At 35.7% G+C, this 57,671-nt stretch carries 53 protein-coding genes, 1 tRNA gene, 1 other RNA gene and 1 pseudogene (1 of these 56 running past the window's edge); 47 read left to right on the top strand and 9 right to left on the bottom strand.

Annotated features, from left to right (window positions below; all coding sequences use genetic code 11):
• The 11 genes from pnpS to uvrA all read left to right on the top strand — a co-directional run.
• On the top strand, positions 1-734 hold the 3' end of the coding sequence (gene pnpS / locus CWO92_RS03640) for a two-component system histidine kinase PnpS (protein WP_101352844.1). 1,039 nt of this gene lie to the left of the window's left edge; the window shows 734 of its 1,773 coding nt (coding positions 1,040-1,773); its start codon lies off the left edge, out of view; the stop codon is at positions 732-734.
• Positions 735-1,028: 294 nt separating this feature from the next.
• On the top strand, positions 1,029-1,946 hold the full coding sequence (locus CWO92_RS03635) for a phosphate ABC transporter substrate-binding protein (protein ID WP_101352843.1): 918 nt from the start codon (positions 1,029-1,031) through the stop codon (positions 1,944-1,946).
• A 158-nt stretch (positions 1,947-2,104) separates the two neighbouring features.
• Positions 2,105-3,013: a phosphate ABC transporter permease subunit PstC gene (gene pstC / locus CWO92_RS03630; RefSeq protein ID WP_101353108.1), complete on the top strand. Its 909-nt coding sequence runs from the start codon at positions 2,105-2,107 to the stop codon at positions 3,011-3,013.
• The gene (gene pstA, locus CWO92_RS03625) at positions 3,013-3,897 is read left to right on the top strand and encodes a phosphate ABC transporter permease PstA (protein WP_101352842.1); all 885 of its coding nucleotides are present in this window, start codon (positions 3,013-3,015) and stop codon (positions 3,895-3,897) included. Before pstC ends, pstA begins: the two co-directional genes overlap by 1 nt.
• A 22-nt stretch (positions 3,898-3,919) precedes the next feature.
• Positions 3,920-4,750 (top strand): phosphate ABC transporter ATP-binding protein PstB, encoded by an 831-nt coding sequence (gene pstB, locus CWO92_RS03620; RefSeq protein ID WP_101352841.1) that lies wholly within the window; start codon positions 3,920-3,922, stop codon positions 4,748-4,750.
• A gap of 39 nt (positions 4,751-4,789) precedes the next feature.
• On the top strand, positions 4,790-5,557 hold the full coding sequence (pstB, locus tag CWO92_RS03615) for a phosphate ABC transporter ATP-binding protein PstB (protein WP_437177507.1): 768 nt from the start codon (positions 4,790-4,792) through the stop codon (positions 5,555-5,557).
• A 211-nt stretch (positions 5,558-5,768) separates the two neighbouring features.
• A complete protein-coding gene (gene phoU, locus CWO92_RS03610; protein ID WP_101352839.1) occupies positions 5,769-6,428 on the top strand; it encodes a phosphate signaling complex protein PhoU in 660 nt (219 codons plus the stop codon).
• A 109-nt stretch (positions 6,429-6,537) separates the two neighbouring features.
• Complete coding sequence (locus tag CWO92_RS03605) at positions 6,538-7,182, top strand: HD domain-containing protein (protein ID WP_101352838.1); 645 nt, start codon at positions 6,538-6,540, stop codon at positions 7,180-7,182.
• Between the two features lie 58 nt (positions 7,183-7,240).
• Positions 7,241-7,489: a CsbA family protein gene (locus tag CWO92_RS03600; protein ID WP_101352837.1), complete on the top strand. Its 249-nt coding sequence runs from the start codon at positions 7,241-7,243 to the stop codon at positions 7,487-7,489.
• 257 nt (positions 7,490-7,746) lie between these two features.
• Complete coding sequence (uvrB, locus tag CWO92_RS03595) at positions 7,747-9,726, top strand: excinuclease ABC subunit UvrB (protein WP_101352836.1); 1,980 nt, start codon at positions 7,747-7,749, stop codon at positions 9,724-9,726.
• Between the two features lie 8 nt (positions 9,727-9,734).
• The gene (gene uvrA, locus CWO92_RS03590) at positions 9,735-12,608 is read left to right on the top strand and encodes an excinuclease ABC subunit UvrA (RefSeq protein ID WP_101352835.1); all 2,874 of its coding nucleotides are present in this window, start codon (positions 9,735-9,737) and stop codon (positions 12,606-12,608) included.
• Positions 12,609-12,775: 167 nt separating this feature from the next.
• Here the strand turns inward: uvrA and CWO92_RS03585 are convergent, their stop codons facing one another.
• The gene (locus CWO92_RS03585) at positions 12,776-16,087 is read right to left on the bottom strand and encodes a CDP-glycerol glycerophosphotransferase family protein (RefSeq protein ID WP_101352834.1); all 3,312 of its coding nucleotides are present in this window, start codon (positions 16,085-16,087) and stop codon (positions 12,776-12,778) included.
• A 49-nt stretch (positions 16,088-16,136) separates the two neighbouring features.
• Positions 16,137-17,327 (bottom strand): annotated as a pseudogene (locus CWO92_RS03580) (CDP-glycerol glycerophosphotransferase family protein); the annotation flags it as partial.
• A 218-nt stretch (positions 17,328-17,545) separates the two neighbouring features.
• Between CWO92_RS03580 and CWO92_RS03575 the strand changes: the two are divergent.
• From CWO92_RS03575 to CWO92_RS03550, 6 genes are all read left to right on the top strand, one after another.
• Entirely contained in the window at positions 17,546-18,778 is a 1,233-nt protein-coding gene (locus CWO92_RS03575) for a CDP-glycerol glycerophosphotransferase family protein (protein WP_235851553.1), read from the top strand.
• 219 nt (positions 18,779-18,997) lie between these two features.
• On the top strand, positions 18,998-19,402 hold the full coding sequence (gene tagD / locus CWO92_RS03570) for a glycerol-3-phosphate cytidylyltransferase (RefSeq protein ID WP_101352832.1): 405 nt from the start codon (positions 18,998-19,000) through the stop codon (positions 19,400-19,402).
• Positions 19,403-19,502: 100 nt separating this feature from the next.
• The gene (locus tag CWO92_RS03565; protein WP_101352831.1) at positions 19,503-20,312 is read left to right on the top strand and encodes an ABC transporter permease; all 810 of its coding nucleotides are present in this window, start codon (positions 19,503-19,505) and stop codon (positions 20,310-20,312) included.
• A gap of 16 nt (positions 20,313-20,328) precedes the next feature.
• A complete protein-coding gene (gene tagH, locus CWO92_RS03560; RefSeq protein WP_101353106.1) occupies positions 20,329-21,144 on the top strand; it encodes a teichoic acids export ABC transporter ATP-binding subunit TagH in 816 nt (271 codons plus the stop codon).
• A gap of 330 nt (positions 21,145-21,474) precedes the next feature.
• On the top strand, positions 21,475-22,605 hold the full coding sequence (locus tag CWO92_RS03555; RefSeq protein WP_101352830.1) for a DUF4097 family beta strand repeat-containing protein: 1,131 nt from the start codon (positions 21,475-21,477) through the stop codon (positions 22,603-22,605).
• 21 nt (positions 22,606-22,626) lie between these two features.
• The gene (locus CWO92_RS03550) at positions 22,627-22,983 is read left to right on the top strand and encodes a phage holin family protein (protein ID WP_101352829.1); all 357 of its coding nucleotides are present in this window, start codon (positions 22,627-22,629) and stop codon (positions 22,981-22,983) included.
• A 201-nt stretch (positions 22,984-23,184) separates the two neighbouring features.
• Here CWO92_RS03550 and CWO92_RS03545 read toward each other — a convergent pair whose 3' ends face one another.
• From CWO92_RS03545 to CWO92_RS03535, 3 genes are all read right to left on the bottom strand, one after another.
• A complete protein-coding gene (locus CWO92_RS03545; protein WP_101352828.1) occupies positions 23,185-23,823 on the bottom strand; it encodes a LysE family transporter in 639 nt (212 codons plus the stop codon).
• Positions 23,824-24,003: 180 nt separating this feature from the next.
• A complete protein-coding gene (locus tag CWO92_RS03540; protein ID WP_101352827.1) occupies positions 24,004-24,279 on the bottom strand; it encodes a YqhV family protein in 276 nt (91 codons plus the stop codon).
• A 484-nt stretch (positions 24,280-24,763) separates the two neighbouring features.
• Positions 24,764-25,441 (bottom strand): N-acetylmuramoyl-L-alanine amidase, encoded by a 678-nt coding sequence (locus tag CWO92_RS03535; protein ID WP_233269981.1) that lies wholly within the window; start codon positions 25,439-25,441, stop codon positions 24,764-24,766.
• A 232-nt stretch (positions 25,442-25,673) separates the two neighbouring features.
• Here CWO92_RS03535 and hprK point away from each other — a divergent pair, with 232 nt between their 5' ends.
• The 12 genes from hprK to CWO92_RS03475 all read left to right on the top strand — a co-directional run bounded on the left by hprK (position 25,674) and on the right by CWO92_RS03475 (position 36,964).
• Positions 25,674-26,609, top strand: coding sequence for an HPr(Ser) kinase/phosphatase (hprK, locus tag CWO92_RS03530; RefSeq protein ID WP_101352825.1), 936 nt, complete (start codon positions 25,674-25,676; stop codon positions 26,607-26,609).
• A gap of 26 nt (positions 26,610-26,635) precedes the next feature.
• Positions 26,636-27,448 (top strand): prolipoprotein diacylglyceryl transferase, encoded by an 813-nt coding sequence (lgt, locus tag CWO92_RS03525; protein ID WP_101352824.1) that lies wholly within the window; start codon positions 26,636-26,638, stop codon positions 27,446-27,448.
• Positions 27,449-27,548: 100 nt separating this feature from the next.
• Entirely contained in the window at positions 27,549-28,493 is a 945-nt protein-coding gene (locus tag CWO92_RS03520) for a nucleoside recognition domain-containing protein (RefSeq protein ID WP_101352823.1), read from the top strand.
• 96 nt (positions 28,494-28,589) lie between these two features.
• On the top strand, positions 28,590-29,243 hold the full coding sequence (gene ppaX / locus CWO92_RS03515) for a pyrophosphatase PpaX (protein WP_101352822.1): 654 nt from the start codon (positions 28,590-28,592) through the stop codon (positions 29,241-29,243).
• Positions 29,240-29,776 (top strand): acyltransferase, encoded by a 537-nt coding sequence (locus CWO92_RS03510; RefSeq protein WP_101352821.1) that lies wholly within the window; start codon positions 29,240-29,242, stop codon positions 29,774-29,776. Before ppaX ends, CWO92_RS03510 begins: the two co-directional genes overlap by 4 nt.
• Positions 29,777-30,066: 290 nt before the next feature.
• Positions 30,067-31,581 carry a tetratricopeptide repeat protein gene (locus CWO92_RS03505; protein WP_101352820.1) on the top strand — a complete coding sequence of 505 codons (1,515 nt, stop codon included), beginning with the start codon at positions 30,067-30,069 and terminating at the stop codon, positions 31,579-31,581.
• Between the two features lie 204 nt (positions 31,582-31,785).
• Entirely contained in the window at positions 31,786-32,730 is a 945-nt protein-coding gene (gene trxB, locus CWO92_RS03500) for a thioredoxin-disulfide reductase (protein ID WP_101352819.1), read from the top strand.
• Positions 32,731-33,272: 542 nt separating this feature from the next.
• Positions 33,273-33,731 carry an NUDIX hydrolase gene (locus CWO92_RS03495; RefSeq protein ID WP_101352818.1) on the top strand — a complete coding sequence of 153 codons (459 nt, stop codon included), beginning with the start codon at positions 33,273-33,275 and terminating at the stop codon, positions 33,729-33,731.
• Positions 33,732-33,838: 107 nt separating this feature from the next.
• The gene (rapZ, locus tag CWO92_RS03490; RefSeq protein ID WP_101352817.1) at positions 33,839-34,750 is read left to right on the top strand and encodes an RNase adapter RapZ; all 912 of its coding nucleotides are present in this window, start codon (positions 33,839-33,841) and stop codon (positions 34,748-34,750) included.
• Positions 34,728-35,690: a gluconeogenesis factor YvcK family protein gene (locus CWO92_RS03485; protein ID WP_101352816.1), complete on the top strand. Its 963-nt coding sequence runs from the start codon at positions 34,728-34,730 to the stop codon at positions 35,688-35,690. Before rapZ ends, CWO92_RS03485 begins: the two co-directional genes overlap by 23 nt.
• 39 nt (positions 35,691-35,729) lie before the next feature.
• Positions 35,730-36,683 carry a DNA-binding protein WhiA gene (gene whiA / locus CWO92_RS03480; RefSeq protein ID WP_101352815.1) on the top strand — a complete coding sequence of 318 codons (954 nt, stop codon included), beginning with the start codon at positions 35,730-35,732 and terminating at the stop codon, positions 36,681-36,683.
• A 23-nt stretch (positions 36,684-36,706) separates the two neighbouring features.
• On the top strand, positions 36,707-36,964 hold the full coding sequence (locus CWO92_RS03475) for an HPr family phosphocarrier protein (RefSeq protein WP_101352814.1): 258 nt from the start codon (positions 36,707-36,709) through the stop codon (positions 36,962-36,964).
• 28 nt (positions 36,965-36,992) lie between these two features.
• On the opposite strand, the gene clpP is transcribed toward CWO92_RS03475, so the two are convergent.
• Complete coding sequence (clpP, locus tag CWO92_RS03470; protein WP_101352813.1) at positions 36,993-37,592, bottom strand: ATP-dependent Clp endopeptidase proteolytic subunit ClpP; 600 nt, start codon at positions 37,590-37,592, stop codon at positions 36,993-36,995.
• A gap of 246 nt (positions 37,593-37,838) precedes the next feature.
• Between clpP and CWO92_RS03465 the strand changes: the two genes are divergently transcribed.
• Positions 37,839-37,910: transfer RNA gene (locus tag CWO92_RS03465), tRNA-Arg, on the top strand.
• Positions 37,911-38,305: 395 nt separating this feature from the next.
• Here the strand turns inward: CWO92_RS03465 and CWO92_RS03460 are convergent.
• A complete protein-coding gene (locus CWO92_RS03460; protein WP_101352812.1) occupies positions 38,306-38,503 on the bottom strand; it encodes a hypothetical protein in 198 nt (65 codons plus the stop codon).
• Between the two features lie 380 nt (positions 38,504-38,883).
• Between CWO92_RS03460 and CWO92_RS26480 the strand changes: the two genes are divergently transcribed.
• Together CWO92_RS26480 and CWO92_RS25225 are read left to right on the top strand one after the other, a co-directional pair.
• On the top strand, positions 38,884-39,324 hold the full coding sequence (locus CWO92_RS26480; RefSeq protein ID WP_367593482.1) for a CBO0543 family protein: 441 nt from the start codon (positions 38,884-38,886) through the stop codon (positions 39,322-39,324).
• A 154-nt stretch (positions 39,325-39,478) separates the two neighbouring features.
• Positions 39,479-39,628, top strand: coding sequence for a hypothetical protein (locus CWO92_RS25225; protein ID WP_158176352.1), 150 nt, complete (start codon positions 39,479-39,481; stop codon positions 39,626-39,628).
• A gap of 38 nt (positions 39,629-39,666) precedes the next feature.
• Here the strand turns inward: CWO92_RS25225 and CWO92_RS03450 are convergent, their stop codons facing one another.
• Positions 39,667-40,707, bottom strand: a complete 1,041-nt coding sequence (locus CWO92_RS03450) for a phosphodiester glycosidase family protein (protein ID WP_101352810.1) — start codon at positions 40,705-40,707, stop codon at positions 39,667-39,669.
• Between the two features lie 241 nt (positions 40,708-40,948).
• On the opposite strand from CWO92_RS03450, the gene rpoN reads away from it, so the two are divergent.
• The 14 genes from rpoN to CWO92_RS03380 all read left to right on the top strand — a co-directional run bounded on the left by rpoN (position 40,949) and on the right by CWO92_RS03380 (position 55,782).
• Positions 40,949-42,280, top strand: coding sequence for an RNA polymerase factor sigma-54 (gene rpoN, locus CWO92_RS03445; RefSeq protein WP_101352809.1), 1,332 nt, complete (start codon positions 40,949-40,951; stop codon positions 42,278-42,280).
• A gap of 17 nt (positions 42,281-42,297) precedes the next feature.
• Positions 42,298-42,540 carry a glutaredoxin family protein gene (locus tag CWO92_RS03440; protein WP_101352808.1) on the top strand — a complete coding sequence of 81 codons (243 nt, stop codon included), beginning with the start codon at positions 42,298-42,300 and terminating at the stop codon, positions 42,538-42,540.
• 141 nt (positions 42,541-42,681) lie between these two features.
• Positions 42,682-43,704 carry a sugar-binding transcriptional regulator gene (locus CWO92_RS03435; RefSeq protein ID WP_101352807.1) on the top strand — a complete coding sequence of 341 codons (1,023 nt, stop codon included), beginning with the start codon at positions 42,682-42,684 and terminating at the stop codon, positions 43,702-43,704.
• A 64-nt stretch (positions 43,705-43,768) separates the two neighbouring features.
• Complete coding sequence (gene gap, locus CWO92_RS03430) at positions 43,769-44,776, top strand: type I glyceraldehyde-3-phosphate dehydrogenase (protein ID WP_101352806.1); 1,008 nt, start codon at positions 43,769-43,771, stop codon at positions 44,774-44,776.
• A 260-nt stretch (positions 44,777-45,036) separates the two neighbouring features.
• On the top strand, positions 45,037-46,221 hold the full coding sequence (locus CWO92_RS03425) for a phosphoglycerate kinase (protein ID WP_101352805.1): 1,185 nt from the start codon (positions 45,037-45,039) through the stop codon (positions 46,219-46,221).
• Between the two features lie 25 nt (positions 46,222-46,246).
• Positions 46,247-47,008, top strand: coding sequence for a triose-phosphate isomerase (gene tpiA, locus CWO92_RS03420; RefSeq protein WP_101352804.1), 762 nt, complete (start codon positions 46,247-46,249; stop codon positions 47,006-47,008).
• A complete protein-coding gene (gpmI, locus tag CWO92_RS03415; protein ID WP_101352803.1) occupies positions 47,001-48,536 on the top strand; it encodes a 2,3-bisphosphoglycerate-independent phosphoglycerate mutase in 1,536 nt (511 codons plus the stop codon). The genes tpiA and gpmI overlap by 8 nt, the downstream gene beginning before the upstream one ends.
• A gap of 34 nt (positions 48,537-48,570) precedes the next feature.
• Entirely contained in the window at positions 48,571-49,863 is a 1,293-nt protein-coding gene (gene eno, locus CWO92_RS03410) for a phosphopyruvate hydratase (RefSeq protein ID WP_101352802.1), read from the top strand.
• 297 nt (positions 49,864-50,160) lie between these two features.
• Positions 50,161-50,394, top strand: a complete 234-nt coding sequence (gene secG / locus CWO92_RS03405) for a preprotein translocase subunit SecG (RefSeq protein WP_101352801.1) — start codon at positions 50,161-50,163, stop codon at positions 50,392-50,394.
• 192 nt (positions 50,395-50,586) lie between these two features.
• A complete protein-coding gene (locus tag CWO92_RS03400; protein ID WP_101352800.1) occupies positions 50,587-51,333 on the top strand; it encodes an alpha/beta hydrolase in 747 nt (248 codons plus the stop codon).
• 87 nt (positions 51,334-51,420) lie between these two features.
• Positions 51,421-53,715 carry a ribonuclease R gene (gene rnr / locus CWO92_RS03395; protein WP_437177506.1) on the top strand — a complete coding sequence of 765 codons (2,295 nt, stop codon included), beginning with the start codon at positions 51,421-51,423 and terminating at the stop codon, positions 53,713-53,715.
• A 122-nt stretch (positions 53,716-53,837) separates the two neighbouring features.
• Complete coding sequence (smpB, locus tag CWO92_RS03390; RefSeq protein ID WP_055738844.1) at positions 53,838-54,308, top strand: SsrA-binding protein SmpB; 471 nt, start codon at positions 53,838-53,840, stop codon at positions 54,306-54,308.
• A 132-nt stretch (positions 54,309-54,440) separates the two neighbouring features.
• Positions 54,441-54,802, top strand: a transfer-messenger RNA (tmRNA) gene (ssrA, locus tag CWO92_RS03385).
• A 416-nt stretch (positions 54,803-55,218) separates the two neighbouring features.
• Positions 55,219-55,782: a hypothetical protein gene (locus CWO92_RS03380; RefSeq protein ID WP_101352798.1), complete on the top strand. Its 564-nt coding sequence runs from the start codon at positions 55,219-55,221 to the stop codon at positions 55,780-55,782.
• 123 nt (positions 55,783-55,905) lie between these two features.
• Here CWO92_RS03380 and CWO92_RS03375 read toward each other — a convergent pair whose 3' ends face one another.
• Positions 55,906-57,156: a DHH family phosphoesterase gene (locus CWO92_RS03375; protein WP_101352797.1), complete on the bottom strand. Its 1,251-nt coding sequence runs from the start codon at positions 57,154-57,156 to the stop codon at positions 55,906-55,908.
• Between the two features lie 286 nt (positions 57,157-57,442).
• Between CWO92_RS03375 and CWO92_RS03370 the strand changes: the two genes are divergently transcribed.
• Positions 57,443-57,671, top strand: a 229-nt coding sequence (locus tag CWO92_RS03370; protein ID WP_133120517.1) for a hypothetical protein, incomplete at its 3' end; no start/stop codon positions are given.

The following is a 57,671-nucleotide window of genomic DNA, read 5'->3' as shown; positions in this document are numbered from 1 at the left end:
ACGGTGTTATTACCGTCTTGCACGACATAACGGATATAAGACGTCTGGAAAAAATGCGAAGTGAGTTTGTTGCAAATGTTTCCCACGAATTAAAAACACCTGTAACATCTCTTAAAGGTTTTGCAGAGACTTTATTGGATGGAGCCATGTATGATGAAGAATTATGCCGTTCCTTTCTTCAGATTATTTATGACGAAAGCGACCGATTACATCGCTTAATAGCAGATATTTTACATTTATCCAAAATTGAACAGCATCAGCTGCCATTGCATCCTGAGGTTTTAAATATCATAAATGTTATCAATGAAACGGTACAAACATTGCAAGAAGAAGTGAATAAAAAGAAAATTAACATAAAGTTACCTGATTATAACGAACTTTATATGGAAGCAGAAAAGGATCGAATTAGGCAGATCATTCTAAATTTAGTAGCCAATGCTATTACTTACACGCCAGAACATGGAATTATTGAAATTAATGTAGAGGATTTAGATTCGAAAGTTATGTTAAGTGTAAAAGATACAGGTATTGGCATTGCAGAAAAGGACTTGCCAAGGATTTTTGAACGATTTTATCGGGTGGATAAAGCGCGCTCTCGAAATTCAGGCGGTACTGGCCTTGGCCTCGCAATTGTTAAGCATCTGGTTGAATCCCATCATGGGGTTATTGAAGTGCAAAGCCAGGAAGGAAAAGGTACTCAATTTACTATTATATTACCAAAAAAACAAACGTAAAGACTGTCAAGAAATAGGCAGTCTTTACGTTTTTTGTTTATCGGATTATGGATAGTTTTTAGTGTTAAATTTATGCGAGTTTGAACATTACATATGCAATTCTATTATCACCAATGTATTTATAAGTTTAGTGCAGTTTATTTCCAGCAATAAATAAACAAGGCTCATTTGAACTTCCTCATCATTTATCATCCAACCTTTACATATTCTTAACAATTAATTAATACCACATTAACACCCTAGTATTATCTTAAACTTGTAAGATTAATGAAAACTAATTAGGGGGCACAATCAATGAGAAAAAGATTAGTAGCAATGCTAGGGATGTTATTAATGTTTGCTTTTATAGCAGCAGGATGCGGAAATGATTCTACCAAATCTAACGCTTCCTCCTCATCTAATAACAATAGCGATGGAAATAAAAAAGAAGCAGTAACTGGTTCCATTACAGCAGTAGGATCTACAGCAATGCAACAACTTGTTGAACAAGCTGCTAGTCAATATATGAGTGAAAATGCCGGAACTACCATTAACGTTCAAGGAGGCGGCAGCGGAACAGGTATCAGTAAAGTGTTTGAAGGTGCTGTTGACATTGGTAATTCAGACGTATTTGCAGAAGAAAAAGGTGTAGATGCAAGTAAACTTGTTGACCATAAAGTCGCTGTAGTTGGTATGGGTCCTGTGGTTAATAAGGATACAGGTGTTAAGGATATTAAAAAAGAAGATTTAATAAAAATATTCACTGGAAAAATTACAAATTGGAAAGATGTTGGTGGGAAAGACGAAAAAATCGTGGTCATCAACCGTGCTGAGGGTTCTGGAACAAGAGCAGTATTTGAAAAAATGGCATTAGATGGTGCAACTCCAGTGAAATCACAAGAGCAAGATTCATCAGGTACTGTACAGAAAATTGTCAGCCAAACTCCAGGTGCCATTAGTTATCTAGCATTCTCTTATTTCAATGATTCTATTCAGCCTTTAAAGGTGGATGGTGTGGAACCAACACAAGCAAATGTAGAGACGAACGACTGGAAGATTTGGGCATACGAACATATGTATACAAATGGAGAGCCAAAGGGACTTACGAAAGATTTCTTAGATTATATGTTAAGTCCAAGCGTGCAGGATTCTCTTGTTACTAAACTTGGATATCTTCCATTAACAGGTATGAAAGTAGAACGCGATGCAAAAGGAAATGTAACACAAAAATAAGTAGAAAGAAAATAGGCCCGATCATCGAGTTTCTCGATGATTGGGTCTGATGTTCTTTATATGTTTAGCTATAGCGCCTAATTCAATGTCATGCGCTTTTGCTTTTCTATTAACCTCTGGAGAAAGGGGAAACCATTTTGGAAGTGAAAGAATTAAAAATGACAGATAAAAGCTGGAATACAACAACAAAGATCTGGACAGAACGTCGTGGACGCATCATTACTTTTTCATCTGTCTTTATTATGATACTGGTAGCCATTTCTATTATATCTTTCGTGGCTACAAAGGGTCTTAGCACCTTTTTTGTCAATCATGGCAGCTTTATGGACTTTATCACTGGAAAAGACTGGTCTCCGGGAAAAGTAGATGAACTTGGAAAACCATTAATTGGTGCCCTTCCTTTAATAGTAGGCTCCTTTGCAGTCACCTTTTTTGCAGCAATTATTTGTGCCCCGTTATCAATAGGTGCAGCTGTTTTTATGACAGAGATATCACCGAAATTTGGCAAAAAGGTACTTCAACCAGTAATTGAGCTTTTAGTAGGGATACCATCTGTAGTATACGGCTTTGTTGGTTTATCAATTGTTGTCCCTTTCCTCCGAAATACTTTTACTGGAAGCGGGTTTGGGATATTAGCTGGAACTATTGTTTTGGCAGTTATGATTTTACCAACGATTACAAGTCTTTCTGTTGATGCGATAGAGGGAGTATCTAATTCCTTACGAGAAGCATCCTTATCTCTAGGCGCAACACGCTGGCAAACCATCTTTCGAGTTGTTTTGAAAACAGCACGACCTGGTTTGTTAACTGCCATTGTATTCGGGATGGCAAGAGCTTTTGGGGAAGCATTAGCGGTTCAGATGGTAATCGGAAATGCCTCTGTCCTTCCACATTCTTTAGTAGAACCAGCTTCCACATTAACAAGTATTTTAACAATGGGAATGGGAAATTCCATCATGGGTCAAGTAGAAAATAATGCACTTTGGTCCCTTGCGCTTGTTTTGTTATTCATGTCTTTATTTTTTATCTTATGTGTTCGAATTATCGGAAGAAGGAGGTCCAATTAATGAATGCAAAAATAGCAGATCGTATAGCAACAGCTGTTTTTTATCTAATAGCGGCTTTCATTATCATCCTTCTTGCAGGATTGCTTGGATATATTGTTTTAAGAGGAATTTCTCATATTAATTGGCACTTTATCACTTCTCCGCCGCAGGCAGTGCAGGCTGGGGGCGGTATTGGCCCGCAATTGTTTAATTCCTTTTATCTCTTAATTTTGACAATGGTCATAAGTATCCCACTTTCCTTAGGTGCAGGAATTTATATGGCAGAGTACGCGAAGAAAAATGCATTTACCTCTATATTAAGAACTGCTATTGAGGTTTTGTCATCCTTGCCTTCTATTGTAGTAGGACTGTTCGGATTTTTATTTTTCGTTATTTATATGGGTTGGGGATTTTCCATCCTTTCAGGTGCATTAGCTTTAACCGTGTTTAACCTTCCTTTAATGGTAAGGGTAGTAGAAGATTCAATAAGAGCGATACCTGAGACACAACGAGAAGCCGGATTAGCTTTGGGAGTCTCTCGTTGGGAAACGATTAAACATGTGCTGATTCCAGCAGCTGTTCCGGGGATTGTGACAGGGATTGTTTTAGCATCAGGAAGGGTTTTTGGGGAAGCAGCAGCATTAATATACACGGCAGGAATGAGCTCGCCGATTCTTGATTTTACAAATTGGAATCCATTTAATCCTTCTTCACCACTTAACCCGTTAAGACCAGCTGAAACCCTCGCCGTTCATATTTGGAAAATTAACGGAGAAGGACTTATGCCAGATGTGGCAGCAGTATCAAGCGGTGCCTCAGCACTTCTAGTAATTGTTATCTTAATCTTTAATATAAGTGCCCGCTATATCGGGAAATTATTATATAAACGGATGACCTCATCTTAATGCCGGAAAGGAGAACGAAGATATGGTATCCACTGTATTAAAAAAAGAAAAGAATCCTCCTCTCTATTTGGTAAAAGAAGAACCTAATGAAAAGCCAAAAGAGATAGCAATTGGAACAGAGAATATTAATGTATTTTATGGGAAACATCAAGCAATTCATAATGTATCTCTCCCATTCTATAAAAATCAGGTTACAGCGTTAATTGGTCCCTCTGGATGTGGAAAATCTACTTTTCTGCGCAGTATAAATCGAATGAATGATGAAATCCAGGGCTGTCGTATAGAAGGAAATATTCTATATAACGGAATGAATTTAAATGACCCCAAGGTAAATTTATTTGAAATTCGTAAAAATATTGGGATGGTTTTCCAAAGACCAAATCCGTTTCCGAAATCTATTTTTGATAATGTTGCATTCGGTCCCAAACATCACGGGCAGAAAAATAAAAAAGAACTTCAAGAAATCGTAGAAAGAAGTTTGAAGAAGGCGGCACTTTGGGATGAGGTAAAGGATCGTTTGCATCGCTCTGCTTTAAATCTCTCCGGTGGCCAGCAACAGCGTCTTTGTATCGCTAGAGCAATTGCGATGGAGCCTGAAGTACTACTATTAGATGAACCTGCTTCTGCACTTGATCCTATCTCAACTGGAAAAATAGAAGAACTGATTACCGAGTTGAAAAATGATTATACCGTTGCCATCGTGACGCACAGCATGCATCAAGCAGCAAGGATATCAGATCATACTGCATTTTTCTATATGGGAAAGCTAGTTGAATTTGGTACCACAAAGGATATGTTCACAAATCCAAAGCAAAAACAAACAGAAGATTATATTTCGGGAAATTTTGGATAATCCAGAACAACTTCTTAAAGTAGGTGAAAAAGGATGACAATAACAGCTACTACTGCTTCTATCATTCAAACGGATTCTATAGATGTTTATTACGATGATTTTAAAGCGCTAAAAAACATTCAACTAAATATCAAAGAAAAGTCGGTTACTGCCTTAATTGGACCATCAGGCTGTGGAAAATCGACCTTTCTTCGTACATTAAATCGTATGAACGATTTAATCTCGGGATTTCGGGTGGAAGGAAATATTTTTATTAAAGACCAAAACATTTATGATCCAAAAATGGATGTCGTTGACTTACGAAAACGGGTAGGAATGGTATTTCAGCGTGCTAATCCATTTCCAATGTCCATATACGATAATGTTGCATACGGGCCGCGAATCCATGGCATAAAACATAAACTAACGTTAGATGAAATCGTGGAAAAAAGTTTGAAAGCAGCAGCCCTCTGGGATGAGGTAAAAGATCGCTTAAATACTTCAGCTATGGGACTTTCTGGTGGCCAGCAGCAGCGCCTAGTAATTGCGAGGGTTTTGGCGATTCAGCCTGAAATAATTTTAATGGATGAGCCTGCATCTGCACTTGATCCTATTTCAACATCCAAAATAGAGCAGCTAATTTTAGAATTAAAAGAAAAATATACGATTGTAATTGTGACTCATAGCATGCAGCAGGCTGCTCGGGTTTCAGATGAAACTGCCTTTTTCTTAAATGGTGAAGTCATAGAATTCGATGAAACGAATGTCATTTTTACTAATCCAAAGGAACAACAAACAGAGGATTATATTACCGGCCGTTTCGGATAAGGGGAAGAGCAAATGCGTAAGCACCTTGCACATCGGTGGATGGATGAGGGAAATTCGAAGTTTCATTTTACCTCCGTAGTAATCAAGTGAAATAACGGAAACAAAGCAAGGTACCGATAGGCGCGTGAACAAATCGGGGATAAATTTAGAAAAGCAAACATGGTTAAATTGTTCAACAACGAAAGTAATGCTTAGATGCAAGGGGGAAATGATGGTGGCTAGACGAATTTTTGAGGATGGCTTAACAGAGTTACATGAAAATTTATTAAAGATGGGGCTTTTAGTGGAAGAAGCCATTTATATGGCAATGAAGTCTTTAGTGGAGAAGGATCTTGAACTTGCTTTAGCAGTTGTGGTGGATGATCAAAGTATTAATGAACTGGAAGTACAAGTGGAACAAAAATGTTTTGAATTGATTGCTACCCAACAGCCGGTAGGTACGGATTTAAGACGTATTGCGACAATGCTTAAAGTATCCTCTGACCTCGAAAGAATGGGGGACCATGCTGTAAGCATTGCGAAGGCTACCATTCGTTTGAAGAACGAGACTTATATAAAACCTTTAATAGACATTCCGAAAATGTCTGAATTAATAAAGGAAATGGTTCATGAGGTGTTAGCTGCATACGTAGAATTAGATCGAGACGCCGCCATCGATATTTCGAAAAAGGATGATAACATAGATAAATATTATGCAAAGATATTCTTGGAATTAGTGGATATCATGAAAGAAAACCCTAACTGGATTAATCAAGCATCTCATCTTCTTCTAGTGGCACAGCATTTAGAAAGAATCGGGGATTATGTGACGAATATATGTGAATGGATTGTTTATTTGAAAACGGGATCTCTTATCGACTTAAACAAATAATACTAGAGCCTCATCTTTTGGAATGATGAGGTTTTTTCATTATTTTCTTTGTGAATTCATGATTTCATGATACAATCACAGGAAACATTTACAGATAAGGATGATAGGAATGGGTGTTCATCAATATTTTAAAAGTTTATCGGATTTGGAGAAGCTATACCGATGTCCTGGTAAATTTAAATTTCAAGAGCATTCCGTTGCAAGTCATTCCTTCAAGGTTACGAAAATTGCACAATTTTTTGGAACAGTGGAGGAGCAAGCCGGGAACCAGGTCGATTGGAAATCCTTATATGAAAAGGCCTTAAATCATGATTATAATGAGCTTTTTACAGGTGATATTAAGACACCTGTTAAATATGCCTCTAAAGAGTTGAGGGACTTATTCAGTCAAGTAGAGGAACAAATGTCAAAAAAGTTTGTGACAAAAGAGTTTCCAAAGGAATTTCAATCCATTTATTTAGAACGGTTTAAGGAAGGAAAAGACGATACATTAGAAGGAAAGATTTTGTCTGTTGCAGATAAGGTTGATTTATTGTATGAATCATTTGGCGAAATACAGAAAGGTAATCCCGAAAGCCTTTTCCAAGAAATCTACGAGGAATCTTTAATGACCATTTTAGAATTTAAAGAAATGGAAAGTGTCCAATACTTTTTAAAAGAGATTTTGCCCGACATGCTTAATGAAAAATTTATCGAGCATAGTGAATTAAACAGTATAACGAGGAAAATTATAAATGCAAGTATTTTAGACTAAATTTCACTTTTCCATTTCTGAATTTTTGGTTATGATAGAAAGGTACGGGGGGATGTGTATGATTGGAAAAATAATCGCCGCCATTTTCATACCTGCAATTTTAGTCGTGTTTTTTACAAGGGTTACATACAGTAAAATAATCGGGCTCTTATTAACAGTGGGATTGATTGTTGCATCTGTTTATAAAGGCTATACTCATACAGAGTTATTGTATATTATAGATGCTGCTTCCTTAACTGCCGGCTATTATTTTGCCAATAAGATGAGTCCTAAAAAACATAAAAAACAGCCAAATCACAACGCTTAATGTAAGTAAGTATCTTACAATATTAAGCGTTTTTTTTTGCTTTATTATTAGGTTGAATAAAACCCATTCGCACTGCTGTGAGCGTCTATGTCAAAAAGTTCTGTACAAATAAATACAGCTATGAATAAGTATAAAAAACCGAAAATTTGTTCGCTTTTTAGTGGTTAAACATTTTAGGTTTGTGGTAGAATAAGGATTATGAGGATAAATGGAACAAGATAAAAAGCTATATTTCTAGAAAGATGGGAGGTTAAAGCATGAACGGTCAATTTGAGCTTATTTCCAAGTATCAACCCCAAGGAGATCAGCCGAAAGCAATCCAAAAAATTGTCGAAGGAATTCGTTCTGGCAAAAGGTATCAGACATTACTGGGGGCTACTGGTACTGGAAAAACTTTTACAATTTCCAATGTAATTAAAGAAATTAACCGGCCTACATTAATCATTGCACACAATAAAACCCTTGCCGGTCAATTATATAGTGAGTTTAAAGAATTTTTTCCTAATAATGCCGTTGAATACTTTGTCAGTTACTACGATTATTATCAGCCAGAAGCATATGTGCCGCAAACAGACACATACATCGAAAAAGATTCCAGCGTGAATGATGAAATAGATAAATTGCGGCATTCTGCTACATCTTCTTTATTTGAAAGAAATGATGTTGTCATCATTGCCAGTGTATCTTGTATTTATGGTTTAGGTTCTCCAGAGGAATATCGGGAAATGGTGCTTTCCCTAAGGACCGGAATGGAAATAGAACGGAATCAATTACTCCGAAAGCTTGTTGATATTCAATATGCAAGAAACGATATCGACTTTCAGCGCGGAACCTTCCGAGTCAGGGGAGATGTAGTCGAAATCTTCCCCGCTTCCCGTGACGAACATTGTATGCGTATAGAATTCTTCGGTGATGAAATCGACCGGATCCGTGAAGTGGATGCTTTAACGGGTGAAATTATTGGTGATAGGGATCATGTCGCGATTTTCCCAGCTTCTCACTTCGTTACGCGTGAAGAGAAAATGCGAGTTGCTATTGAAAATATCGAAAAAGAACTGGAAGAGCGCTTAAAGGTATTACGTGAAAACAATAAGCTGTTGGAAGCACAGAGACTTGAACAACGTACCAGATATGATCTTGAAATCATGCGAGAAATGGGATTTTGTTCTGGAATTGAGAACTACTCAAGACATTTAACTCTGCGCCCTCCAGGCTCAACACCATATACTTTATTAGACTATTTTCCAAAAGATATGCTGATTGTAGTAGACGAGTCACATGTGACACTTCCGCAAATACGCGGAATGTACAATGGAGACCAGGCACGGAAGCAAGTCTTGGTAGACCATGGGTTCCGTTTACCTTCAGCATTAGATAACCGACCACTTACGTTTTCTGAATTTGAAGATCATGTCAATCAAATAGTATTCGTTTCCGCAACTCCTGGGCCTTATGAGTTAGAGCATTCACCTGAAATGGTGGAGCAAATTATCAGACCAACAGGCTTGCTTGATCCTACCATCGATGTACGCCCAATTGAAGGACAAATTGATGATCTTTTAGGTGAGATTAATGAACGTGTGAAACAAAATGAACGAGTTCTTGTTACAACGCTAACGAAAAAAATGGCAGAAGACTTAACAGATTATTTGAAAGAAGTGGGCATCAAAGTACAATATCTGCACTCTGAAGTAAAAACATTGGAAAGAATTGAAGTCATCCGCGATCTTCGTCTCGGAAAATACGATGTACTTGTAGGAATTAATCTTCTTCGAGAGGGATTGGATATACCTGAAGTTTCACTAGTAGCCATTCTCGATGCAGATAAAGAAGGATTTTTACGATCTGAGCGCTCTCTTATTCAGACGATTGGCCGTGCCGCTCGAAACGCAAATGGTCAAGTGATTATGTATGCAGATCGAATGACAGATTCTATGCAAAAAGCGATTGAAGAAACAAAACGAAGACGTTTGGTTCAAGAGGAATACAATAAGAAACATGGTATTACACCTAAAACAATTCAAAAGGATATTCATGATGTAATCCGTGCCACCCATGCTGCCGAGGAGCAAGAGGAATATACTCCTAAAGAAAAATCAAGAAAGCTAACAAAACAGGAAAGAGAAGATTTAATAGCAAGTCTCGAAAAAGAAATGAAAGAGGCAGCAAAGGCGCTTGATTTCGAACGGGCAGCCCAACTTCGTGATACACTTTTAGAATTGAAAGCGGAAGGATGATGCCCTTTATGGCAAAAGATAAAATTATTGTACAGGGAGCAAGGGCCCATAATTTAAAAAATATTAATGTGGAGATACCGCGTGACCAACTTGTCGTAGTTACAGGACTTTCTGGATCAGGAAAATCATCTCTTGCTTTCGATACGATTTATGCGGAAGGACAAAGACGTTATGTGGAATCTTTATCTGCCTATGCAAGGCAGTTTTTAGGACAAATGGATAAGCCTGATGTGGATGCAATTGAAGGCTTATCTCCCGCTATCTCTATTGATCAGAAAACAACAAGTCGCAACCCTCGGTCAACAGTTGGAACTGTTACGGAAATATATGATTATTTACGCCTTTTATTTGCTCGCGTCGGAAGGCCGATCTGTCCGAATCATGGGATTGAGATTACCTCGCAAACGGTTGAGCAAATGGTTGATAGAATCATGGAATATCCAGAAAGAACAAAGCTCCAAGTGCTCTCACCTATTGTATCCGGGAGAAAGGGAGCTCATGTAAAGGTATTGGAGGATATCAAAAAGCAAGGCTATGTCAGAGTAAGAGTGGATGGAGATTTACTTGATCTTGGGGAAGATATTATTCTTGAGAAAAATAAAAAGCATTCCATTGAAGTAGTAATTGATCGAATCGTTGTAAAAGAGGGAGTAGAAGCCCGGCTGGCAGATTCCTTGGAAACAGCGTTACGTCTTGCTGATGGAAAAGTCATTATTGATATTATTGGGGAAGAAGAACTGCTCTTTAGCGAACATCTTGCTTGTCCATTTTGTGGTTTTTCGATTGATAAAATGGAGCCGCGCATGTTTTCCTTTAATAGCCCATTTGGAGCTTGTCCTGAATGCGATGGATTAGGAACAAAGCTAGAAGTAGATGTTGAACTTGTCATTCCAAATTGGGAACTTTCTTTAAAGGAGCATGCCATTGCACCATGGGAACCTGTTAGTTCTCAATATTATCCGCAGTTGCTGGAAGCGGTATGCAACCATTTTGGAATTGACATGGATATACCTGTGAAAGACATACCAAAGCATCAAATGGATAAAATCTTATATGGTTCTGGGGATGAATCTATCTATTTCCGGTATGAGAATGATTTCGGTCAAATACGGGAAGGAAACATTCAGTTTGAAGGTGTTATCCCGAATGTTGAACGCCGATATAAAGAAACAAGCTCCGATTATATTCGAGAACAAATGGAAAAATATATGGCCACACAAGCATGTCCAAAATGTAAAGGGTATCGTCTTAAGGAAGAGACACTGGCTGTTAAGATTAATCATAAACATATTGGGGAAGTAACGGAGCTTTCAATCGAAAATGCTGATCATTTTTTTAATACTCTAGAGCTTACAGAAAAAGAAAGGAAAATTGCTAATCTGATACTCCGTGAAATTAAGGAAAGACTAGGATTTCTTGTGAATGTCGGGTTGGAATATTTAACGTTAAGCCGAGCTGCTGGAACTCTTTCTGGAGGGGAAGCCCAAAGAATCCGTCTTGCAACCCAAATCGGTTCCCGATTAACTGGTGTACTTTATATTCTCGATGAACCTTCTATTGGGTTGCATCAACGGGACAATGACCGCCTTATTTCTACCTTGAAAAATATGCGTGATATTGGGAATACGCTCATCGTTGTCGAACATGATGAAGATACAATGCTTGCAGCTGATTACCTTATTGACATTGGTCCCGGTGCTGGAATTCATGGTGGAGAAGTCATATCTGCCGGTTCACCTGAGCATGTAATGAATGATCCAAAGTCACTGACAGGTCAATATTTATCAGGAAAAAAGTTCATTCCACTTCCACATGAAAGAAGAAAACCTGATGGACGCTATATTGAAATTAAGGGTGCAAAAGAAAACAACTTAAAAGGTATAAATGTAAAATTTCCGCTTGGAACTTTTATTGCAGTTACAGGTGTATCTGGATCCGGCAAAAGTACCCTTATAAATGAAATTCTGTATAAGACACTTGCACAAAAGCTTAATCGTGCCAAAAGCAAACCTGGTGAGCATAAAGATATTAAAGGAATTGAGTATTTGGAAAAGGTCATTGACATTGATCAATCACCGATAGGAAGAACACCGCGTTCCAATCCTGCTACCTATACGGGTGTATTTGATGATATACGAGATGTCTTTGCTGCTACTAACGAAGCAAAAATTCGCGGATACAAAAAGGGCCGCTTCAGTTTTAATGTAAAAGGTGGGCGCTGTGAGGCTTGCAGAGGTGACGGGATTATCAAAATTGAAATGCATTTTCTCCCTGATGTTTATGTACCATGCGAGGTTTGCCATGGAAAGAGATATAATCGCGAAACATTAGAGGTAAAATACAAAGGCAAAAGTATTGCGGAAGTATTAGATATGACCGTGGAGGATGCACTTGAATTTTTTGAAAACATCCCGAAAATTAAAAGGAAATTACAAACCATTGCAGATGTTGGATTAGGTTATATTAAACTCGGTCAGCCAGCCACCACTTTATCAGGAGGAGAGGCACAAAGGGTAAAGCTTGCATCTGAGCTGCACCGTCGTTCTACAGGTAAGTCATTTTATATATTGGACGAACCTACAACCGGTCTCCATGTAGATGATATTGCTAGACTGCTCGATGTCTTGCAGCGATTAGTAGAGAATGGTGATACGGTACTTGTTATTGAACATAATTTAGATGTTATCAAAACAGTGGATTATATTGTCGATCTTGGTCCAGAAGGTGGATCGAACGGAGGAACCATTGTTGCAACCGGCACACCGGAAAAAATCGCAGAGGTTCAAGAATCCTACACTGGAAAATATTTAAAACCAATATTGGAACGGGATAAAGATAGAATGAGTAGAAAAATGAAGGAAATAGAAGAATTTGCTCGATAGAGGTAATGTACTTCGCTATCTGGTGATTCGTTATACCTTGTGTATTAGAGTTGTCTAACATACGAATGCGGAAACATTTGAGACTCAATAAAATCGAAAAAAGATGATCTCTGTCAATCAATCCAGAGATCATCTTTTTATTTATTGTGGTAGTTTGTGGAGAAAACCTATCTATTAAAAAAATAGTCAACAATTCTTTTGGAGGAATCAGCATCTCTAAAGCCGCAATATTTATCCCTAAATGCATCATATTTTTCTTTGAATTCCGTCTCAATACCTTCAATTTTTTTCATTGAAGATATTATATCGGACGTTGTTTTTAAAAATGGCCCAGGGGCTTCTGAAACAAAGTCCATATAAAATCCTCTTAAGTTATCTCTATAATCTTCAAGATCGTAAGTATAATAAAGTATTGGTCTTCCTGTATGTGCAAAATCAAACATTACGGAAGAATAGTCTGTTATTAATACATCGGAGATTAAGTATAGTTCTTGAATTTCAGGATAACTTGATACATTGTAAATAAAATCGTTATATTCCTCTGGAATAACTAATTTATTATTAACAACAATATGCATCCTTAAGAGTAAAACATATTCATCTTTTAGATGTTCATGTAATTCGTTTAAATCAAGATTTAAGTCAAAGACAAATTTATTTTTTTCTTTTTGATTATCCCTAAATGTTGGGGCATATAAGATTACCTTTTTATCCTTAGGAATATTTAATCTGTTTTTCACCTTTGTGGTAATATCTTGTACGTCTTTTTTATAAAAAAGATCATTTCTTGGATAGCCCAATTCTAGTATATTGCCTTTATAACGAAACGCACTTTTAAACGCATTTGTTGCATACTCACTAGGGGAAAGTAGATAATCCCATTGTCTTGTTGCGAAAGAAACACGTTTTAAATAGTCTTCGTCTCTTCCATGTATAGTCTCAATATCGTATAACATTTTTTTTAGCGGCGTTCCATGCCAAGTTTGAATATAGGTTGTTTCTTTTCTTTTTGAAATATAGGTAGGGAAATTCTGGTTATTAATCCAATATTTAGCCCTAGCAAGGTAATAGTAATATTCAGGACTTAATCTTGTTATTTTTCGCGTATTGATGTCTGGAAACCGAACATTACTGCGATTGCATACCCAAACAATCCTGTAATTTAAATTTCTTTTTAGAATCTCTTCATAAATATAACGTGGGCTATCCGCGTATTGTTTACCTAAAGAGCTTTCAATTAATATTAGCTTTTTATCAACAGGTAAAATAGTTTTTGAAACTTTATAGAAGGATTTCATGATTGGAAAATAATATCTACTTTTTCTAAACTTCCTGTATAAAGCACTTCCAAGCTCTCCATCAAAAAATTCTTGAATTCGACTATGCTGGCGTTTATATGATGTTATTACATCATAAATTCTTTCGTTAGCATGACAATCTCTATATTTTAAAAACTTATTAGATCGGATTAAATTATCTGATTTCATTTTGAAATCATTTTCGGCATACTGTGTTAATATTTCTAGCAAAGTTTCTTGATTATAAACAATATCACCAGGTAAATCATTATCTAAGTCCAAGTGAGATGGTCTTTTTCCAATAAAACGACTTCTATCAAATTGATAGTATATTATTGGCTTATGAAGAAAACTAAAGTCAAATGCTACACTCGAATAATCGGTAATCATCATTGCACTTTCTTTTAAAAGTGTCTGTACATTCACTTCACCTTGGCTAATAACTCTAACCGGAGCGTCTTTAAAATAGTTGGTATACATTTGCATATTGGGATGTAAACAGAAAATAATTTCAAAGCCGTACCTTTTAGCCAGTGAGTGCAATTCATCACTATGAACGAGATCATGATAGCGTTGGAAGTATTCTGTTTCGGTGAAATCCATATTACTTCCGATCCAATCTCTCCACGTTGGAATAATCAGTAATTGTCTTTTTATTTCAGTATCATTATTTAATAAGGAATCAAATCTCGATAACCCAGTAACAAAAACATCACTTGGATCGTATTCAAAATCATTTACAATCATATCTTTCTCAAAATCAGAACTAACTAAGAATACATCTGTATTAAAACCACGAGATTTTTTTCCGTAATTAGCAATCATATTTTTTGTACCCATTACACCATGTTGCAAGAAAATTTTTGTTGCTTTTACTGCCTTAATAAATCTCGGTGTTCGAGTAGGATATAGATAATCTGCATGATGAGAAGAAACAATTTTTGTAGCCATTAAAGTATTCCAAATATGGTCTTTTGATTTAAAATGCAAAACATTACCTAATGGTTCAACATTACGATATTCAGGAGAGTTCTTGTCAATAACATAATATACATTTTTATCTGGGTGAGACTCTCTCATAAATTTAAAAAAGTGGTAACCTGTATCCTGAGCTTTGTACGATCTTTCACCCACTAGCCAAATATCTTTTTTTCGATTTAATCTTCTAAGTAACCAGGACCATCGTAAGACTTTTGTCATATAGGAATAAGTATCATGATCAAATTCAAAAACTTCTAACGAGAGATTATACTGTTTAAAAGTATAATAAGGGTTAACAATAGTTACTTCACCATTATTAAAAGCGACTGCTTGTTTAGTGAAAAGTTTGGTTTTGAATGTTGGTCTTCCCACACGGACAATTTTTTCTTCGTCACTATTCGAAAATTTTAATACGAGAAATATATCATATATATCTTCTTCCAAAAGTTTTCCATTATTAATATTTTGTAATTGTAGGTCGGATTTATAAGTATATCTGTTAAGACCGTATTTTTGCCTTGTTTCTTCACGGAGGTCGTGAAAGGTAACAGGCGCAAACATTTCCTTTTTAGTGGTTCTTCCTTTAAGCAATAATTTTCCTGACTCTATTTTGAGATGAGAAGAAAAAATTCTTCCTCCTAAATGAATCTCATTTTTCTTTGATTTAACTTTTTCAATTTGTAACCTTGGTTTAACGTTTATTTCTACATTATGCGCTAATGAAATATTGCCTTTTTTTGTTATAAATAAGGTGCTGAAATTTTCAGCATTCTTATACCAGCTTACAGCGCTTAATGTAGTCTCCTTGAAACGTCCAAGCCGTATGAAATATTCAATATCGTTATCTTGTTGGTTTAATTTCTTAAAGCCTTTACGCTTCTCCAGTTTCTCTAATTCATCCGGAGTTAGTAAGTAGCTGTGCGTACTTATTTTTAAGTAAAAATCATAGATCTCTGGTGAAGAGGGTAATATGGAACGCTGAATATCATTAAAATCAACCTTGAAAGAAAATAATTGAGACGGTTTAATATCAGATAGCTGTAATGTATTTGTTCCATCTCTAGATAAAAGCCATAAACCCTCGACGAAATAATTTGGTTTAGAGATTTCACCTTCAATTAGTAGTAAGTTATCAGACTGTTTTATTTTAAGGATATTTTTAAGAACAGTTCCTTTACGTTTTTTAAAAAAAGAGAACATTATTATTGACCGCCTTCCAGTAGTTAAAAAATCGTCTTATTGCTTGATGTTAATTTGTTTTATCATGGAACAAATTTTCAACTACTTTTTTAGAAGAATTTCCATTTTCTAAGTAACAGAATTTATTATAGAAGGATTGAAATAATTCGTTGACCTGGAAGTTACATTGCTCTACATCTTTGATTGCTTGAATTACTTCATCAGTGGTTGTTAAAAGAGGTCCAGGTGCTTCCTTCTCAAAATCAAAGTAAAATCCTCTTAAATTGTCACGGTAATGTTCGATGTCGTATACATAGAACAAAATTGGTCTTTTTAAATTTGCATAATCAAAAAAAACAGATGAATAGTCTGTAATCAGTAAATCTGAAATTAAATATAACTCTCGTATATCTTCATGATTGGATAAATCAAATGCAAAACCCTTAAACGATGACAAATCAAATTGTTCAGCTACCAAGTAATGCATTCTTAAAATAATAACATAATCATTACCAAATTGATCTTTTAATTTATTTAAATCCAAATTTATATCAAATTTATATTTACCTTTACTGTAGTAATTATCATCCCGCCAAGTTGGGGCATAAAGAATAACCTTCTTATCCAAAGGTATATCACATTTCTCTTTAATTTTTTGTATTGTTTCAGAATCACGGTGATTATATAAAAAATCATTTCTAGGATACCCGGATTCGATAACAGTCTTATTAAAATTAAAGGCTCTTTTGAAGATTTCTGTTGAATATCTGTTAGGTGATATAAGGTAATCCCATTTACTTGTGGCTGTTCTAAAATTTTTTTTATACAATTCGGTATTTGTACCAGGTATATATACCTCATCCATATCTTCTGCCAGTTTCTTTAACGGTGTTCCGTGCCAAGTTTGCAAGTAAGTAGTATGGTTAGGTTTTGGTATCCATAAAGGAAGTCTTGCATTATTGACCCAATATTGTGCTCTAGCCATACTCATTAACCATCTAATAGAAAATCTTTTAACATAAGGAATGTTTTCCTTTTTAAAAGTTTCCTCGAAGTTCTTGTCCACGCTCCAAAGCATTTCGTATTGTAAGTGATTTTGCTTCAAATATTCATAAATAGCTCTAGGATTGCAACTATATTGCTTACCAGAGTAACTTTCAAAAACTATCAGATTTTTTTTTACAGGTAAATAGGAGGCAAGCTTAAATGCCCTTTTATAGATTTGAGTAACTATCCTATGCCTCTTTATCTTGGTGAGTAAACTCATAATTTATTCCATTACCTTTCTATTTATAAATTATACAATAACGCCATTAAATCTAGGGATTATTATAAGTGCAAAAATCTATTATTTCAAATATACTTTATGGCAATAAATAAAATAAAAAATTTGAGAAAACATATTGTAACCATAGAGTCACGTTTTGTTAAAAAAATAATGATATAATTATATAAGTGACGAAAAAAAGAAAAAAAGCTATGAATTTGGCTGGTGATATTTTGAAAAGATTGATTAAAGAAGTCGCAATTTGGCTTTATTTAACGACATATAGATATTTGTTTTTAATAATGAGCATTTTTCCTCTGAAAAACAAAATCACTTTTATTGTTTCTTTTGGTGACAATTCACTTTTTCTCTACGAAGAAATGAAACGTCAGCAAATACAATGCGATACTGTTTTTTTATATTCAAGATCATGCAAATACAATCTAAAGTTTAAAGATGCTGTGTCCATTAAATTTGAAACGTTAAATTTAATTAACATAATCTTATCGATTTATCATATAGCAACGTCCCGTACGGTGATAATCGACAATTATTACGCATTTTTATCTGTTGTAAACTTTAAAAAGAATGTAAAATGTATTCAAGTTTGGCATGCAGCTGGTGCATTTAAAAAGTTTGGATTAAAAGATCATTCCATAAAAGACCGAAATAGAAAAGATATTAAACGTTTTAAAAATGTTTATAAGAGATTTTCTGAAGTAATAGTTGGTTCAGATATAATGGGGCAGATCTTCCAGGAAGCATTTGATTTATCGGCAAGTCAAATTTTACGAGTTGGTATTCCCAGAACCGATATATTTTTTAATGAGCAAAATAAACAGTTGATTGTTACAAACATATTAAATAAATTTCCTTATTTAAAAAATAAAAAAAGAATATTGTACGCTCCAACTTTCAGAGATGAGAGTTTGGATTCTTTCGAATTAAGGTTAGATTTAGATTTAATGAAAGAAAAATTGGGTAAGGACTATGTAATCTTACTACGATTGCACCCAGCAATCAGAAATGAATTGGACATCAGAGACATAAATCAAGACTTTGTTTTTGACTTTTCCGATTATGTTGATGTGAATGAAATATTAATGATCACTGATATACTAATTACCGATTATTCATCTATTCCGTTTGAATATTCTTTATTAAAAAGACCCATGATTTTTTTTGCATATGATTTGGAAGAATACATTCATGAAAGAGGGGTGTGGTTTGATTATAAAGAGATGATTCCTGGGCCATTAGCTTTGACGACAACAGAAATAATAGATCAAATAAGGAATAATTCCTTTAATCTAGAGGAAATTGAAGCTTTTTCTGATATGTGGAATAAATACTCAACTGGGCAGTCAAGTCAGCAATTAATCCATTATTTGTCACCATTTATTCAAAAAAAGGAACAAAGGGAAAAAATGCAATATCCCGGCTAGTTTATTATTATCCTTGCACTGTATAAACCCCTTCTACTTAATGAAAGATAAGAATAACCAAGGGGAGTGTGGGTCCAGTTTTAAGAAAGTAACATTTATTGTATTTGAAAGTAGTGTGTTTTCGATTATAATATTGGATGTGTTTATTTTGTGTAAAGACCATTGTTATCTTGCTCGAATCATCCACTTAAAATACCTGCAATAAGGGAGAGGTTTAGAATGAAAAAAGTTATAACATACGGAACCTTTGATTTACTTCATTGGGGACATATAAATTTACTAAAACGAGCAAAGGAACTTGGAGATTATTTAATTGTTGCTTTATCCACTGACGAGTTCAATAAAATAAAAAATAAAGAAGCTTATCATAGTTACGAAAATCGTAAATTTATTCTGGAATCCATTCGGTACGTGGATGAGGTCATTCCGGAAAATAATTGGGATCAAAAAATATCCGATGTCGTTAACCATAATGTGGACATTTTTGTTATGGGGGATGATTGGAAAGGAAAGTTTGACTTTCTAAAGGACTATTGTGAAGTTGTATATTTACCGAGAACGGTAGGAATATCGACTACAAAAATCAAGAAGGATTTATTTACTGTAAATAATGGGTATAAATAATTTAAAAAGCCTCCAATTTTTTTTATAAATATATGTACAAATAGGGAAGAATATTAACTTTATTATAAGTTTCTTTTGGTTTCTAAGAAAGGACTATTACATGAAATCTGTTTTTACTGTAATTAAGGAGCAATTTAAAAGCATCTACCTTATAAGCAGACTCTCAGCTTATGAAGTGAAAAGTGCTAATAAAAATAATTATTTAGGGATTTTGTGGGAAGTAATCAATCCGATGATCCAAATTGGTGTATATTGGATTGTGTTTGGTGTTGGTATTACTGGTAGAAAAGGTGAGGGGGACATTGCCTATTTTCCTTGGATGATAGCGGGAATTGTTGCTTGGTTTTTCATTAATCCGGCTATTACACAAGGTACTAAAGCGATTTATTCACGAATTAAAATGGTTGCCAAAATGAGCTTTCCATTGAGTGTGATACCATCTTATGTAATAATCGCGAAGTTTTACCAGCATTTAATGTTATTAGTTGTGATTATGGTAATATTACATTTTTATGGATTTACAATCTCCATTCATTATATAGAATTACCATATTATATGTTTGCCGCAATAGTTCTTACTTTCTCGATTTCACTCATAACGTCTACACTGGCTACGATAGTTAGGGATGTAAATATGATTGTTACAGCGATTATGAGAATGATGATCTACTTAGCACCGATATTGTGGGCTCCAACAACAGGAATATTAGCAAAATATCAAGGTATATTAAAATTAAATCCTATCTATTACATCATCGAAGGGTATAGAAACTCGTTACTTAGCCAAAAATGGTATTTAGTAAGTCATTGGCATTACACTCTTTATTTTTGGGCTGTTATTCTGGTCCTTCTATTTATCGGTTCAGTATTACATGTGAAATTCAGAAATCGATTTGTTGACTTTTTATAATACGGATGTGAGATATGTGAATAAAACAGTAATACTCCGTAATGTTGCGAAAAAATATAAAATGTACAGCAGAACCTCAGATAAATTGCTGGATATTGTAATGCCTAAAGGATATGGGGAGGATTTCTACGCTTTAAGAAATATAAGTTTTGAAGCGGAAAAAGGCGATGTAATTGGTATTATAGGTGTTAATGGCTCTGGGAAGTCTACGCTTTCTAATATCATATCTGGCATTATTCCTCCCACTTCAGGCAGTATTGAAATTAATGGCGATGTAGCCTTAATCGCAATCAACTCTGGATTGGATAATCAGTTAACAGGGAGAGAGAATATTGAACTAAAATGTTTGATGCTTGGCTTTAACAAAAGGCAAATAAAAAAATTAGAGCCTGAGATAATAGAGTTTTCCGAAATTGGAAAATTTATCGATCAACCTGTAAAGAATTATTCAAGTGGAATGAAATCTCGTTTGGGATTTGCAATTTCGGTAAATATAAATCCAGACATTTTAATTATTGATGAAGCGTTATCTGTTGGAGACAAAATATTTGCGGATAAATGTGAAGCTAAAATGAATGAATTTAAAGAAAAGGGTAAAACGATTTTTTTCATTAGCCATTCCCTTAGACAAATTAAAAATTTCTGTGAAAAGGCATTGTGGATTGAGTATGGAGAGGTAAAGTCCTTTGGAGAAGTTTCAGAGGTTGTTCCAAAATACGAAAAATTTCTTAAGGATTATAAAGCAATGTCAGAAATAGAGAGAAAAGAGTATAGGGAGAAAGTAATGGAAAAGAGAAGTAGTGAATACAAGATATCCAATGCTAAAACCTAAAAATGTATGTCTACATATATTTTTAGGTTTTTTTCGTCTATAAAACGAAAATAATTCCATCCTAAGACGGAGGAAGAAAAGGAAGGGTTATGCGAAAATAGAAATAGGTAATAATAATGGCTGTTTTCGTATTAATTGTTGCTTTTCGTAACCGTTATAAATTTCAAGTTAGACTCAGTGTAGGGCGCCTTTTCTTTCTTAAGGCGATTGAAGAGGGATTGGGGATTTCTTTTACAAAAGCAGCAAAGCTTAATAAAAGAGCCTTGTTAAAAAATTTATGTACAAATCCATCTTTAGAGGATCTTAATAATCATAAAGGAGGAGCTAAAGATGCAAATGGAAAGAAAGCGTATTTTAGATCTAGTGAAGGACGGAAAACTTTCGACAGAGGAAGCATTAACCTTATTAGAAGCTTTGGATAATGAAAATAAACGAAAAGACGAAAATGTACACGATATAAAACATGAAATTGATTCAGCCGCGAAGGGTAATCATGATCAAGATAACCATGCTAATAAAGAGGATGCAGAAGAAGGATTTCAATTCAATGCAACTCGCGAGAAAATTTTAGACTTTGTTAATTCCGCGGTGAAAAAAATTAAAGAGTTTGAATTCCCCTTTAATCAATCAGTTGAATTTCCACATGTATTTCAACAACCAGAAGCAGAATTCACTCAGATTGACATTGATGTTGCAAATGGTCATGTCGAAATAAAACCTTGGGATCAACCTGATACACGTGTGGAATGTCAAGCGAAGGTATATAGAAAAGATCAACGTGATGATGCCCGCAGCTTTTTTATTGAAAACAGCTATTTTTCGGTAGAAAATAAACGATTGCGCTTTTCTACTCAATCGAAATGGATGAAAGTTGATACTGTCGTTTATGTTCCAAGAAGCACGTATGAAAAGGCGATTATTCGTACCTTTAATGGAAGAATAACTGCTGAAAAATTAGATGTCCAGGATTTTAAAACAAAAACAGCAAACGGCAAAATTTCTTTACATGATATGATAACAGATAAATTGGAGGCCGAAACAGCAAATGGCAAAATTACTATTCAAAATAGTAAAGCAAAAAGACTTGCTGCTGAAACCATGAATGGTCAAATAGATGTTGTCGGCTCCTATCATATCGTTGACTTGCAATCATTTAATGGCAATGTTCACTGCACTTTAAAAAATCAAGCTGATACTGTTCATGTAAAAGCTGTAACAGGGAATATTAATCTCTTCCTTCCTGATGGATGTGGTGTGGAGGGGGAATGTAAATCTAACTTTGGAAGTATAAAAATTGAGTTAGATGATGTAGAAACCATATCAGAAAAGAAGGATATAGCACAAAAACAAATAAGCTTCAAGAAATCTGGTGAAACCGAAGAATTAACAAGAGTATTTGCAGACACTAAAACTGGCTCTGTTAATATTAAAAAAGTGGAGAAAAAAGAAGCTGTACTATAGGAAGGATGAGGTTTCGTTTTAATGAGGTGGTTAATAAGTATTTTCATCAATGCAATACTATTCGTAGCAATAGCAGGTTTTTTCCACAGCTTCGAAGTATCAAGTTTTGGAGCTGCAGTGGCGGCAAGCTTCGTATTATCAATTTTGAATGTATTGGTACGTCCTATTTTGATTATATTAACTCTGCCAATAACAATTTTGACATTAGGAATATTTCTTATAGTCATTAATGCCATCACGTTATTAATAACAGATAAGCTTATGGGGGAAAGCTTTGAAATCCATAGCTTTGGGATGGCATTCTTAATGGCAGTTATTATGTCTGTTACCAATATTATTTTGCAAAATACTATCTTAAATAAAGGAAAATATGACTAGTCAATTTTAAAATGTACTCTATAGGGTAGACACCTCGAAAATGTACTACTCTATAGGGTTCGTTTTTGACAATCACTATTCTCAGCGGAATACGTAGTACTTTTGTTTTTCTGTTATTTCTCGATTCCATATTAATAACCTTCTTAATACGCAGTTTTTTGTTTGTACAAACACAGAGATGAAATACAAAAAGTAAAAACTTTATGTCCATCCTGCTAAAACCTTCATTCCTTGAACTCCAAAATATAATCCAAATACAATCAAAGAGGTACCTGAAACCACCGATATAATTTTTAGTGTCCTGACATTTAAAAACCTTCTAAACCCACTTGTTAAGGCTGCAATAAAAATGTCCCATATGGTTAATCCGAGAAAAATCATACTGCTGTATAGAATAAGCGCTTCTGACCCGTAAGTTGCGGCAGTTTTTGCTAAAACGGAACCATAAATACCAATCCAAAACAAAATGGACAGTGGGCTAGTGATAGACATAAAAAATCCAATAAAAAAACATCTATGTATCGGTTCTTTTCCCCTCGTATGATTTAAGTTTATGTTTTTCACTTTAACAATGCTCTCAATACCAGTGTAAATGAGTACAAATGCCCCAAAAAGCCAAAGAAAAACTTGAATTAATGAAATTCCCAAAAACTCAACAAAGCCTAAATAAACCAATAACATAAAACAACCATCTGCTATCAATGAGCCTGCTCCGACACTCCATGCATGCCAAAAACCATTTTTTATGCCTTTATCAAGCCTTGCAGAATTTACTGGGCCAATTGGAGCGGCAAGTGTTAATCCTAAGAAAATATAACTAATTAGAACACCAAGATTCATTGAATCACTCCTAAATACATGGGATACTTGTACATAATTTGTAAAAGAAAAACCCCAATCAAGAGGTTTTTCTCCCCTACTAAACAAATTTGGCAGGAATAGACCTTATAGGGGGTGGTTGTAATTAATGTTGGCGGTGTATCGTGAATATAAGGCGGAAAATAAATAATTAAGTGTTTTTTATTTTACTTTTATTCCAATTAGTAATAAGATGACTCCGCTAAAAATTAAAGAGATTTTCAGTAAAGATAATTTCTCGGAAATACCGATTAACCCCACGGCAGTCGTAAGAATTAAAATACTAGGTCCGACTAAGGCTAATGAACTGTTAACAATAAGCGCTTTTTCGGCATCGTTCAATTTTAATATAAGAATGGCTGCAAATACCTCAATACTCCCGGAAATCATCCTTAAAATAGCCATGATTAACACCGACTTTTCAAAAAATAAGAACATATACACTCCCCAACCACGTTTTAAATTGTTTTCAATATGTAAGATAAAAAGATTAGCTAAATGCACTAAGCACAAGATTATTTGGATAGAAAACCTATCTATATAACATACCTAGATAGCACCACCAATCCCAACCTCCCACGCATGAAAAAGCTGTATTTGTTTCCTAAATTCATTTCGGCAGATTTGACTGGACAATAGGGCTGTAAGGTTTAAAACTAAGCACTAAAGCACTAAACTAAACAAATATAAGCTTGTATATTTTATGTCCAGGTAGGTGATAATAAAACCTTTTTTCTTTTTCATATAGTTTAAATTCATCATGATTTTTTTATTAATTCAGATTTTGATTCCCATGAGCGCTATCAAATGCACTGGAGAAAAAAGTAACCCCTGTTCCATACAGAGGTTATCTTATTAAAGTAGTCAGGTCACATTTGGATGTATTACTTTAAAAGGGTACATATTATGTAATATATTTCCATCATTCTACTAAAATCGGATTATATCCTTTTTCCTTTAATTCCTTTATTAATGCTTGTGCATTTTCTTTGTTCTCAAAAGCTCCGATCTGAACACGGTATATTTTTTTCTTAACAGGATTTTTTGTTGGCGAGGTAATCTTCTTTAAATGGTATTGGTCTACGATACCTTTTACTATCGCTTCCGCACATGTTTTCTGGTAGGTTTTCGATTTTAATAAGGAAGCTTCTTTTTTATTAGTATAAAATCCGCATTCACAAAGAATGGCGGTCATTTCTGTTTCACGTAAAACATGAAAATCAGCTGTTTTTATACCTCGATTCCTTAGACCTGTTTCAATCACCAGATTTTTTTGGACTTTTTCCGCTAAATCCACGGCTTCCTTTGGTTTTGTTACATATACATAAGTTTCAATGCCATTTGCATCGTTCCAGGTAGTGCCATATGCGTTAGCGTGGATAGAAATATAACAATCTACTTTTAATTTGTTTGCTTTGTCTGACCGTTTTTTTAATGGGATATCTTCTTGCTTTGAATGGGCAAAATATACGGTAACCCCTTTATAATCATTCAAAAGTTCTTTCGTATATTCCGCTACTTTGTGATTGAATTCAAATTCTTTAAAGTTGTCAGGGCTTCTCTTTCCAACTGTATTAGGACCATGACCAGCATCTAGCATTATTTTCAATTCACTCTCCTCCTTAGGTTTATTGAATATACAGATTGTCTACTTTTATCATATGCTTTGATGCATAATTTCGGTACCTATGTTGGACATTTGTAAAGTTAAAGGCTAGTCTTCCGCTACATTGTAATGCTACAATAAAGAAAGCTTTACTCATATAGTAGGAGAATTTTGTTTATTGCTTGTCTGTATACTAATGCAGATTGAATGCAAGGAGGATAATACTTTGGCGAAGGTTCGTGTTGAGGACATTATTAAAAAGTTTAATTTAGAATTAATTAGTGGGGAAGAAGGCATCCATCGCCCTATTACGACAAGTGATATTTCACGTCCAGGTTTGGAGATGGCAGGATTTTTTAATTACTATCCTGCAGATCGAATTCAGCTGTTAGGAATGACGGAGATTACCTTCAGTTCACGCTTGGATCAGGATGAAAGGAAGCATCGCTTGGAGCAGCTCTGCAGCGATTTAACACCAGGAATTATTATTTCTCGAGGGTTGGATATACCAGAAGAATTAATAGAAGCCTCAAATGAATATTCTGTTCCAGTTATGCGTACAAATATGAAAACAACACGGTTTTCAAGCCATTTAACAAACTACTTAGAATTTAAGTTAGCACCAACAACTGCGGTTCATGGTGTCCTTGTTGATATTTACGGAGTCGGAGTTCTAATTACTGGTAAAAGTGGTGTCGGTAAAAGTGAAGCAGCTTTGGAACTAGTAAAAAGGGGACATCGTCTTGTTGCAGATGATTGTGTTGAGATTCGTCAAGAAGATACGGATTCTTTAATAGGGAATGCTCCAGATTTAATAGAGCATTTATTAGAGATTCGTGGCCTCGGAATAATAAATGTGATGACACTTTTTGGAGCGGGAGCGGTTCGCAGCCATAAACGCATCACTATGGTTGTAAATTTAGAGCTATGGGATCAAATGAAACAATATGACCGTCTAGGATTAGATGAAGAAAAGATAAAAATTATTGATACAGAGTTGCCAAAATTAACTATCCCTGTTCGTCCGGGAAGAAACTTAGCCATTATCATTGAAGTAGCAGCAATGAATTATCGCTTGAAGAAAATGGGGGTAAATGCTGCTCAGCAATTTACAGAGAGACTCGCGGACGTCATTGAAGATGGAGATAATGACGAAAAATAAACTTTCCAAGGAAAGGAGCAATGAATATGGATAATATTAAACCACTAAATCCAATAGCGCTACATCTAGGGTCCTTTGAAGTACATTGGTATGGAATTATTATTGGATGCGGCATAGCCATTGGTTTATACTTAGCCATTCGTGAAGGAGAAAAGCTAGGGATTGATAAAGATTTATTTGCTGATTTAATGATCTGGGCAATTCCTATCTCGATTATATGCGCGCGTATTTACTATGTTCTTTTTGAATGGAGTTATTATTCGGTACATCCGAGTGAAATTATTAAGATATGGAATGGTGGAATTGCCATTCATGGTGGATTAATCGGAGCTGTTTTGACCGCTATTATTTTTTCCAAAGCAAAAAACGTGTCCTTTTGGAAACTGGCGGATATTTGTGCACCGAGCCTAATTTTAGGTCAAGCAATTGGCCGCTGGGGCAATTTCATGAACCAAGAGGCGCACGGCAAAGAAGTTAGTCGTACGTTCCTAGAGAATTTGCATTTACCTGATTTTATTATTAATCAAATGTATATTAATGGTCATTATTATCATCCTACTTTTTTATATGAATCTGTTTGGGATTTGGTTGGCTTTATCCTATTAATATGCTTAAGAAAAGTAAATTTGCGCAGAGGAGAGTTATTCTTAAGTTATTTAATTTGGTATTCGATAGGAAGATTCTTCATAGAAGGAATGAGAACAGACAGTTTAATGTTAACTAGTGATCTACGTATGGCTCAAATGATTTCGATCGCATTAGTAGTAGTATCCATTATTTTATGGATCTTCAGAAGAAAAGCAGGTTATTCTGCAATCCACTACCATGAAATGGGATAAGGGTCCGGTTCCTCGTCCCAACTAATCATTTTTAAGTATTGTAAGCAACACCTGTAACTAAGTTTTCAATATAACAAGAACCTTGGGGAGAATTACTGAAATGCTGCAAACGCTAAAAATAGGACTATGGGCAGGGTTAAAAACGACTTGGACATTAGGGAAAATTATTTTTCCTATTACATTAGTGATCACCATTTTGCAATTTACTCCAATATTACCTTGGGTTATAAAAATCGTCACACCGTTAATGAAGCTTATTGGCTTATCGGGTGATGCAGCAATTCCAATTGTATTAGGGAATTTTTTGAATTTATATGCAGGGATTGCAGGTATTTTATCCGTTGACTTGTCACTTAAAGAGGTATTCATTATTGCAGTCATGCTAAGCTTCGCTCATAATTTATTTATTGAATCAAGTGTCGCTGTTAAAGTAGGGGTAAAAATTTGGGTGATGATACTTGTGCGAGTTGGTTTGGCTATTCTTTCCGCAGTCATCATTAATTTATGCTGGCATGGCGGTCAACAGCCTGTTCATTTTGGCACAATCGTACCGGAACAAGAGAAAATCGTTGGAGTTTGGGCGATTATGTTAAATGGATTGGAAAAAGCTGCATTAGGTGTGATAAAGCTTGCGGAAATTGTAATTCCATTGATGATTGGTATTCAAATTTTAAAAGACTTGAAGTTACTCCATCTATTCTCTCGTTGGATGGCACCGTTGACAAAATTATTGGGAATGAGAGAAAACACCTCTACAACCCTTGCAGCTGGATTATTTTTTGGTTTAGCATATGGAGCTGGGGTAATGATTCAAGCAGTTAAAGAAGACGGTGTTAGCAAGAAAGATGCTACACTAGCTTTCATTTTTCTTTGCGGATGTCATGCAGTTGTTGAAGACACATTAATCTTTGTTCCTCTCGGGATACCTGTTATCTATCTTTTACTTATTAGACTAGTTACGGCTATCCTTTTAACCTTTATAGTCGGAATTATATGGAATCGCATTGATTACTCCAAACGTACTCCAAGCACCATTGAAGGGTAAAACAGAAACTGGTACATACCGGTTTCTTTTCATTTTTTGTAAAAAGATTTATCATTATTTATGAACAGTATTTGACAGTAGAAAGGGTAGCGAAGGATGCAAAAACAAATAACGACAATTCTTTTTGATTTAGATGGAACATTAATTGACACAAATGAATTAATCATTGCTTCTTTTTTACATACATTAAATCATTATTATCCAGATAAATACACAAGAGAGGATGTGCTCCCATTCATTGGGCCATCTTTAAAGGAAACCTTCTCGTCTATCGATGTCGATAAGGTGGATGAAATGATTGAGAGATATCGCACGCATAATTTAGCACATCATGATTTATTAGTAAAAGAATTTGATGGTGTATACGAGACGGTAAAAACGCTTAAAGAAAAAGGTTATAAGCTTGCGATTGTATCTACGAAAACTTCCTCTACAGTAAGAAAGGGCCTAAAGTTAACAAATTTGGACGGTTTTTTTGAAATCATTATCGCTATCGATGATGTTCAAAATGTTAAGCCGCATCCTGAACCAATCGAAAAAGCATTGAAGTTACTTGGTTCTACGCCACAGGAAGCGATTATGATTGGAGATAACTATCACGATATTTTAGGAGCAAAAAACGCAGGAACATTCTCTGCAGGAGTAGCATGGTCTGCAAAGGGAAGAGCATATATTGAAAGTTATGAACCCGATTATATTCTAGATAATATGCGTGACCTGCTAAAAATCGTGGGAGCGATAGATGAATGAGAAAAACGGAACGTTTTCCGGTTTCAGGTGCAAATTCCTTATGGCATGTATATAAAACCGTTCCTTTTTGGAAGGTGGTCAAAAACTTCCTAGTTATACAATTAGCAAGATATACTCCGATTTTGGGTTTGAAAAATTGGCTGTATCGAGTCTTTTTAAGAATGGAGATCGGAAACCAAACATCTTTTGCATTAATGGTTATGCTGGATGTTATGTTTCCGGAGAAAATTTCTGTTGGAAAAAATACCGTGATAGGCTATAACACAACGATACTAGCTCATGAATATTTAATAAAGGAGTACAGGCTAGGAAATGTAAGCATTGGCAACGAAGTGATGATTGGCGCCAATTCGACCATTTTGCCAGGAGTAACCATTGGAGATGGTGCGATTGTTTCAGCGGGAACATTAGTACATAAGGATGTTCCGGCAGGTTCTTTCGTTGGCGGAAACCCAATGAAAGTCATTTATACAAAGGAACAATTAGAAGAAAGACGGGCAAATGATCCGATATATAGAAAAGAAATAGAATAATGAACGGAAGGTATCTATGTTATATAGGTACCTTCATTGTGTAAATCGGAAAGCTTTTCTTTTATTAGATATGCATTTTATAAGCGACCGTTATGGGCAATTCAATGGTATTACTTTTATTATTTGCCTGTTAATCATTGTAGTTTTATATGGTATACTACAGTAGTTATAGTGTTAGTCGTATAATTTTTAAATTGATATAAATAATGTCATGGCAGTTTTTCGTAATCATTCTGTTTTCACACGAAAAACTGCTATCGTTAACTTTGGAAGATTTGTGAGGGACCTTCATGGCAAAAGACTCAAAATTAAGGCAGGAGCAAGGTGTTGTCCTGTCCTTTATACCTACAGGAGAATATTATTTTAATAAAGGAATAAATGCTTACCATCGACATGACTTAAAGAAAGCCAAGAAATATTTGCAGCGTGCTATGCAGCTGGAACCATATGAACCGATGATTGCCTGTCAGCTTGGTCTGGTTTGTATGCAGTTGGATGAGTTTCAATTATCTAATGATCTTTTTACCCGTATTTTAGAGGAATTGGATCCCAATATGACAGAATGCCATTATTTTTTGGCAAATAACTTTGCTGAGTTAGGACTATTTCATGAAGCATATAAACATGCCAATAAATATTTAGAAATAGATCCATATGGAGAATTTGCAGAAGAAGCAGAGGACTTAATATATGTCATTAATACGGAAGAAACAGATTTAGAGGATTCCTTATATATGCAGGATGAGCTAATTATGAAACAGGAGAAGGCAAGACAGCTTCTCGAATCTGGGAATTTTCAAATGGCTATTGAAAATTTAAAAGAAATGATTGAAAAGTATCCGGATTTTTGGTCAGCCTATAATAATTTAGCTCTTGGCTATTTTTATTTAGGCGAAATGGAGAAAGCTGCCAATGTGTTAAAGGAGCTTTTAGATAAAAACCCGGGAAATCTCCATGCACTTTGTAACTTGGCTGTATTCTTATTTCATCAGCATCGTGATGAAGAACTTCAGGAACTATTGGACGGTCTAGAAAAAATCCAGCCGTTATTAATTGAACACCAGTATAAGCTTGGTGCTACGTTTGCTTTGTTGGGAAAACATCATAAGGCATTTTATTGGTTAAACAAATTAAAGAAAAAAGGCTTTGAGGGAGATGCAAGCTTTTACTACTGGCTCTCACATGTTGCCTATTCGACTGGTCATGAACAAACATCTCGATCTGCTTGGAAGCAATTATTGGAGTTAAGCCCGGAAAAAGAGGGATCAGAGCCTTGGAATAATAATCAACAAACCGATGCTGGTTTTGAAAACCATGTTACATCCATCCTTAATAAATTGAGAAGCGATTATTTGGAAGAACGGCTATTCGGGATTTTTCTCATTTCTGTTACGGATAGAAAACAGGAAATTATTTCACACTCTGATTTTAAAAGCTTGGATGAATTTACGATTACCGAGAAATTATATCTGGCAAACGTATTGGATGCAGGTATGAAAGAACAATTTGATCCAGATGGAATCATTGGGAAAGGGCATGGTGTTGCCTCTTTATTATATGAACATCATCACCCTATTTATCCACAAACAACAGGATTATTTCATATGTGGTTCTCCATATTTATTAATGGGTTAAAAGAGGGAGTTTCTTTTACGAATCAGAATGCTTACGCAGCAGCAGTCGATTATGTATGGAACCAGTTTCAAAACGAGAAAATAAGTCAATCAGAGATTTCAAGACGTTATCATATTTCACCATCGACCTTACAGAAATACATTAAAACAATCCGTCAATATTATCAGTAAGCATATGTTTGGACGGAGAAAGAACATTCTTTTAATATATAGATAATGATTCTCGATTTAGGATTGTTTGGAAAAGCAGAAGTTTAGATATATGCCGTGATGGCTTATCTTTAATAAAAATCAATATCGGGAATGATAATAAAGAGTAATATAGATAAGAAATAGATAAAGTAAAATATGGGTGTTGTAAGGAGTGTTTGAGATATGGATGAAAAAATATATGATCTCATCATAATTGGCGCTGGTCCTGCTGGAATGACAGCTGCTGTGTATGCTTCACGTGCAAACTTATCTACATTAATGATTGAGCGCGGTGTTCCTGGAGGACAAATGGCGAATACAGAGGAAGTGGAAAATTATCCTGGATATGACAGTATACTAGGACCTGAGCTTTCCAATAAAATGTTTGAGCATGCCAAAAAATTTGGTGCTGAATATGCTTATGGTGATATTAAAGAAATTGTTGATGGTGAAGAATATAAGACACTGAAAGCAGGTTCTAAAGAATATAAAACCAGAGCGATTATTATCGCTACAGGTGCCGAATATAAGAAAATTGGCGTTCCAGGTGAAAAAGAATTGGGCGGACGCGGTGTTTCTTATTGTGCGGTTTGTGATGGAGCTTTCTTCAAGAACAAGGAATTAGTGGTTGTTGGTGGAGGAGACTCTGCAGTAGAAGAAGGTGTATATCTTACAAGATTCGCTAGTAAGGTAACGATTGTTCATCGCCGCGATCAATTAAGAGCACAAAAAATCTTGCAAGATCGTGCTTTTGCAAACGAAAAAGTGGATTTTATTTGGAATCATACGGTGAAAGAAATTAACGAAAAAGATGGAAAAGTTGGCTCTGTGACCCTTGTATCGACCGAAGATGGCAGTGAAAGGGAATTTAAAGCGGATGGTGTATTTATTTACATTGGATTAGTTCCTTTAACAAAACCTTTCGAAGGTCTTGGTATTGTAAATGAAACAGGGTATATCGAAACAAATGATGATATGGAAACGAAAATTCCTGGTATTTTTGCAGCTGGAGATGTTCGTGAGAAGACACTTCGCCAAATTGTAACTGCAACTGGTGACGGAAGTATTGCTGCCCAGAGTGCTCAACATTATATAGAGGAATTGAAAGAAAAGCTAAACATTAAGTAAATATCAGTAGTACTTTAATCTTTTAAAGAGATATTTGATAAAAGTAATTTTGTTTTAATTTTCCTGTAATCATTGTGAAACATTCATCCTGTATGATTAAGACAAATGAAATTGACCCCCTTTTTAATAAGAACCCTTGATAAGCCCAGGCGATTGCCTGGAGCTTTTTTTATGGTTTCAAATTGGATTTTGAGTATTTATATGTATCAATTGACGCTGTATACAAAGCATTGGGTAAATAATTGAATATAACGTAGCCCTTTTTGATTTAAACAATACATTCTTATGTTTTTACATTTGTTAGGAAGGTAGATAAATAGTATAATAAAATGAATATAAAAAGACGTTAACTCTTTTATTTAAGGCTTTTTTCTTATAATTTGATGTATCTTAAACAGAAAACGTTTTAAATTTCCACATCCCATTTCAGAGTGATATTCTTTTAAGGAAAGGCTAGTCTCCAAATACATGAAATAGTAGGCCAAATGGGTGTGCAACAACAACTTATACGAAAACAGCCTAACTATAAAGAGGTGAGTGTAGTGCAACGTGTAACGAATTGTATATTGGTGAAAGACAATGAGGTATTACTATTGCAAAAACCCCGGCGAAATTGGTGGGTAGCTCCAGGTGGAAAAATGGAACAAGGAGAATCCATTAGGGAATCAGTAATTAGAGAATATCGGGAAGAAACAGGAATTTTCCTAAAACAACCGACATTAAAGGGAATATTTACTTTTGATATATTCGATAAGGATAAAATCGTATCAGAGTGGATGATGTTTTCCTTCATGGCAACAGAGTATGACGGATTACAGTTATTGCAATCAGACGAAGGAATTTTAGCATGGCACCCAATTGAGGAGATAAAGAACTTACCGATGGCAAAAGGTGATTATCATATTTTAGATTATCTTGTTCACGGAAAAGGTATTATCTATGGTCAATTTACATATACACCTGATTTCGAATTAATTTCATATCGAATTGACCCAAGTTAAGATGATTTTACATGGGAACAAATTGTTGGTTTTTTCCATATCGTGTTAGCTAGAAAAGGGCACAAATACCATCTTTTGCGGGGTAATATAACGGGAGGAAAACGATCATGAGCATAGGTGCAAATAATGTTCAACTTGTTATCATAACAGGAATGTCTGGTGCGGGAAAAACGGTAGCTATTCAAAGCTTTGAAGATTTGGGGTTTTTTTGTGTGGATAATTTGCCGCCAACTTTGCTTCCTAAATTTTTGGAGCTCATGAAGGATACGAATAATAAAATGAATAAAGTAGCACTTGGTATGGACCTTCGTGGCAGGGAATTCTTTGATTCTTTATTCAAAGCGCTTGATGAATTAGCTGAAATTTCCTGGGTTGCTCCGCAGATTCTTTTCTTGGATGCTGATGATTCCGTATTAGTTCGAAGATATAAAGAGACACGTCGTGTACATCCTCTATCCCCTTCAGGGTTGCCTTCGGAAGGCATTGCTCAAGAAAGAATGCTACTGGAGGAATTAAAGGGACGGTCGCAAATTTTATATAATACTTCGAAAATGACACCAAGAGAATTAAGAGAAAAAATATTAACGGAATTCTCCCTAAATAAACAGGCGACCTTTACAGTGAATGTTATGTCATTTGGCTTTAAACACGGAATTCCAATTGATGCAGATTTGGTTTTTGATGTAAGATTTCTTCCCAATCCCCACTATATTCAACATATGCGGCCAAAAACGGGATTGGATCAAGAAGTATATGAATATGTGTTGAAATGGAATGAGACTCATAAATTCCTCGAGAAGGTTACGGACCTGCTTACCTTCATGCTACCCCATTATAAAAGAGAAGGAAAGAGTCAATTAGTAATCGCAATAGGTTGTACAGGGGGACAGCATCGATCCGTTGCTTTAACAGAATATATCGGCCACTATTTTGAGCAAGATTATCATACGTGCATTTCCCATAGGGATATTAAGCATAAAGAAGGGAAACAACAGCATGAAGACGGAAAAAAAATCTAAAATCGTGATCATCGGGGGAGGGACCGGATTACCTGTATTGTTAAGAGGGTTAAAAAAATATCCCGTCGACATTACTGCCATTGTAACGGTAGCAGATGATGGCGGAAGTTCGGGAAGAATCCGCGAAGAAATGGATATGCCGTCTCCTGGAGATATTCGAAATGTGTTGGCAGCTTTATCCGATGTCGAGCCATTAGTGGAGCAAATGTTTCAGCATCGCTTTAAGACAGATAACGAACTGTCTGGGCATTCACTAGGCAATTTGATTATTGCGGCTTTAACATCCATTACAGGCAATTTTGTACATGCTGTCCAAGAAATGAGCAAAGTATTGAACGTACATGGAAAAGTTTTGCCTGCAGCGAATCAAAGCGTTGTTCTTCATGCGGAAATGACTGATGGAACGATTGTATCAGGAGAATCAAAAATCCCCTTTTCCGGAAAGAAAATAAAACGTGTTTTTTTGACACCGGATGTGATTTATCCGCTTTCTGAAACGATAAGGGAGATACGACAAGCAGATTTAATCGTGATTGGACCTGGAAGCTTATATACAAGTGTATTGCCAAATTTAATTGTTCCTCAGTTAGGTGAGGAGGTTTGCAAGGCGAAGGCAAAGAAGGTCTATATTTGCAATTTAATGACACAGGCTGGGGAAACGCTTGATTATACGGCCAGTGACCACGTCGAAGCAATATATCAACATATGCAATGCCGTTTTATTGATACTATTTTAGTAAATAACGAAGAAATTCCTCAAAACATTCAAGAACGATACAAAGAGGAACTAGCAAAGCCTGTAGTCTACGATGTAGATAATTTAGTGAATTTAGGTTTAGATGTCATTTATGATCAAATTCTTACGTATGAAGGTGGATTAATCCGTCACGATACGGATAAAGTAGCAAGAATTTTATATGACATGCTGCCAAGTAAATAAATGAAATAAGTGAAATACTCACTTTTGGAGGTTTTGGGGTTGTCATTTGCATCGGAAACGAAAAAGGAATTAACCAACCTGCAAGTGAAGGATTGCTGTGCGAAGTCGGAGCTTTCTGCACTTATCAGAATGAATGGTTCATTATCTTTTTCTAATAAATTATTAGTAGTGAATGTACAAACAGAAAATGCAGCGATTGCCCGCCGCATATATGTACTGATAAAAAAAATATATGATACCCCCGTAGAATTGCTTGTACGAAAGAAAATGCGGTTGAAAAAGAATAATGTCTATATTGTTCGTTTAAAAAGCATGGCAAAAGCTATTCTGGAGGATCTGAAGATTTTAGGTGAAAATTTCACTTTTGATCACCATATATCGCCAAGTTTAATTAAAAAGAAATGCTGCAAGCGTTCCTATTTGAGAGGAGCATTCCTTGCTGGTGGTTCGGTCAATAATCCTGAAACTTCATCCTATCATTTAGAAATTTCTTCTCAATATAAGGAACATAATGAATCACTTTGTGAATTAATGAATTCATTCGGTTTAAATAGTAAAACATTGGAGAGAAAAAAAGGATATATAACCTATTTAAAAGAAGCAGAAAAAATTACTGAATTCTTGAATGTAGTTGGTGCTCATAATGCATTGCTCCGTTTTGAAGACGTCCGTATTGTTCGCGATATGCGCAACTCTGTGAACAGACTGGTCAATTGTGAAACCGCTAATTTAAATAAGACCATAGGAGCATCTTTAAGACAGGTTGAAAATATTCGATATATCGAATCAACGGTAGGCTTGGAAGTATTGCCGGAAAAGCTGCGGGAAATCGCAGAGCTACGTGTTGCGTACCAAGATGTTACCTTAAAAGAGCTTGGGGAAATGGTATCTGGCGGTACTATAAGTAAGTCTGGTATTAATCACCGGCTTAGAAAAATCGATGAAATTGCGGAAAAGCTTCGTGCCGGAGATTTTTCTGTAACCAATAAATAAAAAAATAGAGAGGGGAGCCAGGAATGGAAGAGAGACAAGTGGAAGTAAAGCGGAAATCCGGATTGCAAGCACGCCCGGCAGCATTGTTTGTTCAGGAGGCAAACCGTTTTTCTTCAGAGGTTTTTTTAGAAAAGGATGGAAAAAAGGTTAATGCTAAAAGCATCATGGGATTAATGAGTCTTGCGGCTGGAGCTGGATCTATTGTTACATTAAGTGCCAATGGACATGATGAAAAAATAGCTGTTCAGGAATTGACCAGATTTATTGAAGATGAAAAGTAAAAAAAAAACGCCTAACAAGGCGTTTTTTTTATTTATTGGAGTCAAGTTCATTACGTGTAATAATATGATCAATAAGACCATATTCTTTTGCTCTTTCAGCGGTCATAAAGTTATCACGATCCGTGTCTTTGCTGATTACATCTAGAGGTTGACCTGTACGTTCAGAAAGGATAGTATTTAGCTTCTCACGTAAGAATAAAATACGTTTAGCAGCAATTTCAATTTCAGTCGCTTGTCCTTGAGCACCGCCTAGTGGCTGGTGAATCATCACTTCACTATTTGGTAATGCATAACGCTTTCCTTTTTGACCTGCAGCAAGTAAAAATGCACCCATGGATGCTGCCATTCCTATACAAATAGTTTGTACGTCGGATTTAATAAACTGCATAGTATCATAAATGGCCATACCTGCAGTGATGCTTCCACCAGGACTATTGATATATAGGGATATATCTTTTTCAGGGTTTTCAGCATCTAAAAATAATAATTGGGCAACGATAGAGTTTGCCACTTGATCATCAATGGCACTGCCGAGCATGATGATTCGATCTTTTAATAATCGGGAATAGATATCGTAGGCACGTTCCCCGCGATTTGTTTGTTCAATAACTGTAGGGATTAAGTTCATACTTTCTCCTCCTCACATTTTTTAATCATTCAGATTAAAACATATCTGAATGGTTTTTAAGGAAATTTAATCCTTATGTACTTTACATCATACACTAATGGTCAATAAAGGTCAAAGGAATCGCTTATATTTCTCAAAAAATATTCCTTTATTCATCTTTAACCAAAATAATTCATTTTAAACCATAAAATAGCTTGCAAATCATTGATTTCTAGACTATAATTATAATCCGTACAGTTCAAATATGCCCTCGTGGTGCAACGGATAGCACGTAAGATTCCGGTTCTTGAGATGTGGGTTCGATTCCTGCCGAGGGCGTTGTTAAGATAATATGAGTTAAATGTTAAAAAAGTTATAAAACACTTATTTTTGTTGATGTATCAGCATTTATAAGTGTTTTTTAATTATATTTGAGAGAATTGGATAGTAAACTATAAAAAAACATTTTTTGCACAACAAGCATTTGCTGATATGTTTGAATTTCTGCTTTTGTAACTGCTTCAAGCAATTTTTTAATGACATGTGCATAATGTCTAAGGGTTGTATCGATTGTTGAATGTCCTAATCGTTCGGAGACATAATTTTAAAGTAATATACTGAGCATGAGAAATAATATATTATGTTTTTATTGGAAAATATCAACAAACTATTGGAAGGTTTAGTTTAATTTAAAAATGCCCGCTCCATGAGAGAGGGGCATTTTTATCTGCATATTACCAGTCTGGGGTTTTACTCTGAGCCTGTGTAACTGCATTTAAAGCAGATGAAATTTCCTTTGCTGCTTCTTTTACAGCTTCCTGTGCAAGGATGGCATCTGAATCGGCTTTTTCGATTGCCTTTGTAAGCATTTCAACTGAGAGTGTTACATTTGCTTTAGCTTGACTTAATTTATTTACATCAAGTTGAGTCATACTTTTCTCTCCTTTTTGTAAAACTTCCATGCTATTTTTACCACTGCCATTATTTTTATTTAAGGAAAAAACTACCGCATTCTTAATGAATTTACATGAAAGTATAAATTAAGTTTTAATCTCCCAGAATTTTTGCTACAAATCAAAAAGTCCTTCTCAATCGAGAGGGGCTTTTATGTTTTTTAAAGATAAGAATACTAAGCTAAGGAGATAGCCTATTTATTCATATTTTAAGCTTTTGAAAGAGTTATTTAATCATCCTAATGATTTGTAAACTTAAGAATTGTGATTAGGATAATAAAAATAGATAAATAATACTAATGTAATTCAAACATTTTCTAATTTTTTTATAAGAGGTAATTAAATTGCTTTTAACCTACATGATTACAATGATGTTCTGGGTCATTATTATTTTTTCTAAAAAAAGAATTTCCAATTTAGAAATGTACACCACTACACTTTTTGCTTTATATTTTGAAGCTATGGTTAATGTATATCTTGATTTGAAGTACGACCTTTTTGGTTATTTCCATAAAGGAGTAGATTGGGCAACACTCCCTATTATTACATTGCTATACCCTGCAGTAAATATCTTGTTCTTAAATTTTTATCCATATAAAAGATCTACCTTCATAAAAGCATTATATATATTACTTTCTTCAATCATTTCAATCTTCTTTGAATGGGTGTTTTTACAAACTTCATTTTTCTACTACAATAGTTGGAAACTTTGGTATTCTTTACTACTTTACCCAATTATTTTTATAACACTTCTTGCTAATCTTAAGTTAATAAGATTTTTTCAAAGTAAAGACCAATAAAAATTCGTTTCATTTAATAACCTTTTAATTATGATCTAAAAATCCTATAAATCAACCCCTTATTAAGGTAGAAAGAGTTGGAGAGGATTATTTTCGTGCGTATTGCTTCACACGAAGTAAGGTTCGAACTTTTAGTATAAGGGGTGTATAAATTGTGGCTTTAGATAAAATTAAAGATTGCGGAACTAAGCATGGGCAGCATATTATTGTACGCTTTTTTAGAGACACTAAAAAAGAAAGCCCGAAAAGTTTTACTGACGTAAAATCTTCGGGCTACTTATTATTTATTTGGGTTTTGACCTAGCATCTTTTTTTGTTTTATTGAAAAATGGGGTTTCTTCTTTAGTGTGGGATAACTACCCAAGCATTTGGCAAATACCGCATTCCAACAGCAGTATCTGTTGCAGGCTTTAGTTGTAAAGTATCTTTAAATATCATTGTCGTAGATCCGCCGCCATCCATTGCAATCGCATTTTTTACTTGATACTTTTCAAACATTTGGACCATATCCGACATAGAAGCACCACGATGTGTTTTATTCCAATAAAAGCGGCCATCAGTGATAATCATGATTATTTTTCCATCTTTTGCTTGACCAATGGCTGTGCGCGGAGCCCATCCCCACGCTTCATTGATTGCCGGAGTAACTCGATTAACACCATTAACTATTAATTGAGGTCCAAAGCTGACTGCATCCGTAACACCAAGATTCAATAATTGGTTGACCGAATATTTCCCAGTAATAAATTGACCGTTTTTTAGAAATCCACCAACTAGCTTGGGCGTATTTCGATTTTCTCTTGGTGCAGCGAGAACATTTCCTTGGCTAATAACTATTCCAGTGGCTTTTCCGCCTGAACCTGTTCCTCCTTGATCCGCAAAACCTCCACCGTTAATACCGGCAATTCCTTCATTCTCGGTTATTAATTCAGAGAGTGGCTGCCCTTTACCGGATAATTTTGACTGGACTAAATGAACAGTGGTTGGGTCGGAAATGACTAAAATTTTAGCAGTATAGTTTGCTGTATTAATGGTATCCACATGAACATCCAGCTTGGGAGCTGAAGAATCCGTACTAACGCTGGCAACTGCCGTTTGGAAAGTTGGTGGATGGTAAAATGCCTTTTTCAGTTTATTAATTTCAGATTGTGGGAGTAAAAATCCCATATATTTCACATAGCGGGCATGCTGAGTAGACAACACAGATCCGACTAACATCTTTCTAATTTGTAGACCTTTATTCGTTCCATATAAAAATCCGCTTCCTAAAACAAAGACGGCGATGCATGCAATGATAATTCGTGGCCAAAACCGTTTTCTTATGTTTTTGCGATTACGATTAATACGCGAAAGGTTCTGGTTTTCACTATTTAATTGGTTCATACTGACTCTCCTTAGTAAAATTAAAAACAGTCAATGTTACTAGTATATTGTACCTATAAAACATTTAAAGTGCCAATCTACTTTTTGGAAAAAAACAGAGGCATGAATAAACAATGTCTGGAAACCTTTTGAACATCACTTACCGTAGTAATATCATGTCATTTTGTCGCGGTAAAAAAGAAAAGAATATACGAAACCAGTAATCTATTGTAAAATAAAAATCAAGAAAGGGGTTGTTTTGATGGATTTACAGGTAGGATTGTGGCAGCAACAATCATTAAAGCTGACCATGACACAGGAATTGACACAGGCCATTCAAATTTTACAATATTCAGCCCAGGAATTGTCTTCTTTTTTAGAAACCAAAGCGCTGGAAAACCCCCTTATACAGTTAGAACATTCCAATATAAAATTAATGGACCCTCATTTTGATTATACGAAGAAAAGCAAATTCAGAACGATTGAAAGAGATGATAAAGATTGGGTACAGCAAATTGCCCATAAATCCGGTTCATTGCAAGAGTACTTATTATTTCAAGCACATTTGAAAGCGCTAACAAATACAGAAGAAAAAGTTATTCATTGTCTCATCCACAGCCTGGATGCAAACGGGTACTTAACTATTGAAAAAAAGGAATTAATAGAAACATTAGGGGTAAAGGAAGAAGTTATTATTGAGGGGATTCATTTACTTCAATCATTTGAACCTGCAGGTATTGGTGCACAAAGCTTGCAAGAATGTTTATATTTGCAAGCTAAAAGACAAGAGAAATGTCCAATAGTAGTGATTGATATTCTTCGCGATTATTTTATGGAGTTTGCAGATAAAAAGTGGAAAATAATCGCGAAGAAATTGAATGTTGATATCCAACAGATTCAAGAAGCGTCGGATTTTATTCAAACCCTTGATCCGCGACCTGGTTCGCATTTTACAACCGAACGCCCTCAATATGTAGTTCCTGATTTAATTGTAACTAGTGAACAAGGGATTCTAGATGTACATCTTCTAGAAAGGCATGTTCCAAAAGTGCAATTTCAGAGGGATTATTATACAATGATGTCATCTTATAGGGATGTTCAAGTAAAGCAATTTTTAAAAGAAAAGGCCCATGATTTTCAATGGTTAATGAAGGGCTTAGAACAGCGGAAAGAAACACTGTTAAAAGTCGGACGTTCGATATTACAAAAGCAAATGGACTTCTTTTTTAAAGGAAAGGGACATTTAAAGCCAATGACAATGAGGGAAGTGGCAGATGACATTGGAACTCATGAATCAACTGTCAGCAGGGCAGTTCGGGAAAAATATATACAAACACCGTTTGGGACATTCGAGCTAAAATATTTTTTCTCATCTGCACTAAATAGTGCAGATGAGAAAAATGCATCTGCTGTTCAAGTAAAAGATAAAATCGTCCATTTAATACAACAGGAAGACAAACTTACCCCCCTATCCGATCAGGCCATTGTTGCGGCTTTGCAGCAAGAAGGTATCATGGTGTCGAGGAGAACAATTGCAAAATATCGAGATCAACTCAATATTTTGCCCTCATCGAAAAGAAGACGTTTTGTATAAGGAAGGAGTTTTATTCTTTGCAGCAAGTTGTGTTTTATACAAGGAAAAAATGCCATCTTTGTGAAGATGCAAAGCAAATTCTCGACCTTCTTCAGGATGATTATTTATTTGAGATTGTGGAGAGGGATATTGAGAGTAATGATGAATGGATCGAAACGTACGGTCTGATGATCCCGGTCATTGAAATCGAAGGGGAAGTTGTGCAATATGGGCAAATTGATCCTTTTACGATAAGTAAACGTTTGCAGCAAAAAAATTGATGCTTCCTAGTTGAATTATAAAAATACCCTTGCTAAAATAAGAACTGTAGCAAGGGTATTTTTTTTCGAATAGATGGGACACAATATGTCTATCTGGGACGCTTTTTGACCCGATAATAATAAACAAGGGGAAAATTTTAGATGTACTCATTAATTGAGGTTCAAAAAAAATTATTACCCGATTTACTTTCCACTATGCAAAAACGATACCAAATCCTAAAATCCATTTATTTTATGGAGCCAGTCGGAAGAAGAACATTGGCAAGTGAACTAGGGCATTCGGAACGTGTACTTCGCAGTGAAGTAGAGTTTTTGAAAGATCAAAAGTTGATTTCCATTCAATCATCCGGTATGAGTGTAACAAAGCTTGGATTAAAAGTGTTACAGGATTTGGAAAGTATGATGCGAGAGATTTCGGGGATTAATGAAATGGAAGAACAATTAAAAAGGATATTGAACCTACAAGAAGTTGTTATAGTCGCTGGAGACAGCGATGAAACCCCATGGGTAAAAGGTGAGCTTGGAAGAGCTTGTGCCGTAAGAATGAAAGAACATCTTGAAGGGAAAAATATCATAGCTGTAACAGGTGGAACAACCATGGCCACTGTTGCTGATATGTTGACAACAGATTTTACCGAGAAGGAAATTGTTTTCGTGCCGGCAAGAGGTGGTATAGGCGAAGATGTCAAAAACCAAGCTAACACAATTTGCGCTAAGATGGCAGAAAATACTGGTTCCACACATCGTGTCCTCTATGTGCCTGATCAAGTAAGTAAGGAAGTATATGAATCCATTGTGAAAGAGCCGATGATAAAAGAGGTTCTTAGCCTCATAAAAAATGCCAATATGGTTTTGCATGGTATTGGGGAGGCTCATACGATGGCAAAAAGGCGAAAAACCAAAGAAGAGGACATGAAAAAGATTATAGATGGCCATGCTGTTGGAGAGGCATTCGGATATTATTTTAATGAAGCGGGCGAAATCGTACATAAGGTTCCAACGATTGGTCTCCAGTTAAAAGACTTGCCGAATGTTGAAAATGTTTTAGCCGTTGCAGGTGGAGCATCGAAAGCAAAGGCAATCAAAGCATTTATGAATGCTACCACCAAATCAACCGTACTAATCACGGATGAAGGTGCAGCAAAAGAAATTCTTAATTTATAGCTTTTAAAAGGGATTACCCTTTTGAAATAAAATATCTGTTTATAATCCAAAGGAGGAAATATAAATGACAGTAAAAGTTGGTATTAATGGTTTTGGTCGTATCGGTCGTAATGTTTTTCGTGCAGCATTAAAAAATCCTAATGTGGAAATCGTAGCAGTTAACGATTTAACAGATGCAAATATGCTTGCACATCTTCTTCAATATGACAGTGTTCACGGAACTCTTGAAGAAAAAGTAACAGTTGATGGGGATAGCCTAGTAGTAGGTGGTCATAAAGTAAAAGTTCTTGCTGAACGTGATCCAGCACAACTAGGCTGGGGAGACCTAGGTGTAGAAATCGTTGTTGAATCTACTGGTCGTTTCACAAAACGTGCAGATGCAGCAAAACATTTAGAAGCAGGCGCTAAAAAAGTAATCATCTCTGCACCAGCAACGGATGAAGATATTACAGTTGTTATGGGTGTTAACGAAGATAAATATGATCCACAAAATCATAACGTTATTTCAAATGCTTCTTGTACAACGAACTGTCTTGCTCCATTTGCAAAAGTTCTTCATGAAAAATTTGGTATCAAACGCGGTATGATGACTACTGTTCACTCATACACAAATGATCAACAAATTCTTGATTTACCACATAAAGATTATCGTCGTGCTCGTGCAGCAGCTGAAAACATTATTCCTACAACAACAGGTGCAGCAAAAGCAGTTGCACTTGTATTACCTGAACTAAAAGGTAAATTAAACGGTATGGCTATGCGTGTACCTACTTCAAACGTTTCTGTAGTTGATTTAGTTGCAGAACTTGACAAAACAGTTACTGCTGAAGAAGTAAATGCTGCATTGAAAGAAGCTGCTGAAGGCGAATTAAAAGGAATTCTTGCGTATACAGATCTTCCATTAGTATCTAAAGACTACAATGGTGTACCAGTTTCTTCTACTGTAGATGGATTATCTACTATGGTATTAGATAATAACATGGTAAAAGTTCTTTCTTGGTATGATAACGAAACAGGTTATTCTAACCGTGTAGTAGACTTAGCTGATTACATTGCTCAAAAAGGACTATAATATCCAATAATATGACACATCAATTCGATATATGTGTTATACTTTTTGAAGAATTGATGGATATTTAACATCCCTACATTTATAATGAAAAAGGGAGCAACAGGGGGAGCGGGGAACATTCCCCACTCCTTTTTTTGTTAAGACTTTATCATACACACGCACTTCTGTTATTCGTACAGAAAGTCTTTTTATGTGAATGTGTATGGTTATAGGTTAACAATAATCCATAATATATCCTTATTAGAAGGAGGCTGAATAAGTTGAACAAGAAATCAATTAAAGATATCGATTTAGCTGGAAAGCGTGTATTTTGCCGTGTAGACTTTAACGTTCCACTTGAAAATGGAAATGTTACCGATGATACGCGAATTCGTGCTGCATTACCAACTATCCAATATTTAATGGACCAAGGTGCTAAGGTTATCCTTGCTAGCCATTTAGGACGTCCGAAGGGAAAAGTGGTAGAAGAATTAAGATTAACTCCTGTAGCAAAACGCCTTAGCGAGTTACTAAAAAAAGATATACGTAAATCAAATGAAGCTTATGGAGAAATCGCCAAGAGTGATGTTGAGAAACTAGAAAATGGTGATGTGCTTCTTCTTGAAAATGTTCGTTTCTATCCAGGTGAAGAAAAAAATGACCCTGAGCTTGCAAAAGCATTTGCTGAATTAGCGGATATTTACGTTAACGATGCATTTGGTGCAGCACATCGTGCTCATGCATCAACAGAAGGAATTGCTAAATACTTGCCAGCAGTTGCCGGTTTCCTAATGGAAAAAGAATTAGAAGTACTTGGTAAAGCTTTATCCAACCCTGAACGTCCTTTTACAGCTATTATTGGTGGCGCAAAAGTAAAAGACAAAATCGGTGTAATCGAAAATCTCCTTGAAAAAGTCGACAACTTAATTATTGGCGGCGGTTTAGCTTACACATTTGTTAAAGCTAAAGGATATGAAATCGGTAAATCCTTATTAGAAGAAGATAAAATCGAATTAGCCAAGTCATTTATGGAAAAAGCAAAACAAAAAAATGTGAATTTCTATATGCCAGTAGATGTAGTCGTAGCAGATGACTTCTCCGATTCAGCAAATAAAAAAGTTGTATCCATTGAAGATATTCCTGCAGACTGGGAAGCTTTAGATATAGGTCCAAAAACGGTTGAACGATATAAAGAGGTCATTCAAAATTCTAAGCTTGTGATTTGGAATGGACCGATGGGAGTATTTGAATTAGACTCCTTTGCAAATGGTACAAAAGGTGTGGCCCAAGCTCTAGCTGATGCGAATGATACATACTCCGTTATTGGTGGTGGAGATTCAGCTGCTGCAGTTGAAAAATTCAACCTAGCAGATAAGATGGACCATATTTCAACAGGTGGCGGTGCATCTCTTGAATTTATGGAAGGAAAAGTTCTTCCAGGTGTAGCGGCATTGAACGATAAGTAATTCTTTAGAGAAAGGAAGATGGAAGATGCGTAAGCCAATTATCGCAGGGAACTGGAAAATGTTTAAAACATTACCGGAAGCTACTTCTTTTGCTCAAGAGGTAAAAGGCCTTGTTCCAAGTAATGATGTAGTAGATTCTGTTATTTGTTCACCAGCATTGTTCCTTGAGCGTTTAGTGGAAACTACTAAGGATTCAAATGTAAAAATTGGTGCACAAAATATGCACTTCGAAGAAAGCGGTGCTTTTACAGGGGAAATCAGTCCAAGAGCATTAGAAGATTTAGGTGTGGATTATGTTATTCTAGGACATTCTGAACGCCGCGAAATGTTTAATGAGACAGATGATGCTGTTAATAAAAAAGTGCTATCTGCTTTTAAATATCATTTAATCCCTATCGTTTGTGTTGGTGAAACATTAGCACAGCGTGAAAATAATGAAACAAAAGAGCTAGTTGGTTCACAAGTAAAAAAAGCTTTAACAGGTCTTACAGAAGATCAAGTAAAACAAACGGTTATTGCTTATGAACCAATCTGGGCAATTGGTACAGGGAAATCTTCAACTGCAGAAGATGCAAATGAAGTATGCGCCCATATCCGCAGTGTTGTTGCAGAAAACTTTTCACAAGATGCTGCAAATGCTATTCGCATTCAATATGGCGGAAGTGTGAAGCCTGCAAATATCAAAGAATATATGTCACAACCGGATATTGATGGGGCTTTAGTTGGCGGTGCCAGCTTAGAACCACAATCATTTTTACAGCTTTTGGAGGCGGTAAGCCATGAGTAAATCTCCAGTTGCACTCATCATTTTGGATGGGTTTGGTCTTCGCAGTGAAACAAAAGGTAATGCTGTAACACATGCGAAAAAACCAAATTTTGACCGCTATTGGAATGAATTCCCTCATAATACTCTTACAGCAAGCGGCGAAGCAGTTGGATTACCAGAAGGTCAAATGGGAAACTCCGAAGTTGGGCATCTTAACATAGGTGCTGGCCGTATTGTATATCAAAGCTTAACTAGAGTAAATGTGGCGATTCGTGAAGGTGAATTCGAAAAAAACCCAACTCTTGTAGAAGCTGCCCGACATGCGAAAAAGAACGGAACCGCACTTCACCTCTTCGGACTTTTATCGGATGGCGGTGTACACAGCCATATTAATCATATGTTTGCTTTACTAAAATTAGCTGCTGATGAAGGTCTAGATAAGGTTTATGTTCATGCTTTCTTAGACGGACGTGATGTTGGTCCCAAAACAGCTGCTAAGTATATTAAAGAAACACAAGAAAAGTTCAAGGAATATGGTGTTGGAGAATTTGCGACTATTTCTGGCCGTTACTATTCTATGGATCGCGATAAACGCTGGGAACGTGTAGAAAAATCCTATCGTGCAATGGTATACGGTGAAGGTCCTACTTATACAGATCCATTACAGCTTGTAGAGGATTCTTATGAGCATGGAATTTTAGATGAGTTCGTTATTCCTTCTGTTATCACAAAGGAAAATGGAGAGCCGGTTGCTACTATTCAGGATAATGATTCCGTTATTTTCTATAACTTCCGTCCTGACCGTGCAATTCAAATCTCAAACACATTTACGAATGATGATTTCCGTTCATTCGACCGTGGACCTAAACATCCTAAAAATTTATATTTTGTATGTATGACACTTTTCTCTGAATCTGTTGATGGTTATGTTGCTTTTAAACCAGTAAATCTTGATAATACACTTGGTGAAGTTTTATCACAAAATGGTTTAAAACAGCTTCGAATTGCTGAGACAGAAAAATATCCGCATGTTACATTCTTTATGAGCGGCGGACGTGAAGCAGAGTTCCCAAGTGAAACAAGAATCTTAATTAATTCACCAAAGGTAGCTACTTATGACCTAAAACCTGAAATGAGTGCTTATGAAGTAACAGAAGCATTATTAGATCAGATCCAACATGATAAACAAGATGCGATTATTTTAAACTTTGCTAATCCTGATATGGTTGGTCATTCAGGAATGCTTGAACCAACAGTAAAAGCAATTGAAGCGGTTGATGAATGCCTTGGAAAAATTGTTGATTTGATTCTTGAAAAAGGCGGGACAGCAATTATTACAGCTGACCATGGTAATGCGGATGAGGTAGTGACTCTTGAAGGACAACCAATGACAGCACATACAACCAATCCTGTTCCAGTTATTGTAACGAAAAAAGGAATTGAATTGCGTGATGGCGGTATTCTAGGTGATTTAGCGCCAACAATGCTTGATTTATTAAATGTTGAAAAACCTAAAGAAATGACAGGTTCTACATTAATTAAACATTAATTTAATTTTGAAAGAAAAAGGAGATTGAAAAATTATGCCACATATTACAGAAGTATATGCACGTGAAGTATTAGATTCCCGCGGTAACCCAACTGTTGAAGTAGAAGTTTATACACAATCAGGAGCATTCGGCCGTGCCTTAGTACCAAGCGGTGCTTCCACTGGTGAATACGAAGCAGTAGAACTTCGTGACGGTGATAAAGACCGTTACATGGGCAAAGGTGTTCAACAAGCAGTAAAACATGTAAACGAAGTAATTGCAGAAGCAATTATCGGTTATGATGTAACAGAGCAAGTATTAATCGATAAAGTGTTAATCGAATTAGATGGCACAGAAAATAAAGGAAAATTAGGTGCTAACGCAATCCTTGGTGTTTCCATGGCAGTAGCTCGTGCAGCTGCAGACTTCCTTGGAGTAGAATTATATCAATATCTTGGCGGTTTCAATGCTAAGCAACTACCTACACCAATGATGAATATCGTAAACGGTGGAGAGCATGCTGATAACAACGTAGATATTCAAGAATTCATGATCATGCCTGTAGGTGCACCTACTTTCAAAGAAGCACTTCGCATGGGTGCAGAAGTTTTCCATAACCTAAAATCAGTATTAAAAGCAAAAGGCTTAAATACAGCTGTAGGTGACGAAGGTGGTTTCGCTCCTAACTTAGGATCTAACGAAGAAGCTCTTCAAACAATCATCGAAGCAATCGAAAAAGCTGGCTACAAACCAGGTGAAGACGTTATGCTTGCAATGGATGCTGCATCTTCTGAATTCTATAATAAAGAAGACGGTAAATACCATTTATCAGGTGAAGGTGTTGTAAGAACATCTGCTGAAATGGTTGACTGGTACGAAGAGCTTGTATCTAAATATCCAATTATCTCTATCGAAGACGGTCTAGATGAAAATGACTGGGAAGGTCATAAACTTCTAACAGAACGCCTTGGCAAAAAAGTACAATTAGTTGGTGACGATTTATTCGTTACAAATACGAAAAAATTAGCAGAAGGTATTAAAAATGGTGTTGGTAACTCCATTCTTATCAAAGTTAACCAAATCGGTACATTAACAGAAACATTCGATGCTATTGAAATGGCAAAACGTGCTGGTTACACAGCTGTTGTTTCTCACCGTTCTGGTGAAACAGAAGATACAACTATTGCAGATATTGCTGTTGCAACAAACGCTGGTCAAATCAAAACAGGTGCACCATCTCGTACTGACCGCGTTGCGAAATACAACCAATTACTTCGCATCGAAGACCAACTTGGCGAAACAGCACAATACCTTGGAAGAAATTCATTCTATAACCTATCTAAATAATAGGACAAAATGGGACGAAGGGTCAGACCCCTTGTCCCATTTTTATTTGGGATGAAGGGTCTGACCCTAGGTTATGCCGAAAAAAGCCGAAGTATGGTGCCCGAAAAAAAGTAAACAAACAATTACTATTCTTAGCAAAACTGAAATGATAGTATATGCATACTCATAAAATATCATTGTATCTATTTCTTTGTTATGATACATTTAATATATCTATTGTGTTCCGGATGCTAACTTAGATTGGACAACCGTCTAAAATCAGCATTCTGCGATTGTTCTTTCAGGAGGTGGGTCTTCGTGCATACATTATTTTTGACCTTATTAATTATTGATGCGGTTGCTTTAATTATTGTTGTATTATTACAATCAAGTAAAAGTGCTGGTCTTTCAGGAGCTATTTCCGGTGGAGCGGAGCAACTTTTCGGTAAACAAAAAGCTCGTGGTATGGATTTAGTGCTTCATAGAATCACAATTGTGCTTGCTGTTTTATTTTTCATATTTGCATTGGCAGTTTCTATTTTCGGAGAATAAGAAGAGAGTACTCAACCTGGCCACAAGAGGTCAGGTTTTTTTATACATAGCAATATGCTACAATAACAGCTTCCACAGAGAAGAGTCTATTCTTATTAATAAACGAAGAATTAAGCGTATTTCTGGAATGTTTACACATACTCTGTTAAAAATAATATGGGAACGAATTGAAATAAAAGGAGTTTGTACATAATGAAAATAGTAGCACCTAAGCCATTTACATTTGAAGGAGGAAAAAGAGCCGTATTACTTCTCCATGGTTTCACCGGCAGCTCTGCAGATGTTCGAATGCTAGGAAGATTTTTAGAGAAAAAGGGCTATACATGCCATGCACCTATTTATAAGGGACATGGTGTACCACCGGAGGAACTGGTTCACACAGGTCCGGAAGATTGGTGGCAGGATGTTCTAGGAGGCTATGAGTATCTTAAGGAAAAAGGCTATGAGGAAATTGCAGTAGCCGGCTTATCACTAGGTGGAGTATTTTCCCTGAAATTGGGTTACACTGTAGCAGTAAAGGGTATAATTCCTATGTGTGCACCTATGTACATTAAGAGTGAAGAAACCATGTATAACGGAGTAGTAGATTACGCTCGTCAATATAAAAAACTAGAAGGAAAAAGCCAAGAACAAATAGAGATCGAAATCGAAGAATTTAAAAAAACACCGATGGGAACGTTGAAAGCATTACAAGAGCTAATAGCAGATGTTCGTAAAAATGTTGACATGATTTATGCTCCAACCTTTGTCGTCCAAGCTAGACAAGATGAAATGATCAATACAGATAGTGCCAATATTATCTATAATGAGGTCGAATCAGACAATAAGCAGATAAAATGGTACGAGGAATCTACCCATGTCATTACTCTAGGAAAAGAAAAAGAACAGCTGCATGAGGATGTTTATCAGTTTTTAGAGACATTAAATTGGACTGTCTGAGTGAAAACACGAACAATGTTCCCAATGACGGAGGGATAAAATTTGGAAGAAAACATACTTTCACGGGTTGACCGTATTTTACATTATATGAGAGATGAGACATATAAGCCTTTAACTGTGCAGGAACTTGAAGCTGCATTTGGTATTGAGGATTCTACAGATTTTAAAGACTTTGTAAAAACACTCGTTTATATGGAAGAAAAGGGATTAGTGGTTAGAACAAGAAGTAACCGCTATGGACTCCCAGAAAAAATGAATCTAGTAAGAGGTAAGCTATCTGGACATGCAAAGGGATTTGCGTTTGTCACGCCTGAAGAACCGGGGTATGATGATATTTTCATCCCTCCGCATGAAACCAATGATGCTATGCATGGAGATATTGTGCTTGTTCGTGTCTCTGCTGAAAGTTCAGGTGCCAGACGGGAAGGTACTGTCGTTCGAATTTTAGAGCGAGCTATTAAAGAAGTCGTCGGAACCTATACGGAAAGCAAATATTTTGGTTTTGTTATTCCAGATGATAAGAAGCTGGACAGTGATATTTTTATCCCGAAAAATGCTAATGCGGGTGCAGTAGAGGGACATAAGGTAGTGGTTCGCTTAACCTCCTATCCAGAAGGAAGAAAAAATGCGGAAGGAGAAGTAATTCAAATCCTTGGTCATAAAAATGATCCTGGAGTAGATATACTCTCGATTATACATAAATATGGTCTACCTCTAGGGTTTCCACAAGAGGTATTAGATCAAGCCAATGCAGTGCCTGACACGATTGATGAGAGCGAAATCGGCAACCGCCGCGACTTGCGGGGTGAGATGATTGTGACCATTGATGGGGCAGATGCAAAGGATTTGGATGATGCTGTTACTGTAACAAAACTGGAAAATGGTCATTATAAACTTGGTGTTCATATCGCAGATGTTAGTCATTATGTAACAGAAGGCTCTCCGATTGACAAAGAAGCATATGAAAGAGGGACTAGTGTTTACTTAGTGGACCGTGTTATTCCAATGATTCCGCATCGCTTATCAAATGGAATTTGTTCCTTAAATCCGAAAGTAAATCGTTTTACACTCTCTTGTGAAATGGAAATCAATGATCAAGGTGAAGTGGTCAGTCATGAAATTTTTGAAAGTGTCATTAAAACAACGGAAAGAATGACCTACGCAGATGTTAATAAGATTTTAGTAGAGAAAGATGAGGAACTGAGGAATCATTATAAAGCATTGGTTCCAATGTTCGAAACAATGGAAGAACTGGCTGGCATCCTTCGAAAGAAAAGAATGCTTCGGGGTGCTATCGACTTTGATTTTAAAGAAGCAAAGGTTATTGTAAATGAAGAGGGCAAACCTACAGATGTCGTGACTAGAGAACGTTCTGTAGCAGAAAGATTAATTGAAGAGTTTATGCTTGCGGCTAATGAAACCGTGGCAGAGCATTTTCATTGGCTTGAAGTGCCATTTATGTACCGAATTCATGAAGATCCAAAGGCAGAAAAGCTCCAGCGCTTTTTTGAATTCATTACAAACTTTGGACTGATTGTCAGAGGAACTGCAAACTCTGTTCATCCGAGGGCACTTCAGGAAATTATTGAAGCGGTGCAAGGAAAACCAGAGGAAATGGTTGTTTCCACCGTCATGTTAAGGTCGATGCAACAGGCAAAATACGATCCAGAAAGTCTAGGACATTTTGGATTATCAACACAGTTCTATACTCACTTCACATCACCGATTCGTCGTTATCCGGATTTAATTGTGCATCGTTTAATCCGCACCTATTTAATAGATGGAAAATTAGATGAAGCTACACGTGCAAAATGGGATGCTATTCTACGTGAAATTGCCGATCATACATCTAAAATGGAACGAAGAGCAGTAGATGCTGAACGTGAGACAGATGAATTGAAAAAGGCAGAATTCATGGAAGATAAAATTGGAGAAGAATTTGATGGAATTATCAGTTCGGTCACCAATTTTGGAATGTTTGTGGAACTGCCGAACACCATTGAAGGTCTTGTGCACGTAAGTTATATGACAGATGATTATTATCGCTACGACGAGCGCCAATATGCTATGATTGGGGAGAGGACGGCAAATGTCTTCCGTATTGGCGATGAAATAACCGTTCGAGTTATCAAAGTAAATAAAGATGAACATGATATTGATTTTGAAATTGTTGGGATGAAAAATAACCGACCACGTCGAAGCCCAGATGATAAACCACATATTGTGAAAGTTCGCGGTCACAAAAAGGATTCAAAGCAAAAAGGTCCAGGTAATGAAGAAAAAGAGGGAGAATGGTCTAACCGTCCACCTCAAGCAAAAAAGAAGAAGAAAAAGTCATTCTCTAATAAACCAAAGAATAATCGCAACAAGAAAAGAAAATAAGAAACGTGAAAGCGCCTGTGACATTCCCGTAGCTGATAGGTGCTGAAACTAGACCATAAAATGTAGTTCCAGGCACTTATAAGTGCCTGGCCATCGTAACAGTGTAGAATGGGGGAGTCAGAATGCCAAAAGGGGAAGGCAAGGTTGTGGCCCAAAATAAAAAGGCTGGCCATGATTATTTTATTGAAGAAACATACGAAGCTGGGATCGTACTGCAAGGAACGGAGATAAAGTCGATTCGAGCTGGAAGGGTTAATTTAAAAGATTCGTTTGCACGTATTCATAAAGGCGAAGTATTTCTTTACAATATGCACATTAGTCCATATGAGCAAGGGAATCGTTATAATCACGATCCACTAAGAACAAGAAAGCTTCTGCTTCATCGCAAACAAATTAATAAATTGATTGGTGAAACGAAAGAACAAGGTTATGCGCTTGTTCCGTTGAAGATGTATTTAAAAGATGGATTTGCGAAAGTTCTAATTGGACTGGGAAAAGGGAAAAAGAATTACGATAAACGCGAAGACTTAAAGAAAAAAGAAGCAAAACGTGAGATAGAAAAGGCATTTAAAGCGAAGCAGCAACAATACTGATGAAGGATACAAAAATTTACAATTGAAATAATCGATAAACATGTTATAATAGTACATGTAGCCAGTTCGTAAGTTATTTTTTGTAGCACTTAGCTCATGAGGATTGGTCCTAAATCCCAATATTTTATATATGGGGACGTTACGGATTCGACAGGGGTAGTTTGAGCTTGAGTTGCGAGCCGAGGGGTCGACCTCGTAAAAACGCAAGCCTAAATATAACTGGCAAATCTAAACAAAACCTAGCTTTAGCTGCCTAATAAGCACTAAGCTGATCCTCCCTCCATCGCCCATGTGGTAGGGTCAGGGTCTCAACTTAAGTGGGATACGCCGGACGTCCTCCGCCTGGGGACTATGGAAGAGCACAATCAGGCTAGCATCTCGGACGCCTGTCGGTAGGCATAAGAGGATGCGAAACCAAAATATATCGACTACGCTCGTAGAAGCTTAAGTGGCAATATTTCTGGACGTGGGTTCGATTCCCACCGTCTCCACCAAATACATACTTGGTGGATTTTTTATTATTGTAACGAAAAAGCATAAAATTTCAGTTTGGAAACTTTATGCTTTATTTTTTTTTTGGAAACTTTATATTTGATGATATTATTGAACTTCCTCAGTTTAATACGATTTTCTCCCGAATACTTTTTCGCAGGTTTTCAACCTTTGGTAAAGACGATTTAACTGCGAAGATTTCAAATCATTTTGGCTTCGCGAAGGCATGGTAAAATAAAGGGGTAAATGAAAAATACTCTACCTGAACCTTGCATTCCGAAATTTTGTCGGGATGGCATAATCGCTAAGCCCACCATACCTAAAACAAAGATAAATGTAATCTAATTGCTCTAACTAATATAAAACCATCAGTTGATGACAAGAATTCATTATGAATGAAATGGGGGAAAAGCTATAGATGAAAAGAGCTTCTATACAGGATAAGTTTTATATCGGAATTATTTTCTTTTCCGTTATCTATTTGGTAATAAGAATATTCATGTTTATATTAATTACGAAATTTGATATTATAATATATTCAAAAGCATTAAATATTAATTTGACTCACATCGCATGGTTTATGGACATTTTTACACCGTTAGTAACCTCATTTGCTCTATTCTATTTATATAAATCAAGAATCCCTTCTTTAATTCCTTTTATTATCATGCTGATATCGATATTTAAACTATATCCACTATTTGCATTTTCGAGTGATTATTTGTCTGTTGATAACAACGTAACTACTGGGAATTACATAATATCAAATCATCAATCAACTGGAGTCGGCGATGGAAGTGCGTACCTTACGATTTTCGTCTATAAAGAGAAATTTCCTTTGCTTTATACTAAACAGGGAAGATATTCAGCATATATTCCTTCTTCTAGCACAACCTATAAAAATTATAATAGTGGTAAGTATACTATTCTTAAAGGTGGAAAAATACTATCTTATGGGGACTTTAGTATACCTTTAAAATAAATCCAGATTTGACTTAAAGGTATACGATGTTCATATTAACTTTTACATAAACGTAGAAAAAGCTACAATTTGTTTTTTTACATAGATAAAGTGCAGATCTCTTATTAGAGACCTGCACTCTTTCTATTCCATCTTTTCAAGATTATTAATAAACTTCCCAATCACCTTCTCATAATTCATCTTAATTTCATCTAGCGTCATCGGCAAAGCTTTGGTTAAATGACGCAGATGATCATTATCATACCGGAGCCATGAGGTATAATTCCGCTTAATATAATGCTCTGCGCTCTCATAGGCATCAAAGAATTCATCCAATTTTTTACCATTATGGATAACTTCAAAAGCATTCTCATTTAAGGGACGGATAAAAGAAATATCACCTTTTCTATTTTCATAACATGTACCATATGGAGCTGCTTTAACATTGATTTCGTTTCGATCAGGATCTGGCCTGTGAGGTGGGATAGGAAACACGTTTACTACAAACTTTTCGAATGTTTCCGATGATAAATCACAGCCTGATGCCTTTGGATGGCCGCCGCCTCCGAAGCGGGAGGCAAATTCTGATACATCAATATGATCGTAAATCGTACGAAAGCCTACCTTTTTATTTCCAGCATTAATTAAAATGATCATATCAAGATGGGGATTTAATTTATGTAACGCATTGCCGAGTTCTGATAAATACTGCTCTGCATGGACAATTCCCACACAGTATTCCTCTACATTGGTTTGGACAAGCTGTCGATCTTTAGAATGGATATACCTGTGAATTTTTTTGTCCTCTACGTCTAATAGCAGGTTTTCTGTATCTGTTAAGGTAAAATCATGAGGATGATCTTTTAATCTTTTTAGAAGATTTTCTTCAAAATGTTCCCTATCCATCATATAAAATAAGTCATTTAGACGTTTAGCGGTGACATTATTATTTTCATCCCATTCCCAAGTATCATATTGACGAACTAATTCCACAAATTCATCTAAGGCTTGACTTTTTTGTATTTTATTATGTTCGACAAGATACTCATAGAACAGTGATGTTGCACAAGTTTTCTTGCCGGTGCTATATTCAGGAACAACCATGGACCATTCATATTCATTAAAATGCATGGCAGTGACATGATGGTCAATCATTTGAATAGGATGTCCATTTTGGAATCGTTTCTCTAGCTTTTTTTCGACATGCTCATTAACAGCAAGGTCCGTAATATAAGTCTCCGTATTGTGATAATCGGGATTATCTATGAAGTGCTCCACACGCTGATTTAAATTTCGATAGGAACAGTATGAAACATTTGCATCATCACCAAATGCAAGCTTTGCAACAATTCCACAGCCCAATCCATCTAAATCTATATCCGTAAAAATTTTCATTAAATAAACTCTCCTTATTTTCTTTCATAAAAATTATTTTTAGCTAAGATATGGTTCTTATTCACGTGTAAGTCGTTTTTTATGGACATATTTTGACCTTATAGAACTTCATTCTACTCTACCATTATCAAATTGGATATTATAAAGATATTTATGGTAAATAACGGTAAAATAATAAATATCAATTTTTTCAACAAATTTCGCATAACTAAGTTTATAACAAAGATATCTATGTTATTATGAAACTATTAAAAATAATTATTCTAAAGTAACTAAGGAGGTTATGATGAAAAAACAGGTAATTATTCCTAGTCTTTGTTTTGCTGTATTATCAACTGTGGCGTATGAAAAGGCAATTCATGTATCTGCAGCTGAAACTTCTGTTAATGTTTCGCAAAATAGCGTAAAATTAGCAACTAAATATGTTGATGTAGATTCGAACTCAAGTTTGAACCTTAGGTCAAGTGCATCAACAAAAGGAAAAGTTATCGCCAGTCTAAAAAAGGGTACCCAAG

Source organism: Heyndrickxia camelliae (genome assembly GCF_002844575.1).
Classification (GTDB): Bacteria; Bacillota; Bacilli; order Bacillales; family Bacillaceae_C; genus Margalitia; species Margalitia camelliae.
This window is presented reverse-complemented; position numbering and strand designations above follow the sequence as displayed.

Excerpts from the sequence above, each read along its gene's own strand:
- CWO92_RS03635 (WP_101352843.1), top strand. The coding sequence starts at position 1,029 with ATGAGAAAAAGATTAGTAGCAATGCTAGGGATGTTATTAATGTTTGCT.
- pstC (WP_101353108.1), top strand. The coding sequence starts at position 2,105 with ATGACAGATAAAAGCTGGAATACAACAACAAAGATCTGGACAGAACGT.
- pstA (WP_101352842.1), top strand. The coding sequence starts at position 3,013 with ATGAATGCAAAAATAGCAGATCGTATAGCAACAGCTGTTTTTTATCTA.
- pstB (WP_101352841.1), top strand. The coding sequence starts at position 3,920 with ATGGTATCCACTGTATTAAAAAAAGAAAAGAATCCTCCTCTCTATTTG.
- phoU (WP_101352839.1), top strand. The coding sequence starts at position 5,769 with ATGGTGGCTAGACGAATTTTTGAGGATGGCTTAACAGAGTTACATGAA.
- CWO92_RS03605 (WP_101352838.1), top strand. The coding sequence starts at position 6,538 with ATGGGTGTTCATCAATATTTTAAAAGTTTATCGGATTTGGAGAAGCTA.
- CWO92_RS03600 (WP_101352837.1), top strand. The coding sequence starts at position 7,241 with ATGATTGGAAAAATAATCGCCGCCATTTTCATACCTGCAATTTTAGTC.
- uvrB (WP_101352836.1), top strand. The coding sequence starts at position 7,747 with ATGAACGGTCAATTTGAGCTTATTTCCAAGTATCAACCCCAAGGAGAT.
- uvrA (WP_101352835.1), top strand. The coding sequence starts at position 9,735 with ATGGCAAAAGATAAAATTATTGTACAGGGAGCAAGGGCCCATAATTTA.
- CWO92_RS03585 (WP_101352834.1), bottom strand. The coding sequence starts at position 16,087 with ATGTTCTCTTTTTTTAAAAAACGTAAAGGAACTGTTCTTAAAAATATC.
- CWO92_RS03575 (WP_235851553.1), top strand. The coding sequence starts at position 17,546 with ATGAATTTGGCTGGTGATATTTTGAAAAGATTGATTAAAGAAGTCGCA.
- tagD (WP_101352832.1), top strand. The coding sequence starts at position 18,998 with ATGAAAAAAGTTATAACATACGGAACCTTTGATTTACTTCATTGGGGA.
- CWO92_RS03565 (WP_101352831.1), top strand. The coding sequence starts at position 19,503 with ATGAAATCTGTTTTTACTGTAATTAAGGAGCAATTTAAAAGCATCTAC.
- CWO92_RS03555 (WP_101352830.1), top strand. The coding sequence starts at position 21,475 with ATGCAAATGGAAAGAAAGCGTATTTTAGATCTAGTGAAGGACGGAAAA.
- CWO92_RS03550 (WP_101352829.1), top strand. The coding sequence starts at position 22,627 with ATGAGGTGGTTAATAAGTATTTTCATCAATGCAATACTATTCGTAGCA.
- CWO92_RS03545 (WP_101352828.1), bottom strand. The coding sequence starts at position 23,823 with ATGAATCTTGGTGTTCTAATTAGTTATATTTTCTTAGGATTAACACTT.
- CWO92_RS03540 (WP_101352827.1), bottom strand. The coding sequence starts at position 24,279 with ATGTTCTTATTTTTTGAAAAGTCGGTGTTAATCATGGCTATTTTAAGG.
- CWO92_RS03535 (WP_233269981.1), bottom strand. The coding sequence starts at position 25,441 with ATGCTAGATGCTGGTCATGGTCCTAATACAGTTGGAAAGAGAAGCCCT.
- lgt (WP_101352824.1), top strand. The coding sequence starts at position 26,636 with ATGGATAATATTAAACCACTAAATCCAATAGCGCTACATCTAGGGTCC.
- CWO92_RS03520 (WP_101352823.1), top strand. The coding sequence starts at position 27,549 with ATGCTGCAAACGCTAAAAATAGGACTATGGGCAGGGTTAAAAACGACT.
- ppaX (WP_101352822.1), top strand. The coding sequence starts at position 28,590 with ATGCAAAAACAAATAACGACAATTCTTTTTGATTTAGATGGAACATTA.
- CWO92_RS03510 (WP_101352821.1), top strand. The coding sequence starts at position 29,240 with ATGAGAAAAACGGAACGTTTTCCGGTTTCAGGTGCAAATTCCTTATGG.
- CWO92_RS03505 (WP_101352820.1), top strand. The coding sequence starts at position 30,067 with ATGGCAAAAGACTCAAAATTAAGGCAGGAGCAAGGTGTTGTCCTGTCC.
- trxB (WP_101352819.1), top strand. The coding sequence starts at position 31,786 with ATGGATGAAAAAATATATGATCTCATCATAATTGGCGCTGGTCCTGCT.
- rapZ (WP_101352817.1), top strand. The coding sequence starts at position 33,839 with ATGAGCATAGGTGCAAATAATGTTCAACTTGTTATCATAACAGGAATG.
- CWO92_RS03485 (WP_101352816.1), top strand. The coding sequence starts at position 34,728 with ATGAAGACGGAAAAAAAATCTAAAATCGTGATCATCGGGGGAGGGACC.
- CWO92_RS03475 (WP_101352814.1), top strand. The coding sequence starts at position 36,707 with ATGGAAGAGAGACAAGTGGAAGTAAAGCGGAAATCCGGATTGCAAGCA.
- clpP (WP_101352813.1), bottom strand. The coding sequence starts at position 37,592 with ATGAACTTAATCCCTACAGTTATTGAACAAACAAATCGCGGGGAACGT.
- CWO92_RS03460 (WP_101352812.1), bottom strand. The coding sequence starts at position 38,503 with ATGACTCAACTTGATGTAAATAAATTAAGTCAAGCTAAAGCAAATGTA.
- CWO92_RS26480 (WP_367593482.1), top strand. The coding sequence starts at position 38,884 with ATGATTACAATGATGTTCTGGGTCATTATTATTTTTTCTAAAAAAAGA.
- CWO92_RS03450 (WP_101352810.1), bottom strand. The coding sequence starts at position 40,707 with ATGAACCAATTAAATAGTGAAAACCAGAACCTTTCGCGTATTAATCGT.
- rpoN (WP_101352809.1), top strand. The coding sequence starts at position 40,949 with ATGGATTTACAGGTAGGATTGTGGCAGCAACAATCATTAAAGCTGACC.
- CWO92_RS03435 (WP_101352807.1), top strand. The coding sequence starts at position 42,682 with ATGTACTCATTAATTGAGGTTCAAAAAAAATTATTACCCGATTTACTT.
- gap (WP_101352806.1), top strand. The coding sequence starts at position 43,769 with ATGACAGTAAAAGTTGGTATTAATGGTTTTGGTCGTATCGGTCGTAAT.
- tpiA (WP_101352804.1), top strand. The coding sequence starts at position 46,247 with ATGCGTAAGCCAATTATCGCAGGGAACTGGAAAATGTTTAAAACATTA.
- gpmI (WP_101352803.1), top strand. The coding sequence starts at position 47,001 with ATGAGTAAATCTCCAGTTGCACTCATCATTTTGGATGGGTTTGGTCTT.
- eno (WP_101352802.1), top strand. The coding sequence starts at position 48,571 with ATGCCACATATTACAGAAGTATATGCACGTGAAGTATTAGATTCCCGC.
- CWO92_RS03400 (WP_101352800.1), top strand. The coding sequence starts at position 50,587 with ATGAAAATAGTAGCACCTAAGCCATTTACATTTGAAGGAGGAAAAAGA.
- rnr (WP_437177506.1), top strand. The coding sequence starts at position 51,421 with ATGAGAGATGAGACATATAAGCCTTTAACTGTGCAGGAACTTGAAGCT.
- smpB (WP_055738844.1), top strand. The coding sequence starts at position 53,838 with ATGCCAAAAGGGGAAGGCAAGGTTGTGGCCCAAAATAAAAAGGCTGGC.
- CWO92_RS03380 (WP_101352798.1), top strand. The coding sequence starts at position 55,219 with ATGAAAAGAGCTTCTATACAGGATAAGTTTTATATCGGAATTATTTTC.
- CWO92_RS03375 (WP_101352797.1), bottom strand. The coding sequence starts at position 57,156 with ATGAAAATTTTTACGGATATAGATTTAGATGGATTGGGCTGTGGAATT.